Here is a 48837-nt window from a genome sequence, read left to right on the forward strand (position 1 = left end):
TACTGCACTCGGGAGGGTGTGGGAGAGTAGGTCACCGCCGGACAATTTTCATATGGGAAAGGCCCCGACAGGTTCTGTCGGGGCCTTTCCTTGTTTATGAGGGCTTCGAGGCTTCGGTCTTGGGGGCTTTTCTTGTGGGTGAGCCCTGAGGCTACAGCTTCGGGCCTTTTTTGTTTATGGGGGTTTCGAGGCTTCGGCCCTCGGGGCTTTTCTTGTTTTCTGGGGCCTCGGCATGCTTGCCGAGGCCCTTTTCTGTTTCAGGAGGTCGCCTCCTGGCGGAGTACGAAGACGCCCCAGCCCAGATACTCCCGCCCGTACTCCAGATGTGAACGCCTGGCCGTCGTCAGGAACTCACGCATGGCGTCGGCGTCGGGATCTCCGGGGTTGGCGCGAAGCCAGTCGCTTATCGTCCACCACTGGCTCGCCACGTACCGATCCCAGCTGTCCGGGCTGGCCAGCACCATTTCCAGCAGCTCGAATCCCGCCTGCTCGAAACGCTCTCCCGTACCGGAAAGAGAGGTGAAGGTATCCTCCTCCAGAGAGAGGGCCCGCACCGCTTCGGGCGGGGGCGGGGCCGTCCAGTAGCACTCTCCCACCAGGGCGAGCCCGTCACGGCGGAGGGGGCGGCGCATCAGGTCGAGGGTGCCGGAAAGGCCGCCGCCGATCCAGGTCGCGCCGATGCAGGACACGATGTCGAACGCTTCCGGTTCGGCGTCGTATGTGCCGGCGTCCGCTTCGACGAACTGTACGCGGTCGGCGACCTCCAGTTCACCGGCGCGATCTCTCGCCGCTTCCAGGAACACCTTGCTGATGTCGACGCCGATGCCCTGATGGCCGTAACGGGCGGACCAGCGATTCAACATTTCGCCCTTGCCGCACGCCAGGTCGAGTTGCCGCGTTCCCGCGTCGACACGGCAGATCTCGCCCAGCAGATCGAGCTTGTCATCGGTGAGCGGATTGAGTATGCGGTGACGGGCTTCGGCTATTTCATGGAAGCGCAGAGACATGGGGTCAGTCTCACGGAAGCTGTCTCGGCCCTGCCACTCAATATGCAGGTCACTCGGATGACCGGCGGCTTCGGGTCGGCCGGATCCGTGGTTGTGCGGGTTCCGGACATGCCCCGGCTTGCTAGGCTGGGGGAGTACCGGGCCACCCCAACCACGGGTGGCCTTCGTCGCGTAAGGCCCGGGATGGGCGGCGACCAGCCACGGCGGGCCCGTACGGGTAATAGAGGCTCGCTGAGTGAGCCAACGAAATGGACCAGAAGTGAACAGAGATAGCGGATCGGACGGCGAGCAGCGCGGGCGCGGCGATAACGGGGGCGAGCGCTCGCATGGCGACAGGAACGGCGGATCCGGTTCCCGCGGGCGCGACGATCGAGACCGTCCGTTCCGTTCAGGCGGCGACAGGCGTTCCTATCAGGACCGAGGCCGGGAAGGCCAGGGGCGGGGCGAAGGCGGTAGCGGCCGGCCGTTCCGCGACCGCGACGATCGCGGGCCGCGCGGCGCCGGGGGTTACCGGGATCGCCGTGAGGGCGACGACCGCCGTTCCTATCGGGATCGTGACGAAGGTCGTCCTTCCGGAGATCGTGGCGAGAGCCGGCCGTACCGGGACCGTGATGACCGCGGTCCTCGGCAGGAGCGTGGTTACAGCGGCGAGCGCCGGTCGTTCCGGGATCGGGACGACCGTGGCCCGCGTGGTGAGGGCGACCGTCGTCCCTTCCGTGATCGGGACGACCGCGGCTCCCAGCGTGGCCCGTCAAGGGACAGAGACGAACGTCGGCCCTACCAGGACCGGGGGGATCGTCCGTCCTATCAGGATCGTGGGGAGCGTCGGCCGTACCAAGATCGTGGGGACCGTCCCTCTTACCAGGACCGTGGCGAGCGTCGCCCCTATCAGGACCGGGGAGACCGCCCGTCCTACCAGGACCGGGGTGACCGTCGGCCGCACCAGGATCGTGGGGACCGTCCGTCCTATCAGGATCGTGGGGAGCGTCGGCCGTACCAAGATCGTGGGGACCGCCCGTCCTACCAGGACCGTGGCGAGCGTCGCCCTTACCAGGACCGTGGGGATCGTCCGTCCCATCAGGATCGTGGGGAGCGTCGGCCCTATCAGGACCGGGGTGACCGTCCCTCCTACCAGGACCGAGGCGAGCGTCGGCCCTATCAGGACCGTGGGGACCGTCGGCCGGATCAGGATCGTGGCGAGCGTCGCCCTTACCAGGACCGTGGGGATCGTCCGTCCTACCAGGATCGTGGGGAGCGTCGGCCCTATCAGGACCGGGGTGACCGTCCCTCCTACCAGGACCGAGGCGAGCGTCGGCCCTACCAAGACCGTGGGGACCGTCGGCCGGATCAGGATCGTGGCGAGCGTCGCCCCTATCAGGACCGGGGTGACCGCCCGTCCTATCAGGATCGTGGGGAGCGTCGCCCGTACCGCGATCGGGACGAGAGTCGTCCTCCCAGGGATCGTGATGAGCGTCGTCCGTACCGGGATCGCGACGATCGCGGCTCCAGGAGCGAGGGTGAGCGCCGTCCCTTCAGGGATCGCGACGATCGCGGACCCCGGCGTGACGACCGTGGCCCGCGCCGTGAGGGGGGCTCGCGTCCGTTCTCGCGGGAGGAGCGGCCTGGCACTCGCGCCCGCTTCGGCAGGGACGACCGCGAGGGTGACCGGCCGCAGCGCGAGCCGCTGCCTGAGGTCGCGCCCGACATCAGCGCCGACGACCTCGACAAGGAGGTGCGCGAGGAGCTGCGGTCCCTGCCCACGGATCTTGCCGAGCTGGTGGGCCGGCACCTCCTCGCCGCCGAGCGCGCCCTCGAAGAGGACGATCCCGACAAGGCTCACGAACACACCAAGGTGGCGCGCAGGTTCGCGGCCAGGATCGGTGTCGTACGGGAGGCGGCCGGCATCGTCGCGTACCGGGCCGGACACTTCAGCGAGGCGTTGAGCGATCTGCGCGCGGCCAGGAGGATGACCGGTTCGGAGGCGTACCTGCCCGTCATGGCGGACTGCGAGCGCGGGATGGGACGTCCGGAACGGGCGCTCGACCTGGTGCGCTCGCCGGAGGCCGAGCGGCTTGACCGGGCCGGGCGGATCGAGCTGACGATCGTGGAGTCGGGGGCGCGTCGCGATCTCGGCCAGCACGACGCGGCGGTCATCACGCTCCAGCGGCTTCCGGAGCTGCGCGACCCGCAGCCCCGTCCGTGGTCGGCGCGCCTGGCGTTCGCGTACGCCGACGCGCTGGAGGAAGCGGGACACCACGACGCGGCGGTGGACTGGTTCGGCAGGGCGGTGGCGTTCGACGAGGACGGCGAGACGGACGCCGCCGAGCGGTACGCCGAGCTGACCGGCGCGACGATCGAGGACGTCGAGGAAGGCTACGACGAGGACTTCGTGTCCCCGGGGGACGCCGCTTCCGAGGCATCCACGGAGGCCGGCGGCGAAGGCGAACCGGAAGCTCGTGACGCCGGACCGGCCGCGCAGGATGCCGGCAAGGCCGGCAGCGAGGCGGAGCCGGACGCGCCGCGTGCTGAAGAGGCCGACCATGACGCCGAGCAGGGCAGGTCGTCCGAGCGGCCCGGCGCGGACAACCGCCGTGAGCAGGCCGAGAGCGTCCCGGCTGCGTCGCCTGAGCAGTCCGGGGACGACAGCGACTCGGCCACGTCCCCCGAGCAGGCTCGGGGGGAGGCAGGTACGTCGGCCGAGCGGGCTGAGGGCGAGAGCGACGCGGCCACGTCGCCGGGGCAGCCTCGGGAGGCGGGTACGTCTGCCGAGCGCGCCGGGGACGAGAGTGTCGCTACGTCGCCTGAGCGGGCTGAGGGTGAGAGCACCTCGGCCATGTCGCCCGGGCGGGCTCGGGAGGAGGCGGGTACGTCGCCTGAGCAGGCCGGGGGCGCGTCGTCCAAGCGAACCGGCGGGGCGGCACGACCCGGTCAGACGGGCGAGCCCGTAGCGGGCGAGCCGGACGCACCGACGGATGCCGAGCACGGAAAGCAGGGCGGCGCTTCATCGGTGCCGATCTCCCCGTCCTTCATCGAGCCGGACTTCGGTGACCATGCTGGGGACGAACCCGGCAAGCAGTCCGAGTAGGTGACGTTCTCGGGTACGCACTCCCGTTCTGGCGAGTGCGTACCCGAGGTCGCGTTCACGGGGAGACGCGGTCCAGCCAGTGGAGGATGCCGGCGACGTTCGACGGGGCGCCGCTGAGCAGCTCGAACTGCTCGGCCGTCTCGTCGTCGCCGACCAGCGCCTGGTAGCGCTCTCTGGTACGGTCCCGCACCATGGCCACGGCGTGGTCCAGGTCCAAGCCTTCGGCGTGGGCCTGGCGGGTGAGGTCCACCCAGATGCGCAGCTCCTCAGCGGATCGGTCGAGCGTGTCGCGTACCGCGTCGACCGGCCCGTAATGGCTGAACAGCAGCCGTTGTGGCTGCAATGCCTGGAACAGGGCGATCGAGTCGAGGGCGGTCTGCAGGTCGAAGTCCGGAGGCGGGGTGGCCGGGCGGAGATCGCCGGTCTGCGGCAGATAGACGCCCGCGGCGTCGCCGACATACAGGTCACCGGTGGCGGAGTCGATCAGCCCTACGTGGTGCTTGGCATGGCCGGGAGAGTAGTGGCTGCTCAGCGTCCTGCCGTTGCCGAGGTCGATGGCGCCGGTGTCGCCGAGGGCGACGATGCGTTCGGCCTCGGTGGGGGAGAGCTCGCCGAACAGCGTGTCCAGGCGGTCTCCCCACACCATTCTGGCGCTGGCCATCAGCCTGGCCGGTTCGGCCAGATGCCGGGCGCCCTTCTCGTGCACGACGACCTGCGCGGACGGGAAGAACTTGGCGATGTCTCCCACCCCGCCCGCGTGGTCGAGATGAATGTGCGTGACCACGACGGTGGCCAGATCGTCCGGGCCGACGCCCAGCGACGCGAGCGCGTCACGCACGACGGGGGCCGAGGTGGATGTCCCCGTTTCGACCAGGCAGGGACGATCACCCAGGATGAGGTAACCGGCGGTGATACCTGAGTATCCGGCCATCTTCGTGTCGATCTCATAGACGTCGCCGCCCAGGGCGGTGATGTTGTCCACAGGCACTCCAGAGCCGTGTCCGCTATCCCCAGAACGGCGTTCGAGCCGAACTGGACTTCCTCACATCGTAGAGAGTGATCTCCACCCGATCACCAATGGGAGGACGACAGTGGACCGCAACGAGGTCTTGCTGGTGGGACGGCTGTCCGCGGCAGTCGAAGACCGGAGTCTGCCGAGCGGCGACACCATGACGAAGTGGCGGCTGCTGGTGCGCCGCCGCAGGCACAGGCGGGACGGCATGGTCACCGACAGCATTCCGTGCGTCAGCTTCAACCAGGAGGTGGCCGACGTCCTCCACACTCTCCGACCCCGTGACGCCATGGAGGTCACCGGTGCCTTCCGTTGCCGTGTCTTCGGTCCGGCGTCGGGCAAGGTCTGGGCCTACGAGGTCGAGGTGGCCACGGTCAGGGTCATCGAGGCCGACCCCCTCCCGGCGGGCGAGCCCGGCGAACCGCCGGTCCCTTCCGCGCCCCGCCCGGTCGCCGTCCTCGCCGAGGCGGGCTGACGCCGGAGGGTCCGCTAGGCGTGCTGTCCGTGACCGGCGGTCCGCTAGGCGTGCCGTCCGTGACGGGCCGGTGCTCTCCGCCGTCGGTGCTCGTGACGGGGGAGAACGGTCAGCGGATGGCGAAGGTTCTCAGGACCAGGCCCGTACGGGGCTTGGGGCCGAAGGAGGTCGACTTGCGCGGCACCCGCTCGCCGCCCGACGCCACCGCGAGGACGTCGGCGACGTCCAGCGGCCTGAGGATCACGGCGGTGCCACCTGTGGCCGCGGCGAGCTCCACGGCGGCGTGCGGGTCGTGGTGCACGATCCGCACCGTCTCCTCGTCGTCGCGCAGGCCCCACACCTTGGGCAGGACGAACTCGGTGAGGATGGAGGTGTTCAGCGAGTTCCACCGGGCCGAGCGGTCCGCCGGCATGGCCTGCGCGAGCTGCAGCGGGTCGGGGCTGGTGAGGAGGTGCGCGCCGTTCTCGCAGGCCAGCAGGAAGGCCGGGCCTTCGGTGTGGTGGAGCGCGTGGAGGCCCTCGTCGAGGTCGCTGAGATCCTGTACGCGCCACGAGCCCTTGGCCCTGGCCACCGCCTCCTCCAGCGGGAGGCCGGGGATGACGCGATGGATGGCCTTGAGGTCGGGCGGGTACGCGTCGGTGTCCACGAGCAACGCCAGGCCGAAGTCCCACGGGCTCCGCTTGACCTGCTCCGAGTCCTGAGCGCCTCGGCCGTCGTCCTCACGGCCGTTCGAGGGGATCCCGTCCTGGGCGGGGTGGCCGGGTCCGGTGGGTTCGGCGTGCAGGGCGTGTTCGCGGCGCTGGAGCATGCGGTACGTCGCGTACCTGTGATGGCCGTCGGCGATGAGGGCCTGGCGGGGATGGAGGTCGGCGTTGACGGCGGCTATCTCCGCGTCGTCGGTGACCGCCCAGAGCCGGTGGGTGAGGCCGTCCTCGGTGTGCGCGGTGACCAGGGGCTCGCGGTGGGTGGCCACCTCGTCCACGAGGCGGGTCGCCGCGCCGTCCTGGCCGTTGTAGAGGAGGAAGATGGGTTCGAGGTTGGCCTGGGTGGTGCTCATGAGGGCCAGGCGGTCGGTGATGGGGCCGGGTAGCACGTCCTCGTGCGGCAGGATGATGCGCTGCGCCGGATCCGGGAGGCAGACGTCGCCGATGATGCCGCGCTGCAGCACCCCTGGGCCTCGCTGCTCGTACACGTAGAGCGCCGGCTGCTCGTCGGGGACGAGGACACCGGATGCGAGCCACGCTTCCAGCGTTCGTCTCGCCTCCTGATACCTGGAATTGGGCGAGACTTGGATCCGGCTTTGGGAGGAAACGAGAGGAATGTCAGAGTTAATGGTGTTCTGGTCTGTAGGGGTAGAGGGATCGGAAGGGGGCTTCTGAGCATCAGTGCCGGGTCTGCCGGGAACGATGAGACGGACGACGTTGTTGGGATGAGCGTCCAGCAGGGCGCTCACATCGCCGTCGGAGATCAGGTCGTAAGGCGGGGAGGTCACCTTGGCGGGATCGTCTACGGCGAAGCGGACGCCCCGGAACGGGCGAAGGATCAGCCCGTCCGGTATCGGCAGTTCAGAATTCCCCATACCGGGCATGTTGCCATAAACGCCCGAGTCTTCCCGTAGTCGCCTCAATGCCCCGCTGGGATCCGATTCCGTAACTCCGTCGTATGCCGATGTAGGAGGGCTCACGCATGATGGAAGGTGCCGACGGCCGCGCAGATTCCCCCGGCACCCCCCAGGGTGACGTGTACGACTGGTACCAGCGGGGTGTGAAGCTCTTGAAGGAGGGCAGCCCCGCAGCCGCCGCCGCGCTGCTGGAGCGTGCCGCCGACGCGGAGCCGGATTCGCGCAGCATCAGGGAGGCGCTGGCACGGGCCCAGTTCAACTCCCGCCGGTACGCGGAAGCGGCCAGCAGTTTCCAGTGGATCGTGGACGACAACCCGACGGAGGATTACGCGTACTTCGGGTTGGGGCTGTCGCTGTGGCGGACCGGCGACATCGAGGCGGCCCAGGAGCCGCTGGCGATCGCCGTCGCCATGCGGCCCGACGACCGCAACTACGTGTCGGCGTTGCGCAGCGTCCGGGCCACCTTAAAGGCCCGGAGGGACATGTGAGGCGCGGCTGCCGTCACGGAGGGCTGATCACGTACTGGAGTATGCCGTCCGCACCGCCCCTGGGCACGGCGCCCAGGCGTCGTGCCAGGCGCTGGGAGGCGACGTTGCCTTCGTCGGTCTCCAGCAGGATCTCCTTGAGGCCCGCTCGCCGGCCCGTCTCCAGGACGGCGAGGGCCGCCTCGGTGGCCAGGCCGGAGCCCCAGCGGGCGGGTTCGAGGCTGTAGACGATCTCCACCTGGCCGCTGTCGTGCCGGCGAAGGCCGCACACGCCGACGAGCTCGTCCCGTAGGTATGCCTTCCACAGGCCGTACCCGTGTTCGGTGAAGTCGTCAGCGCTGTCGGCGAGGAGCGTGGCGGCGAGTTCGGCGGAGACCTCCCGGTCGTCGAACAGGTACCGCCTCACTTCCGGCTGGTTCCAGTGCGCGACCAGGATGTCCAGGTCGGCCTGACCGGCCGGGAGTAGTTCCAGCCGGTTGGTACGAAGAACCGTCACACCATCCAGGAAACACGTGTCATCGCCGTCACGCAGCCCGATAGAGCTCCTGTCGCTGCATGACGGCCTCTCCAGGGGAACTCGCCACCGGGGATGAGTGCACCGTTCGGCGTGCGGCCTCGGCGGGTCGGACGTGACTGACGGTAAGAGCAGCGCGCCTCGCGGCCACTGTCCACGGCAGATCTGCAGGGTGTCTGCATGGCGGGTCTAGGCGGTGAGTCTGGGTGGCGGGTCTGCGAGATGCGTCTGGGCGGTGAGTCTGGGTGGCGGCTCCGCGCGGTGCGTCTGTGCGGCGGCTCTGCGTGGCGGCTCTGAGCGAGTGGGTCCGCGTGACAGGTTTTCGTGGCGGGTCCGCGTGGCGGGTCCGCGCGGTGCGTCTGTGCGGCGGGTCCGCGCGGTGCGTCTGTGCGGCGGGTCCGCGCGGTGCGTCTGTGCGGCGGGTCTGCGTGGCGGCTCTGCGCGAGTGGGTCCGCGTGACAGGTTTTCGCGGTGGGTCTGCGCGGTGGGTCTGCGCGGTGGGTCCGCGTGGTGGGTCTGCGCGGCGGTCCACGTGACAGGTCTGTGCGGTGCGTCTGCATGTCGGATCAGCGTGGCGGATCTCCAAAGTGGATCTGTACGGAGATCCCTCACAGCGGTCTCCCGGGTGGGGTTCCACTGCGGGACCTGGGGTGTTGTGTGTCGACCTCTGAGTCGGTCGTGGAGTGGGGCCGGCAGCAGATCTCCACGGTGGGTCTCCCGAGGCGGGGCTCGACGGCGTCGCATGGGCCTGTGGGCGGTCTCATGTGGTTCTGGGCGTCCGGTGGCAGGAGCTCTGCGGCCGTGGTCTTGGGCAGCCGGTCGGGGTGGCAGGTGTGCGGGAATGGGATTCACGGGGATACGGGAACGGGACCCGCGGGGGGAAGGGGATTCGCGGGGGTATGGGCGCGGACGTGGCGGTGGGGCGGCGGGCTAGAGTCTCACAGGATGTGAGCCGGAGACGGAAAGAGGCGCGGTGCTGATCGACGGTTACGACACCCTGCTGCTCGACCTCGACGGCGTCGTGTACCTAGGGCCGCGGGCCGTGCGCGGCGCGGCCGAGGCGCTGGAGGAGGCGGGGCGGCGCGGGGTGAGGCTGGCGTACGTGACGAACAACGCCTCCAGGACGCCTGCCGCCATCGCCGCCCATCTGCGGGAGCTGAGGGTTCCCGCCGAGCGGGACGACGTGGTGACGTCGGCGCAGGCGGCGGCGCGGGTGGTGGCCGAGCGGGTGCCGGCGGGGGCGAAGGTGCTGGTCGTCGGCGGGGCCGGGCTGCGGATGGCCGTGCGCGGGCAGGGGCTGAGGCCCGTCACGGCGGCGGCCGAGGGGCCCGCGGCCGTGGTCCAGGGGATGTGGGCGGGGCTGTCGTACGGGCTGCTGGCCGAGGGGGCGCTGGCGGTGCGGCAGGGGGCGCTGTTCGTGGCCGCCAACCGCGACTCGACCATGCCCACCGGGCGCGGCGAGGTGCCGGGCAACGGGGCGATGTCGCGGGTGATCGCGTCGGCGACCGGGGTGGAGCCGCTCTACGCGGGGAAGCCGGATCCTCCGCTGCACCGGGAGTCGATGATCCGTACGGGGGCGCGGCGGCCGCTGGTGGTCGGCGACCGGCTCGACACCGACATCGAGGGGGCGCGGAACGCGGGCGTCGACGGGCTGCTGGTGTTCACGGGGGTGGCCAAGCCGCTCGACGTGCTCACCGCGCCGCCGCACCAGCGGCCGACGTACGTGGCAGAGGATCTGTCCGGCCTGCTGGCCCCGTACCCGGAAGTGCGGGACGGGGCGTGCGGCGGGTGGCGGGCCCGCTGGGTGGACGGGACGCTGCGGCTCGACGGCGACGGGAGCCGGATCGACGGGCTGAGGGCGGCGTGCGACGCGGCGTGGGCGGCGGCGGGGGACAGCCCCGCCGAGGAGGACGCGGTCAAGCCGGTGCTCGATCGGATCGGCTGATCCGGTGCTCGGGACGATCGGCTGACCCGGTGATCGGCGGAGGGCGCGACCCGGACCGGCCACGCCGCCTGCGGTGAGCGGGCGGGCGGCTCGGTCAGAGGAGCCGGCGCAGGCGGAGCAGGTCGCCGAAGCTGGCGTCGATCCTCACCCGGCCGCCGAGCAGCGCACGGGCCAGATCCAGCTCTCCGTCGACCAGCGCCACGAGGTCGTCGCTGACGATCGTCAGCTTCACGTCGGCCGGCCTGCCGTCGGCCGGCGGCGCCTCCAGGAACGGGTCCAGGCCCCCGTGGTGCAGGCGTCCGTGGAAGGTCACGTCGAGATCGGAGACGCGGCAGCTGACCGTGCGCTCGACCACATGCCTGGCACGGTCCTCCTCGTCGATCTCGTCGAACTGCGCGACGAGCTTGACCAGTGCCGCCCGGCACTCCTCGACGCTTGCCATGATCGCTCCCTTTCTACTTCCTTTACGGTCGGTAGCGTTCCACACCGAGCGCCCCGTATGACCCTTCAACGCGTGACACGCCTGCCAAGGTCCCGCGCGCTCGCCCGAGGCGTTACCGTCGAGTCATGAGTGAGCTGCCAGAGGAGACCGGCGACGCGCGGGTCGACGCGGTCCTCGCCGGGCTGGGCCGGCTGTCGGGCCTGCCGGTGAGCGATCACGTGGCGGTGTTCGAAGAGGCGTTCTCCGGGCTGGAGGCCGCGCTGGGCGCCGTGGACGCCCAGTGAGCCGCAGAGTCCGGCTCGACAGCGAGCTCGTGCGGCGCGGGCTCGCCCGCTCCCGGGAGCAGGCGGTCCAGCTCATCGAGGCGGGCCGCGTCACCGTGGGCGGACGGCGGGCGGCCAAGCCGGCCACCCAGGTCGACACCGCCGCCGCCGTCGTCGTCGCCGAGTCCCAGGACGGCCCCGACTACGTCTCGCGCGGCGCCCACAAGCTCATCGGGGCGCTCGACACGTTCGGGAGCCTCACCGTCGAAGGGCGGCGCTGCCTCGACGCCGGCGCGTCCACCGGCGGGTTCACCGACGTGCTGCTGCGCCGCGGCGCGGCGCACGTGCTCGCCGTCGACGTCGGCTACGGCCAGCTCGCCTGGTCGCTGCGCACCGACGAGCGGGTCACGGTGATGGAGCGGGTCAACGTCCGCGACCTCACTCCGGATCTCGTCGGCGAGCCGCCCACGCTGGTCGTCGGCGACCTGTCGTTCATCTCGCTGCGGCTCGTGCTGCCCGCGCTGGCCGCCGTCGCGGCGCCGCGGGCCGACTTCGTGATGCTGGTCAAGCCGCAGTTCGAGGTGGGCAAGGACCTCGTCGGCGCGGGCGGGGTGGTGCGCGACCCCGAGCTGCGGGCGGGGGCCGTGCGCGCGGCCGCGGCCGAGGCGGCGCGGCTGGGGCTGGCCGTGCGCGGCGTCACCTACAGCCCGCTGCCCGGGCCGTCGGGCAACGTCGAGTACCTGCTGTGGTTGGGCAAGGGGGAGGGCGAGCCGCCGGTCGCCGACCTCGAGCACGAGATCCGGCGGGCCGTCGCGGAAGGGCCGCAATGAACCGGACCGTCCTGGTCACCGTCCACACCGGCCGCGAGGCCGCCGTCGAGAGCGCCCGCCTGGTCATCCGGCGGCTGCTCGACGCGGGCCTGCGCGTACGGGTCCTCGACGTGGAGGCCGGCGAGGTCGGCGCGAAAGGCGTGGAGGTGGTGCCCGCGGAGCCGAGCGCCGCCAAGGATGCCGAGGTGATGATCGTGCTCGGCGGTGACGGGTCGCTGCTGCGCTCGGCCGAACTGGCCAGGCCGACCCGCACCCCGCTGCTCGGCGTGAACCTGGGCCACGTCGGGTTCCTCGCCGAGGCCGAGGTCGCCGACCTGGACGACGCCGTCGACGACGTGGTCGCCGGCCGCTACGACGTCGAGGAACGCATGACCATCGACGTGCTGGCCCGCCAGAACGGCAACGTCATCGCCGACACCTGGGCGCTCAACGAGGTCACCGTCGAGAAGCAGGAGCGCATGCTGGAGGTGGTGGCGGAGATCGACGGGCGGCCGCTGTCACGCTGGGGCTGCGACGGCGTGATCTGCGCCACCCCGACCGGGTCCACCGCCTACGCGTTCTCCGCCGGTGGGCCCGTGGTCTGGCCGGAGGTCGAGGCGCTGCTCATGGTCCCGATCAGCGCCCACGCCCTGTTCGCCCGGCCGCTCGTCATCTCGCCGCGCTCCACGGTCGCCGTCGAGATCCTGCCCGACACCCCGGGCGGGGTGCTGTCGTGCGACGGCCGCCGCCGCTTCGACCTGCCCTCCGGCAGCCGCGTCGAGGTGCGGCGCGGCGCCGAGCCGGTGCTGCTGGCCCGGCTGCACGGCGTCGAGAGCACCGGCGCCCCCTTCACCGACAGGCTGGTCGCCAAGTTCGAACTACCTGTGCAGGGCTGGCGTGGGAGGGTGCGACCCTGAATGAATTGAAGGGCCGAACACGTAGGATCGCATACGCACACGTGTTCGGGCCGCGGCGCGGTTGATCGTATTCTCGCAAGTGACGGGAGTGGGCAGTGCGACCAAGGGTCGAGGAGGTCCGCATCCAGGGGCTCGGTGTCATCGATGAGGCCGTGCTGGAGCTATCGCCGGGCTTCAACGTGGTGACCGGCGAGACCGGCGCTGGCAAGACGATGGTCGTCACCGGCCTCGGGCTGCTGTTCGGCGGCCGGGCCGACCCGTCCCGTATCAGACCGGGCGCCGACAAGGCCACCGTCGAGGGCACGCTCGTCATCGAGCCGGGCGGCCGCGTGTCCCAGCAGGTCGAGGACATCGGCGGCCAGGCCGAGGACGGCGAGCTGATCATCTCTCGGACGGTCTCCGCCGAGGGCCGCTCGCGTGCCTGGCTCGGCGGCCGCTCCGTGCCCGTCGGCACGCTGACCTACCTCGCCGACGACCTGGTGGCCGTGCACGGCCAGATGGACCAGCAGCGGCTGCTCCAGCCCGCCAGGCAGCGCGCCGCGCTCGACCGCTACGCCGGCAACGACCTGGTCAAGCCCCTGCGGGCCTACCAGCAGGCCTACAAGCGCCACAAGCAGGTCGGCGCGCAGGTCGAGGAGCTGACCACCAGGGCCAGGGAGCGCGCGCAGGAGGCCGACCTGCTCAGGTTCGGCCTGGAGGAGGTCGAGAAGGTCGACCCCAAGCCCGGCGAGGACGCCGCGCTGCGCGAGGAGGAGGAGCGGCTCTCCCACGCCGACGCCCTCCGCACCGCCGCGACCGGCGCCCACACCGCGCTGCTCGGCGACCCCATGGAGGCGGCCGACGGCGGCGCCCACGACGTGATCTCGCTGCTCGGCGAGGCCCGCGCGGCCGTCGAAGCGGTCCGCGACTACGATCCCGCGCTGGCCGCCGTCGCCGACCGGCTGGCCGAGGCCGGCTACCTGATCTCCGACGTGGCCACCGACCTGGCCTCCTACGCCGAGTCGGTCGAATCCGACCCCGCCCGGCTGGCCGCCGTCCAGGAGCGCAGGTCCGTGCTCACCGGCCTCATCCGCAAGTACGGCGAGGACAGCGCCGCGGTGCTGGCCTGGGCGCAGCAGGCGGCCGCCCGGCTGGCCGAGCTGGAAGGCGACGACGACCGCGTCGGCGAGCTCACCCGCGAGTACGACGAGCTGACCGAACGGCTGACCGAGCTGGCCGGCGAGCTGACCCGGGTGCGCGAGGCCGCCGCCGAGCGCTTCGGCAAGGCCGTCACCGAGGAGCTGACCGCGCTGGCGATGCCGCACGCCCGGGTCGTCGTCCAGCTCGCCAGGGCCGCCGAGTTCGGCCCCGACGGGGTCGACGAGGTGGAGCTGCGCATGGCGGCCCACCCCGCCGCGCCGCCGCTGCCGCTCAACAAGGGCGCCTCCGGCGGTGAGCTGAGCCGGGTGATGCTCGCCATCGAGGTCGTGTTCGCCGGCGCGGACCCGGTGCCCACGTTCGTCTTCGACGAGGTCGACGCGGGGGTGGGCGGCAAGGCCGCGGTGGAGATCGGGCGCAGGCTGGCCAGACTGGCGCGCACCGCCCAGGTGGTCGTCGTCACCCACCTGCCGCAGGTCGCCGCCTTCGCCGACCAGCACCTGGTGGTGGAGAAGGCCGGCGACGGCAGCGTGGTGCGCAGCGGCGTCGTCACGCTCGACCACGAAGGGCGGGTGCGCGAGCTGTCGCGCATGCTGGCCGGCTTGGAGGACTCCGAACTGGGCAGAGCGCATGCAGAAGAACTTCTAGGGTTGGCGGCGGCCGACAGGTGATTCCGTGTGACATAGCGGACACGCCCGGTCATGCATGGCCTCCCCGGTCTTTTGCTCTGGCAGGATGGTCTTGATGAAGGTTCCGGGGAACAGGATGCCGGGCCTCCGCGCGAAGAAGGCCAACGACCTTCCCGGCGTCACCGGTGTGGCGAGGATCGACCGGCGGACCAAGAGGCTCACCAAGCGCCTCCAGCCCGGCGAGATCGCCATCATCGACCACGTCGACGTCGATCGGGTCAGCGCGGAGGCCCTTGTGGCGTGCGGAGCGGCGGGCGTGGTCAACATCGCCGCCGGCATCAGCGGCCGCTATCCCAACCTGGGCCCCCAGATCATCGCCGAGGCCGGCATCCCGTTCGTCGACAATGCCAGCCAGGAGCTGTTCGAGCGGGTCAAGGACGGCGCCGTCGTCCGGCTCCACGAGGGCATCGTCTACCTGGATGACGAGGTCGTCGGCAAGGGCGAGGAGCAGACGGCCGAGTCCATCGAGGCGGCCATGGCCGAGGCCCGCGCCGGGCTGGCCGTGCAGATCGAGGCGTTCGCCGTCAACACGATGGAGTACGTCCGCGGCGAGGGCAAGCTGCTCATCGACGGCGTGGGCGTGCCCGACATCCGCACCAAGATCGAGGGCAGGCACGCGCTCATCGTGGTCCGCGGCTACCACTACAAGGAAGACATCGCCACCCTCCGCCCCTACCTGCGCGAGTACCGTCCCGTGCTGATCGGCGTCGACGGCGGCGCCGACGCGCTGCTGGAGGCGGGCTACCTGCCCGACGTCATCGTCGGCGACTTCGACTCGGTCTCCGCCAAGGCGCTCACCTGCGGCGCCGAGCTGATCGTGCACGCCTATCGCGACGGCCGGGCGCCCGGCCTGGAGCGGGTCCACCAGCTCGGCCAGGAGGCGGTCGTCTTCCCGTCGACCGGCACCAGCGAGGACATCGCCATGCTGCTGGCCGACGAGAAGGGCGCCGAGTTGATCGTCGCCGTCGGCACCCACGGCACGCTGGAGGAGTTCCTCGACAAGGGCCGCTCCGGCATGGCGAGCACGTTTCTCACCCGGCTGCGCGTCGGCAGTAGACTCGTCGACGCCAAGGGCGTCAGCATGCTCTACCGCAGTCGCATCACCACCTCCCAGCTGTTGCTCCTGGCGGCCACCGCGCTGGTCACCATGGGCGTCGCTCTCTCCGCCTCACCGCTCGGCCAGATCTGGCTGAACGGCCTGCAAGACGTCTGGAACGCGTTCATCTTCTGGTTGGTCGGGCTCTTCTCGTGATCGATTTCCGCTATCACCTCGTCTCCATCGTCGCCATCTTCCTGGCGCTGGCCGTCGGCATCGTGCTCGGCACGAACCTGCTGCAGGATCCAGCGATCAAGACGGCCAACGAGATGACGCGTCAGCTCACCCAGACCAACGAGGGGCTGCGCGGCGAACTCGACGTGATGAAGGGGCGCGAGCAGGTCCACCAGGAGTTCATCACCACCCTCACCCCGCAGCTCGTCCAGGGCGGGCTCGCCGGTGAGCAGGTGCTGCTGGTGGAGGCGCCAGGCGCGAGCTCCACCTATCGCGAGCTGACCGAGCAGGTGCTCGCCGAGGCTGGCGCGAAGGTCACCGGCCGGCTCCTGCTGCTCGACAAGTTCTTCGACCCCAAGAGCGCCGGCGTGCTCGACGGCCTGGTCAACCAGCTCAAGCCCGCCGAGATGGCCTTCCCCACCACGGCCACCGTGCACGACAAGGCCGCCACCCTGCTCGCCGCCACCCTCATGACCGCCGACCCGGCGCTGGCCGGCACCCCCAACGAGGCGACGTCCGCCGTCGTCGACGGCCTCCAGACGGGCGGGTTCATCGACGTCGACTTCATCGACGACAACGACGAGCCGCTCAACCGCGCCACGCTCGCCGTCCTCTACTCGCCCGACGCGCCGTACGAGGGGGACAACGCCGAAAGCCAGGCGGCGGCGCTCGTGTCGGTGGCGGGCGGGATCGACGCCGGCGGCAAGGGCGCCGTGATGGCCGGCGCCGCCGCGACCTCCGCCGCGCCGGGCGGCGCCATCACCGCCCTGCGCGACGACAGCGAGACCGCCAAGCGGGTCTCCAGCGTCGACAACGTCGATATGCCTGAAGGCCAGGTCGTGATCGTCTACGCTCTGCGAGAGCAAGCGACCGGGGGCGTGGGCCAGTACGGCACCGGCGCCGGAGCCACGGCGTTCCAGCCGGTGACACCCAGCCCGGCCCCGTCGTCCACCGAGTCAGGGAGCTGACATGGCCCGTGGCCTGCTCTACGCCCTCGCGGGCGCCGCGATCGGCGCCGCCGCGGCTCGTGCCGCCTACGCCGCGCTCACCCGTACGCAAGGCGGGGGCGGCGACCCCGCCAGCCGCTGGACCCGCAAGAACCACCGCGGCGAGCCCATCACGCTGCTCGAAGGGCCCGCGTTCGTGGCCGGGGCGAGCGCCGCGGCCGCGCTGGCGCCCGGCCTGCCCGCCCGCGCGCGGGCGGCGGCGCTGCTGGCCGGAGCCGGCAGCGGCGCGCTCGGCGCCTACGACGACCTCTACGGCACGACCTCGTCCAAGGGGTTCAAGGGCCACCTGAGCGCGCTCGCCCGGGGCGAGGTGACCAGCGGCGCGGTCAAGATCCTCGGCATCGGCGCGACCGGGCTGGCCGCCGCCGCGCTGGTGTCCGACGGCCCCGCCGACACGCTCGTCAACGGCGCCGTCGTCGCGGGCGCGGCCAACCTGGCCAACCTGTTCGACCTGCGGCCCGGCCGGGCGATCAAGGTCGGGCTGCTCACCGGCGGGCCGCTGCTGGCGGCGGCCGTGGCCGGCGACTCGCCCGCGACGGCCGCGCTGGCCGCCGTGCCGCTGGGCGCCGCCGCCGCGCTGCTCCCCGACGACCTGGGCGAGCGGGCCATGCTCGGCGACGCGGGCGCCAACGCGCTGGGCGCGCTGCTGGGCCTGGCCGCGGTGACCAAGCTGGGCCGTCCCGGCAGGCTCGTCCTGCTCGGCACCGTGGCCGCGCTCACCGCCGCCTCCGAGAAGATCAGCTTCACCAAGGTCATCGCGGGCAACAAGGTGCTCAACCGGCTCGACCTGCTGGGCCGCCGCCCCGCCGACGCGTGACCCGTTGACCGAACGCGAGGCGAGGCTGGCCCGTGGCGTGGCCGGCGGCGCGCTGCTCATCGGCGCGATCACCGTGCTGGCCCGGGTGGCCGGCTTCGCCAAGCAGTACGCGCTCGCGCGGACGGTCGGCACCAACTGCCTGACGTCCGCGTACTTCACCGCCAACCAGATCCCGAACATCGTCTTCGAGGTCGTCGTCGGCGGCGCGCTGGCCGGCATGGTCGTGCCGGTGCTCGCCGGAGCCGTGTCCGAGGACGCCAGGGAGCGGGTGGGGCGGATCGCCTCCGCCCTGCTCACCTGGGTGCTCGTGGTGCTCGTGCCGGTGGCCGTGCTCACCGCGCTGCTCGCCGGGCCGATCATGGGACTGTTCGCCATCGAGGGGTGCGGCCGCGCCGCCGTCGACGTCGCCGCCCGCATGCTGGTGATCTTCGCCCCGCAGATCCCGCTTTATGGGATCGCGGTCGTGCTCTACGGGCTGCTGCAGGCGCACCACCGGTTCGCCGGGCCCGCGCTCGCGCCGCTGGTGTCGAGCATCGTGGTCATCGTCGCGTACCTGATGTTCGTGCCGCTCAGCGGCGGGATCGCCACGCCGGAGGGGGTGCCGCGCGCGGCCGAGCTGGCGCTGTCGGCGGGCACCAGCCTCGGCGTGCTCGCGCTCGTCCTCACCGTGATCGGGCCGGCCGCCCGGCTCGGCGTGCGGTGGCGGCCCACGCTGCGCTTCCCCGACGGGGTGGCCGGGCAGGTGCGCAGGCTCGCCCTGGCCGGGATCGCCGGGCTGCTCGCCCAGCAGGCCGCCATGGTCGTGGTGCTGCTGCTGGCCAACGACGTGATCGGTGGCGGGGCGCTGGCGGTCTACAACTACGCCTGGGCGATCTACCTGGTGCCGTACGCGGTGCTGGCCGTGCCCATCGCGACCAGCGCGTTCCCCCGGTTGTCCGCGCACGCCGGCGTGGGGGAGGACGAGGCGTTCGCCCGGCTCGCGGCGAGCACCACCCGGGCGATCGTGCTCGTTTCCGGGGTGGCCGCCGGGGTGCTGGCCGCCGCGTCCGAGCCCGGGGCGGCGGTGTTCCTGGCCGACAAGAGCGACGTGGACCCGTTGGCGCTGGCGCGGGCCGTGGCGCTGTTCGCTCCTGGTCTGATCGGATACGGGCTCATCGCGCACCTCAGCCGGGTCCTGTACGCGACCGGCCGGGGGCGGGGGGCCGCCGTGGGCACCGTGTCCGGGTGGTCGGTGACGATCGTGGCGCAGACGGTCTTCGCGCTGTCGCTGCCGGACGGGTGGCGCATCGCCGGGCTGGGGCTCGGGATGACGGTGGGGATGACCGCCGGCGGGGCGCTCATGCTCGGGTACGTGGTCGCGGCCCGCGGCCGTGCGGCCATGGCCGGGCTCGGCCGGGCGCTGGGCGCGGCCGTCGCGGGAGGCGCGGCCGGGTTCCTGGCGGGGGCCTGGGCGGCCTCCGGGATCGGGGCGGTCGGGGTGTGGGCGAACCTGGGCGTCACGCTGCTGGCCGCCGTGGTGGCGGTCGCGGTGGGCGCCGGCGTGGTCGTGCTGGTCGACAGGGACGACGCCCGGGCGGTGGCCGGTGTCCTCCGGCGGCGCGCGCCCGGAGGGTGACCGGGCCGGGCTGGGTGGTGGCGGCCTCGATGCTGGAGAGGGAGGGGTGCGGGTGCGAGTGGCTTACGTGGTGGGCACCACGACGGGAGGGACCGGGCGGCATGTGCGCATGCTGGCCGCGGGGCTGGTGCGGCGCGGGCACCGGGTGGTGGCCGCCGGTCCGCGGGAGGTCGGGGAGCAGTTCGGGTTCAGTGCGGCCGGTGTCCGGTTCGTCGAGGTTCCGGTGTCCGATCGGCCGCATCCGGTGAACGACGCGCGCGCGGTGCTGGCCGTCCGGCGGGTGGTACGGGGGGCCGACGTCGTGCACGCCCATGGTCTGCGCGCCGGCGCGCTGGCCGCCCTGGCCATGCCCCGGCGTGCTGAGGCGGCCTCCGCCTCCCTCGGGGCGCCGGAGGGGGCGAGGGTCCCGCTGCTCGTGGTGACGCTGCACAACGCGCTGACGGCCGGAGGGTTCGTCGGGGCCGTGTACGGGGTGCTGGAGCGGATCGTGGCCCGGCGGGCGGACCGGGTGCTGGTGGTCTCGCCCGATCTGGGGGAGCGGATGAGCGCGCTGGGCGCGCGGGACGTCAGGCCCGCCGTCGTGCCCGCGCCGCCCCTGCGGGAGCCCCGGCGGACGCCCGGGGAGGTGCGGGCCGAGCTGGGGGCGGGTGACCGGCCGCTCGTGCTCACCGTCGCCAGGCTCGCCCAGCAGAAGGGCCTGGAGACGCTGCTCGACGCCGCCGCCGGCCCGTGGCAGGGCTCGCCGCCGCTGTTCGCGATCGCCGGAGAGGGGCCGCTGCGGGGCGAGCTGCGCCGCCGGATCGACGCCGAGCGCCTGCCCGTGGTGCTGCTCGGCAACCGGGACGACGTGCCCGACCTGCTCGCCGCCGCCACCGTCGCGGTCTGGGCCAGCCGGTGGGAAGGGCTGCCGCTCAGCGTCAGCGAGACGCTCAAGGCCGGCACACCCGTCATCGCCACCGCCGTCGGCGGCGTTCCCGGCCTCGTCGGCGACGCGGGGATCCTCGTCCCCTACGGTGACCCGGCCGCCCTGCGCTCCGCCGTACAGGATCTGGTCTCCGATCCCGGGGAGGCGGCCCGGTGGGCGGCGGCGGCCGCCCGCAGGGGCGAGGAGCTGCCCGGAGAGGACGACGCGGTGCGGAGCGCGCTCGCGGCCTACAGCCGGTCGTGACGGACCGCACCGGTTTGTGATCCAGAGGGAAGATGACATTGCACTGAGACGTTCTCGTATACTGCGTGAGTTGGGGAGGGGAGTATCCCTTCGCGGCAGCCTCGTCATCACGGTGTAGCCCCGATCCACGGGGCCCCCGGGGCTGCCGGTCCGCGGGTTTGGCGGGCGGGAGAGACCTCCGGCAGTCAGTCCTGCGTGCCGGAGGTTGTACAACGTGACCGAACCCTTGTGGGCGTGGATCGTCGTGATCGGCGGTCTTCTGATCGTCCTCGCCGTGGACCTGTGGATCGTCGACCGCGGCGAGGCCCGCGAGTTCTCCATGCGCCAGGCCGGCGCCTGGGTCAGCTTCTACGTGACCCTGGCCGTCATCTTCGGCGTGATCCTCTGGTTCACCTCGGGGCCGGAGAAGTCCGGGGAGTTCTTCGCCGGATACATCACCGAGTACAGCCTCAGCGTCGACAACCTGTTCGTCTTCTTCATCATCATGAGCCGGTTCGCGGTGCCGAAGGCCTACCAGCACAAGGTGCTCCTCATCGGCATCCTGCTGGCGCTGGTCATGCGCGGCATCTTCATCGCGCTCGGCGCCGCCGCCCTCGAACGGTTCGGCTGGCTGTTCTACGTCTTCGGCGCCTTCCTGATCTACACGGCGATCAACATCATCCGCGGCCACCTGAAGGGCGAGGCGGAAGAGGTCAACGAGAACCTCCTGCTCCGCTGGGTGCGCCGGAGCCTGCCCACCACCGAGGGATACGTCGGCTCCAAGATCACCGTGAAGATCGACGGCAAGCGCATGGTCACCCCGATGCTGATCGTCATGATCGCCATCGGCAGCACCGACCTGCTGTTCGCGCTCGACTCGATTCCGGCGATCTTCGGGCTCACCACCGACCCGTTCATCGTCTTCACCGCCAACGCGTTCGCCCTGATGGGACTGCGTCAGCTCTACTTCCTGCTGGGCGGCCTGCTGCAGAAGCTGGTCTACATCAGCTACGGGCTCGCGTTCATCCTGGGATTCATCGGGGTTAAGCTGGTTCTGGAAGCTCTGCACTCCAGTGGAGTCTCCTGGGCGCCCCACATCCCGATCTGGGTGTCCCTCACGGTCATCGGCTCCACGATGGTGATCACCACCGTGGCAAGCTTGATCAAGGCCCGCGTCGACATGCGCAAGAGTGTGAAGGCGGCCTCGGAGAAGGTCTAGCTAAACGGCTTTCGAGGCGCTTTGCTGGAGAAGCTGTATCGTGTCATAGTTGCGGGTTCTGTACCATCACGGCAAAAGCGCTCCGTTCAGTCACCACCAAAGGTTGTACGTGTCAGTCGATTCTGCAAAGTCGAGCCGGGTCAGGCTCGCACGCGGGGTCTCCCCGTGGCTCCTCCCCACGACGGCCGCGGCGGCCGCCACCGCGCTGCTGACGCGACGGGACCGCCGATGGGCGTTCGCGGCCGTGCCGCTGGGCGCCCTCACCGGCGCGATGCTCTGGTTCTTCCGCGACCCCGACCGCACGGTCGGGGACGGGCGGATCCTGTCACCGGCCGACGGCGTCGTCCAGAGCGTCGACCCGTGGCCCGACGGCCGCACCCGGGTGGCCATCTTCATGAGCCCGGTGAACGTCCACGTCAATCGTGCACCTCTTGCGGGAAATGTCACCTCCGTGCAGCATGTGGCGGGTGGGTTCCTGCCGGCATTCAACAAGGACAGCGACCAGAACGAGCGCGTGGTGTGGCATTTCGCGACAGCGCTCGGCGACGTCGAGATGGTGCAGATCGCGGGCGCGGTGGCGCGCAGGATCGTGCCCTACCTGACTGCCGGCGCGAAGGTCGCGCAGGGTGAGCGCATCGGGCTCATCCGCTTCGGTTCCAGGGTCGACATCTACCTTCCCGAAGGGATCTCCTCCGCGGTGTCCGTGGGCGAGAAGACGGTTGCGGGGGTGACCAGAATTGACCACGGCTGACGCCGGTGGCTGGCAGGCGGCTGAAGAGGAAGAACCTCGCGGCCCCGTCGGCAAGGCGTTCCGTCTGTCCGCCGCGGACTCGTTGTCCCTGGGCAACGCGCTGTGCGGGTTCCTCGCCGTGTGCGTGCTGGCCGCGTCCGTCTTCGACGCGCTGCGCACCAGCGGCGACTTCACGCCCGCGCCCGGCTACTTCGCCACCGCGGTGGTGCTGCTGCTCATCGGCGCCACCTGCGACCTGTTCGACGGGCTGGTGGCCCGGCGCTTCCGCGCTTCCGCGATGGGCGCCGAGCTCGACAACCTCGCCGACGTGATCAGCTTCGGCTTCGCGCCGGCGTTCATGGTGGTGATCTGGGGCGGCTTCACCGATGCCGTGCCGTTCGCCGCCGTGGTCACGGCCGCCGCGGCGGTGCTGGTCGCCGGGGTGGTCCGGCTGGCGCGGTTCGCCTGCGTCAAGACCAAGAGCGGCGACTTCATGGGCCTGCCCATCCCGATGGGCGCGATGACCGTGATCTCGATCGTGCTGCTCTTCGAGCCCAGCGTGTGGACACTGCTCGGGGTGCTCGCCGTCGCGTGGCTGATGGTCAGCCGCATCGAATACCCCAAGCCCAAGGGCCAGCTCGCCGCCGTCGTGCTCGCCTGGATCATGGTGAACGTGGCGTTCCTGACCTTCTGGGTCGCCTGGCCCGAGGGCGGCGACATGCCGATCAAGATCGGCGCCACCATGCAGATCGCCCTGGTCGCCGCCATCCCGCTGCGGATGATGTTCTACAAGCGCGAGCTCCGGCGCGAGGCCGCCCGCCTCGGCCAGTGACCCTCCGGCGCCGGGAAGGTGCGGACTTTCCCGGTGTCATCGGCTTTCATGGAAGCATGCCGGCCAACCCGCGCGAGCACACGCGCACGTACTTCCTCGCCAAGCTGGCGGGGGAGCTGGAGCGTCACGGGCTGACCGCCACCCTCCGGGCCGATCCGCCCGTGCTGCGCGTCAGCGATCCCGACACGGTGATGCTCGCCGAGACCGTCGACTGCGTGCCGCTGGCCGACGGCTGGTTCTACCGGTGGTCGTGGGGCGAGCTCGTGGGCCTGGTCGACGAGCCCGCCCGGGCGGCCGAGCGGATCGTGCGCGTCCTGTCGCGCGGCTGACCCGCGGCCCGGCCGCGCTCTTACCAGCCGCGGGCTTTCCACTCCGGCAGCGACGGGCGCTCGGCGCCCAGGGTGGTGTCCTTGCCGTGACCCGGGTAGACCCACGTCTGGTCGGGGAGCCGGTCGAAGATCCGCTCCACCACGTCGGTGTAGAGCTGCTCGAACCGCTCCGGGTCCTTCCAGGTGTTGCCCACGCCGCCGGGGAACAGCGAGTCGCCGGTGAACAGGTGCTTGTGGTCGTCGTCGCCCTCGTACAGCAGGGCGATCGAGCCGGGGGTGTGGCCGCGCAGGTGGATGACCTCGAGCGTGACGTCGCCCACGTTGATCCGGTCGCCGTGCTCGACCGTGCGGCCGACCGGCACGGGCAGGGCGGGCGCGTCGAGCGGGTGCGCCACGACCTGGGCGCCGGTCATCTTGCTCACCTGGTCGAGAGCCTGCCAGTGGTCGCCGTGCTGGTGGGTGGTGACGATCGTGCTGACCGGCTGGTCGGCGATCAGGGCGAGCAGCCGGTCGGGCTCCGCGGCCGCGTCGATGAGCAGGCCGTCGCCCGTCGCCCGGCAGCGCAGCAGGTAGGCGTTGTTGTCGTAGGGGCCGACGGCGAGCTTGGAGATGCTCAGATCGGTCAGCTCCCGCACGTCGGCGGGGCCGCCGACCTGGACGTCGCCGGTGTAGGTCATCAGTAGTCCTTCGGAGGCGTCGCGGGCAGGTCAGCGGGGGCGACGCCGGTCAGCCACGGCGGTGGCGGCGGGACCGGCCGTCCCTCTGTCACCACCCTAACCCGATCTCCCTCCGACCTCCCGGTCAGCCAGGCCAGCATGTCGGCCGGCGTGCCCGTCACCACCGGGCCGTCGCCGAGGTCGGGCCACTCCTCCAGCGTCTCGCCGCCCGGGCCGACGAACCGGGCCGCGCCGATCGTGCTCCGGTCGCGCGGCCACGTACGCAGGCAGTCGCGCAGTTCCCTGGCCACGAACGCGTCCGTCCAGTCGGCGGGGCCGTATCCCGCGTCCAGGTCCACATGGTGCATCCCCACCTCGCGCAGCCGCCTGACCAGGCAGTACCAGGCGGGGTGACGGGGCGGGCGCAGGCCGCCCACCGGCGCCCGCCAGGCGTCCGGGGGCAGCTCGCGGACGGCGCGGTCCAGGCGCGCGGCGCTGTCGCGCAGGTCCGCCACCTGCTCGGCCGCCGGGCGGGCGGCGCCGGCCTCGATCCCGGCCTCGCGGGCCTCCGGGCTCGGGTACTGCGGGGTCTCGACGCCCGTCCTGGCCCAGGTGAGCAGGTTGACGTGGCTGTCGGCGTTCCTGGCCAGATGGGTGAGCACGTGGCCGCGGGTCCAGCCGGGCAGCCTGGACGGGGCGCGGACTTCGGAGTCGGTGAGGGCGGCGGCGGTGGCCAGCAACCGGGCGGTCTCCTCGGCCAGTTCCTCCCGCACCGCGGCAAGCACAGTCATGAACCGATATTTCATCACGCGCTCCGGCGCAGCGGGGCACGGGCATAAAAGCACAGGTCATGCGGTTGACAACGGAAGACCTCCTGCGCTGTGCCCTGGAGGCCGTAATCTGAGAGGGACGGAGTTCCGGCGAGCGGCACCGGCCGGCCGGGATCGGCTCAGCGAAATTGTCGGGGCCCCCGTCTACCATCCCCCGTGGACCTATCCGCCTTTCGACTTCCGGGATCGCCGTGGCAGACCGCCTGATCGTGCGTGGTGCACGAGAGCACAATCTCAAGGACGTCTCGCTTGACCTGCCGCGAGACTCTCTGATCGTTTTCACCGGCCTCTCCGGCTCCGGCAAGTCCAGCCTGGCCTTCGACACGATCTTCGCCGAGGGGCAGCGGCGTTACGTCGAGTCGCTGTCGGCCTACGCCCGCCAGTTCCTCGGCCAGATGGACAAGCCCGACGTCGACTTCATCGAGGGCCTGTCTCCCGCGGTCTCCATCGACCAGAAGTCGACCAGCAAGAACCCGCGGTCCACGGTCGGCACGATCACCGAGGTCTACGACTACCTGCGGCTGCTGTGGGCGCGCGTCGGCAAGCCGCACTGCCCGGTCTGCGCCCGCCCGATCGCCCGCCAGACGCCCCAGCAGATCGTCGACCGGGTGATGGACCTCGACGAGGGCACCCGGTTCCAGGTGCTGGCCCCGGTCGTCCGCGGCCGCAAGGGCGAGTACGCCGAGCTGTTCCGCGAGCTGCAGACCAAGGGCTTCGCCCGCGCCCGCGTCGACGGCACGGTCGTGCGGCTGGAGGAGCCGCCGACGCTCAAGAAGTACGAGAAGCACGACATCGAGGTCATCGTCGACCGCCTGTCGGTCAAGGAGTCGGCCAGGCGGCGGCTCACCGACTCGGTCGAGACCGCGTTGCAGCTGTCCGGGGGCACGATCACGCTCGAGTTCGTCGACCTGCCCGAAGGCGACCCCGGCCGTGAGCGGTTCTACTCCGAGCACCTCTACTGCCCCTACGACGACCTGTCGTTCGAGGAGCTGGAGCCGCGCTCGTTCTCGTTCAACTCGCCGTTCGGCGCCTGCCCGGAGTGCACGGGTCTCGGCACCAAGATGGAGGTCGACCCCGAGCTGGTCGTGCCCGACCCGGAGCGCACGCTCCGCGAGGGCGCGATCCACCCGTGGACCGGCGGCCACGCCAGCGAATACTTCGGCCGCCTGATCGAGGCGCTCGGCAACGCGATGGGCTTCACCCCCGACACCCCGTGGGAGAAGCTCTCCAAGAAGGCGCAGAAGTCGCTGCTGTTCGGCCACGACGAGCAGGTCCACGTCCGCTACAGCAACCGTTACGGCCGCCAGCGCGCCTACTACACCACCTACGAAGGCGTCATCCCGTGGGTGCAGCGCCGTCACGCGGAGGCGGAGAGCGACTCGACCCGGGAGCGGTTCGAGGGCTACATGCGCGAGGTGCCCTGCCCCGCCTGCAAGGGCGCCAGGCTCAAGCCGGTCACGCTGGCCGTGACCGTCGCGGACAAGTCGATCGCCGAGGTTTCCTCGATGTCGATCGGCGAGTGCGCCAAGTTCCTGGCCGGGCTCAAGCTGTCCGACCGTGACATGCACATCGCCGAGCGGGTGGTCAAGGAGATCAACGCCCGCATGGGCTTCCTGCTCGACGTCGGCCTCGACTACCTCTCGATGGACCGCGCCGCCGCCACCCTCGCGGGCGGCGAGGCGCAGCGCATCCGGCTCGCCACGCAGATCGGCTCCGGCCTCGTCGGTGTCCTGTACGTGCTCGACGAGCCGTCCATCGGCCTCCACCAGCGCGACAACATGCGCCTGCTCGACACGTTGATCAGGCTGCGCGACATGGGCAACACGCTGATCGTGGTCGAGCACGACGAAGACACCATCGCCGCCGCCGACTGGGTGGTCGACATCGGCCCCGGCGCGGGCGAGCACGGCGGCCAGGTCGTCGTCTCCGGCACCGTCCAGGATCTGCTGACCAGCGAGGAGTCGATCACCGGCCAGTACCTGTCGGGGCGCAGGAGCATCCCGGTGCCGGCCACCCGGCGCAAGCGCGACAAGAAGCGGCAGATCACCGTCAAGGGCGCGCGCGAACACAACCTCAAGGGCGTCGACATCGACTTCCCCCTCGGCGTGTTCACCGCCGTCACCGGCGTGTCGGGGTCCGGCAAGTCCACGCTGGTCAACGACATCCTCTACAACTCGCTGGCCAAGGAGCTCAACGGCGCCCGCACCGTCCCCGGCCGCCACTCCAGGATCAACGGCATCGACCAGGCGGACAAGGTCGTCCACGTCGACCAGTCGCCGATCGGCCGCACGCCCCGGTCCAACCCGGCCACCTACACCGGCGTGTTCGACCACGTGCGTAAGCTGTTCGCGGCCACCACCGAGGCCAAGGTGCGCGGCTACCAGCCGGGCAGGTTCAGCTTCAACGTCAAGGGCGGGCGCTGCGAGGCGTGCTCCGGCGACGGCACCATCAAGATCGAGATGAACTTCCTGCCCGACGTCTACGTCCCCTGTGAGGTGTGCCACGGCGCCCGCTACAACCGCGAGACGCTGGAGGTCCACTACAAGGGCAAGACGATCGCCGAGGTGCTCGACATGCCGATCGAGGAGGCGCTCGGCTTCTTCGACGCCATCCCGGCCATCAAGCGCCACCTGCAGACGCTCCACGACGTCGGTCTCGGCTACGTCCGGCTCGGGCAGCCCGCCACCACGCTCTCCGGCGGCGAGGCGCAGCGCGTCAAGCTCGCCTCCGAGCTGCAGCGGCGGCAGACCGGGCGGACCGTCTACGTCCTCGACGAGCCCACCACCGGCCTGCACTTCGAGGACATCCGGCGGCTGCTCGGCGTCCTCGGGCGGCTGGTCGACGGCGGCAACACCGTCATCGTCATCGAGCACAACCTCGACGTCATCAAGACGGCCGACTGGATCATCGACATGGGTCCCGAAGGCGGCTCGCGCGGCGGCACCCTGGTGACGGCGGGCACCCCCGAGGAGGTGGCCCTGGTGGAGGAGAGCCACACCGGGCGCTTCCTGCGGAAGATCCTGTCCGTGTGACACGGGGTCGTGGCCCCGTCCGGGTGGGGCCACGACCGGGGTGCGGGTGGGCCCTTGTCTTCCGACGGGTGGTTTGACAGGGTCTGACCGTGTCGGAAGATGCGCCGCGGCCCCTCATGCTGGGCGGTGTGTGCGTGCACGAGCTGCTGGAGCGGCCGCTCGTACGCCTCGCGCGGCGGCTGGTCGGCGAGTTCGCCGAGGAGATCCCGCTGTACCGGCGGCTGCCCCGGGAGGAGCTCGACGGCGACATCACCCGCATCACCGAGCACAACCTGCGGCTGATCAGCGGGATGTTCCGGGAGCGACGCCCGCCGACGCGGGCCGAGCTGGCGCCGCTGCGCGCCTCGGCCGCGCGCCGCGCGCAGGAAGGGGTGCCGCTCGACGCGCTGCTGGCCGCATACCAGCTCGGGGTGACGAAGGTGTGGGAGAGCCTGTTCGCGCACGCCGGGCCCGGCGACCTCGGCGACGTGCTGGAGGCCAACCGGCTCATCCTCTGCTACACCGGCGCCGTGACGTCCGCGGTGTGCGCCGCGTACCTGGAGGAACGCGAGGCGATGCTCAGCCAGGAGCAGCACACCATGCACGCGACCGTCGCCGCGCTGCTCGCCGGTGACCGGGAGGCGCTGGCCGGGGTCCGGCTCGCGCCCCGCTACCTGGTCGTCGCCACCGCGCTCGGCACGCACCCGGACGAGACGGCCGACGACCAGGGCGGGCCGATCGCCGGCCTGCGCAAGCTGCACCGGTTCCGGGCCGCCTGGCAGCGGCACGCCGCCGGGCAGGTGCTGTCGGCGCTCGACAGCACCGGCGGGCTGGTGCTGGTGCCGCTGGGCGCCGGCGAGCCCGGGTGGTGCCGGGCCGGCGAGCTGGTGACGGCGGCGGGCCGCGCCGCGGGCGTCCCGGTGTGGGCCGCGGCCGAGCCCGCCGAGCCGGCCCGCGTGCCCGCCGCCGCCAAGCTGGCCGAGGAGGTGCTGGAGGTGGTGCGGTCCCTGGGCCGGCCGCCCGGCGCGTACCGGCTCGCCGACGTGCTGCTGGAGTATCAGCTGAGCAGGCCCAGCGAGGCGCTGGCGAGCCTCGCCGGGCTGCTGGATCCGCTGCTCGGCAACCCCGATCTGCTGCGCACGCTCAAGGCGTACCTGGACGCGGGCCTGGACCGGCGGCGCACGGCCGAGCGCCTGCACGTCCACCCGAACACCGTGGACTACCGGCTGCGCAGGGCCGTCACCCTGACCGGGCTGGACCCGATGGACCCGGCCCAGCTCCAGCGCATCGGCGCGGCCCTGGCGGCCCGACGCACGCTGAACGGCGGTTGAGCGTCAGCGCGCGGCGTTCACGGCCGAGGTCACGATGGTGGCGAAGTTGCGCATGCCCAGGGCGTTCGGGTGGAACGGGGCCGCGGGCGAGGCCGGGACGTACGGCTCGATCCAGCGGGTGCCCGAGGATGCGCACGGGTCGTGGCCCACGCTGGGGGTCTGCAGGTCGATGAAGCCGATCCCGGCGGCGGCCGCCTGCTCGGCCAGCATCTGGTTGAAGTACTGCAGCGTCGCCCGGATGTAGTTCGCGTCCTGCCTGATGATTGGGACGCGGGGATAGCAGCCGTCGGGCCGCGCGTACGTGGCGTACCCGACCATGAAGATCCTGGCCTGCGGCGACCGGGCCCGGATGTCGCCGGCCAGCCTGACCAGCGTGGGCCGCAGGGCGTCGGTCTTGACCCGCCAGCTGTCCTGGCCGTCCGGGGTGCGGTAGTCGTCGTTGCAGGCGTCGCCGACCGGAGGCGGCAGCAGGTTGAGGCAGTCCTCGATGAAGCCGGTCAGGCCGACGTCGTTGGCGCCGATGTGCACCGTGACCAGCGTGGTGTCCGGGCGCAGGGCGTCGAGCTGCGGAGCCACCGAGCCGAGTTCGGTGTTCTGGCGCTCGTACATGTCGCGGGTCTTCGCGCCCGAGCAGGTGACGTCGCGGAACGACGCGGCGCCGATCGCCTGCGCCGTCAGGCGGGGGTAGTTGCGGTCGGAGCGCAGGCAGCCCAGGTCGGGCAGCACCTGGTTGGGGATGAGCGGGCCGGCCGCGGCCGAGTCGCCGAGCGCGACGTACGACTCGGCGGCCCGCGCCTGGGCGGGCGGGGACAGCAGGAGGACCAGCAGGGGCGCGGCCAGGGCAGCGGTCAGACGTCGGATCATGCGGGGCACCTCTCGGGGGGAGTGGGGGGTGGAGCGGTGCTGGGAGCGGAATCAGTGGCGGAAGGGGCCGGTCACCTCGTACGTGACGCCGTCCAGGCCCGCGCTGCCGCCGCTGGAGCCTCGCTGGGAGGAGAAGTACAGGCGGGTGCCGTCGGGGGAGAACGCGGGCCCGGTGATCTCGGACCCGTCGTGGCCGTCGACGCGCAGGACGGGCGCCACCACCCCGTCCGGCGTGATGATGTTGATCTCCATGTTGCCGCCGTCCTCGGCCACGTACAGGTCACCCGTGGGCGCGCCGGTGATGTTGTCGACCCCGTCGAGCGTGCCGCCGCCGTCGTAGACCGAGCCGAGCCGCTCGCGGACCGCGTCGTACGCCCACACCTTGCGGTCGCCCTTGGCCGTGAAGTAGCAGACGCCGTTGGCGTAGTGGCAGCCCTCGCCGCCGTCGAAGTGCCTGGCCTGGCTCACCTGGTGCCGCGTCTGCCGCCGCAGGGTGCCGGGCGCCGGATCGGGGACCGGACGCCACTCCACCGGGTCGCCGCCGCACAGCACCTCCAGCCGGCCGCTCGACAGGTCGCCCCACGTGGACGGGACGAACCGGTAGAAGCAGCCGTCGTCCTCGTCCTCGGTGAGGTAGACGACCCGCCGGTCGGGGTCGCACGCGGCCGCCTCGTGCTTGAACCGGCCCATCGCCGGCCGCGGCTGCGCGATCCGCACGCCGTACGGGTCGGTCTCGTAGACGCGGCCCCGGAAGATCTCCTCACAGGACAGCCAGGTGTCCCACGGCGTCCTGCCGCCCGCGCAGTTGAGGTTCGTGCCGTCCAGGATGCGGTACGCGCGCTCGATCGAGCCGTCAGCCCGGAACCGGATCGCCGACGCGCCGCCGACCAGCGGCACCTCCGAGTTGGACACGTAGATCCAGCCGCCGCCGTCGGCGAAGCAGGCGCCGCCGTCGGGCGCCGGATGCCAGAGGATGCCGCCGACCGGCCTGCTCGACCGGGCGACCACCCGGCTGGTGAACCCCGCGGGCAGCGCGACGCCGTTGCCGTCGGGAGAGCCCAGCGGCCCGTACGGGCTCGTGCCCCGCACCACCCCGGCCACGGCCGCCTCCTGCCACAGCGAGCCGGGCAGGGCGACGGCGCCCAGACCCGCGGAGACCGTACTGAGGAACGTCCGGCGATGCATGGCGGCTCCCGAGGGGGTACGCGACGGCGTCCACACACGATGAGCCGCGGACGGGATCCTGTGAATTGGACGGGAACGTAAAGTCGGCGGCCGGTTGCTGTGACCCGTCACAAAACCGGTGCGGGGCCTGTGAAGGGGATTGACGGGACCGGGCGGGAGGCTGATCATCGGTACGCCCGACCGCTCTTCAGAAGGTGCCGCCCATGCGAGCCGTTGCCCGCGTCCTCACGCTCGCCACGGCCCTGGTCACGGCGCTCGTCACGGCGCTTCCGGCCCCGCCCGCCGCCGCGCGCCCGGCCGTCACCACCGGCCCGGCCGCGCCCGGATGTGATCCGATCGACCCGGCCGTCTGCCTGCTGCCGTTCCCCAGCGACCACTACACCGTGGCGGACCGGGGCACCGCCACCGGCCGCCGCGTCGCGTTCCCCGTCGAGGCGATGCCCCGCTCGGTGGCCGGAGTCCCCGTCGACCCCACCACGTGGAACGGCAACGACGGCTTCTCGCCCGGCTCGATGATCCTCACCCTCGTCCCCGGCCTCGACCTGGCCAGGACCGGCGCGGCCCCGATCACCCACATCGGCGCCTCGCTCGGCAGGGACGCGCCCATCGTCCTGCTCGACCTCGACACCGGTGAGCGCTGGCCGTACTGGGCCGAACTGGACGCGAACGCGCCGGAAGGCCGCCGGGCGCTCATCGTCCGCCCCGCCCGCAACCTGCGCGAGGGACACCGGTACGCGGTCGCGCTGCGCCACCTGCGCGACGCCGGCGGCGACCCGATCCCGCCCGGGGCCGCGTTCGCCGCCATCGCCGGCGCGCCGCTGCCGCACGGGCACGAGCTGCGGGACCGGCAGCGGGAGCTCCAGCCGGTGCTGCACGCGCTGCGCCGCCACGGCGTCCGCGCCGGCGGCCTCCATCTCGCCTGGGACTTCACCGTGGCCAGCGAGCGGAACCTGGCCGGCCGGGCCCTCGCCATGCGCGACGACGCCCTGCGCGGGCTGCGCGGGAACGCGCCCCCGTACGAGGTCACCGCCGTCACCGACCTCACCCCCGAGCAGGACGACAGGATCGCGCGCCGGGTCGAGGGCACCTTCCGGGTGCCGAGCTACCTCGACAGGCCCGGCGGGCCGCCCGGCTCCGGGCTGAACTACGGCCCGGACGGGCGGCCGGCCAGGCTGCCGGGGAACGAGCAGGTCGCCACGTTCCGCTGCGAGATCCCCCGCGTCGCCTTCACCCGCCCGGCCAGGCCCTCCCTGTACGGGCACGGGCTGCTCGGCAGGCACACCGAGGTGGGCGCGTCCAACGTCAGGACGATGGCGCAGCGGCACGGGTTCGTGTTCTGCGCCACCAAGTGGATCGGCATGGCGGACGAGGACATCCCCAACGTCATCGCCACGTTCGGCGACATGTCACGCTTCCACACCGTGCCTGACCGTACCCAGCAGGGCTTCCTGAACTTCATGTTCCTGGGACGCGCGATGACGGCCCGCGACGGCTTCACCGCCCACGCCGCCTTCAGGAACGAGCGCGGGCGGCCGCTCATCGACACCCGCGCCGAGCTCGTCTACGACGGCAACAGCCAGGGCGGCATCTTCGGCGGCGCGCTCGTCGCGCTCTCCACGGACATCCGGCGCGGCGTGCTCGGCGTGACCGGCATGAACTACAGCACCCTGTTCAACCGCAGCTCGGACGCGGCGCCCTTCCAGGCGGTGTTCGACCAGAGCTATCCCGACCGGCTGGAGCAGCAGATCATCCTGGCGCTCATGCAGATGCTGTGGGACCGCGGCGAGGCCAGTGGGTACGCCGCCCACATGACCGACGACCCGTACCCGGGCACGCCCCGGCACCGGGTGCTCATGCAGGTGGCGTACGGCGACCACCAGGTGGCCACGGTGACGGCCGAGGTCGAGGCGCGCACCGTCGGCGCCCGGGTCCGGCTCCCGGCCCTCGCGCCCGGCCGCTCACCCGACGCCGAACCGTACTGGGGCATCCGCGGCTTCCGCACCGCGCACGCGGGGTCGGCGCTGGTGGTGTGGGACAGCGGCACCCCGTCGCCGCCGCTCACCAACACGCCGCCGATGGAGGGCCCGCACGGCACCGACCCGCACGAGGACCCCCGCCGCACCCCGGCGGCCCAGCTCCAGAAGGCCGTCTTCCTCAAGACGGGAGTGGTGACGGACGTCTGCGGCGCTGCCCCGTGCCTATCGGCCCCCGAGTGAGAGCACCGCGACCGGCCCGAAGATCACATGCAGGGTCGGTCAGCGTCCCGGCGCCCGCTGAGGTCGCGGGTCGTTCGGGGCGGGGCGGAAGAGAGGGCGACAGGGGGTGGCCCTATCGTGAAAAGCCGGTAATGCGCAGGCCATGAAGGTCAGGGGAGGGCATGACGGTGGACGGGGGCTCCGTGATCGGGCGGCGGCAGGCGCTGGGCGCCGCGGGGGTGGCCGCGTGCGGCGTGTCGCTGGCGGCGTGCGGCGGCGAAGCCGAGAACCGGCAGGTGCCGGGCATCAAGGGCAAGGTCATCGCCAAGACCGCCGACGTCCCGGTCGGCGGCGGCACGGTGGTGAAGAAGTACAAGATCGTGGTGACGCAGCCGTCGGAAGGCGTCTACAAGGCGTACGGGGCGTCCTGCCCGCACCGCGGCTGCGCCGTCAGCACCCCGCGGGACAACGTGATGACCTGCCCCTGTCACGGCAGCGAGTTCGACGCCGGCACCGGGCAGGCCACGAAGGGCCCGGCCACCGGAAGCCTGGTCTCGTACCAGGTCAAGGTCGAGGGCGACGGCATCGTGGTCGTGTGAACCGGTAATTGTGCGTGGTTCTCCCGGGTTGGTGCGCGGCACGCTGAACCGCAGTCAGGTCGCCGGACGTACCTGAAGTGAAACCCGAACCTGGGAGGACGCACCATGACCGAAACGACGCGCCGGGCGGTGATGTTCGGAGCGGGCGGGGCCGGCCTCGCCGCGGTGCTCACCGCTTGCGCCAGCTACGGCTCACCGGCGGCGGAGCCGGCCCCGGACACGGCGGACCTGGCGGAAGAGCCCGACGGCGAGGAGTCGGCCGCCGCGCCCAAGAAGAAGAAGCCGAAGGCACTCGCCGACACCAGCGACATCCCCAGCGGTGAGGGAAAGATATTCAAGAACCAGGACGTGGTCATCACCCAGCCGTCGGAGGGCGAGTTCCGGGCGTTCAGCGCCACCTGCACCCATCAGGGCTGCGCGGTCGCCAGCGTCTCCAACGGCGTGATCAACTGCCCGTGCCACGGCAGCCAGTTCAGCATCGAGGACGGATCCGTGGTCCAAGGTCCGGCCGGCGAGCCGCTGGCAGAGAAAAAGATCAGTGTGTCAGGAGGCAAGATCAGGCTCGCCTAAGGCGCCTTTCATGGTTTTCTCACCTGGCTGCGGTTGGCTGTGGCGCATGGGAGAAGACCTCAAGAGCCGTAGAGCGGTGATCGCGGGTGTCGGCGCGGGCGGGCTGACGCTGGCACTGGCCGCCTGCGGCGGCAGCGACACCACGGCCGCGACGCAGGAACCGGCCGCTCCGGCCTCGTCCAGCGCCCCCTCGCAGGCCGCGCCCGCGCAGGGCGGGGGGCTGACGACGACCTCCGAGATCCCGGTCGGCGGGGGCAAGATCTTCGCGGACCAGAAGGTCGTCGTCGTGCAGCCGGCGCAGGGGCAGTTCAAGGCGTACGGCATCTCGTGCACCCACCAGGGCTGCCCGGTGGACAAGGTCGAGAACGGCGCCATCGTCTGCCCGTGCCACGGTAGCAAGTTCAAGATCGAGGACGGCTCGGTGAGCGACGGCCCGGCCACCAAGCCGCTGCCGGAGCACCAGCTCACCGTGGAGGGTGACCAGATCTCGCTGGCGTGACGTCCCGGCGCTCGCCCGCCTTCGCGGCGGGCGAGCCTGTCGGTGACGGCCACTAGGCTGGAATCGTGGCGCGATCAGGTGGCAGTCCGTTGAGTTTCCGTCCCCGGCCCGGCTCCATCCCCGATTCCCCCGGGGTCTACCGGTTCAGGGACGCTCACGGACGCGTGATCTACGTCGGCAAGGCCAAGAGCCTGCGCCAGCGGCTCAACTCCTACTTCGCCGACTTCTCCGCCCTGCACCCGCGCACCCAGACCATGCTGACCACGGCGGCCGACGTCGACTGGACCGTGGTCGCCACCGAAGTGGAGGCGCTGCAGCTCGAATACTCCTGGATCAAGGAGTTCGACCCGCGCTTCAACGTCAAGTACCGCGACGACAAGTCCTATCCGTACCTCGCCGTGACCATGGGCGAGGATTTCCCGCGCGTGCAGGTCATGCGCGGCGCCAGGCGCAAGGGCACCCGCTACTTCGGCCCCTACTCGCACGCCTGGGCCATCCGCGAGACCGTCGACCTGCTGCTGCGCGTCTTCCCGGTCCGCACGTGCAGCGCGGGCGTGTTCAAGCGCGCCGGCCAGATCGGCCGGCCGTGCCTGCTCGGCTACATCGACAAGTGCTCGGCGCCGTGCGTCGGCCGCGTCACCCCGGAGGAGCACCGCGCGCTCGCCGAGGACTTCTGCGACTTCATGGCGGGCAACACCAGCCGCTTCATCAAGCGGCTGGAGCGCGAGATGCGCGAGGCCGCCTCCGAGCAGGAGTACGAACGCGCCGCCCGGCTCCGCGACGACATCCAGGCGCTGCAGCGGGCGCTGGAGAAGCAGGCGGTCGTGCTCGGCGAGGGCACCGACGCCGACGTCGTCGCGCTCGCCGAGGACCCGCTGGAGGCCGCCGTCCAGGTCTTCTACGTGCGCGGCGGGCGCATCCGCGGCCAGCGCGGCTGGGTGGTCGACAAGGTCGAGGAGGCCGGCCCCGGCGAGCTGGTCGAGCAGTTCCTGCTCCAGATGTACGGCGACGCCGCCGCCGAGTCGATGCCCCGCGAGGTCCTCGTGCCCGCGCTGCCGCCCGACGCCGACGCCGTCGCCGACCTGCTGACCGAGCAGCGCCGGGCCCGCGTCGAGGTGCGGGTGCCGCAGCGCGGCGACAAGAAGGCCCTCATGGAGACCGTCGAGCGCAACGCCAAGGAGTCCCTCGCCCAGCACAAGATCCGCCGCGCGAGCGACCTGACCACGCGCAGCAAGGCCCTGCAGGAGATCGCCGACGCGCTCGACCTCGACCAGGCGCCGCTGCGCATCGAGTGCTACGACGTCTCCCACCTGCAGGGCGAGAACGTCGTCGCCTCCATGGTGGTGTTCGAGGACGGCCTGGTCCGCAAGAGCGAATACCGCCGCTTCGCGGTCAAGACCAAGGAGGGCGACGTCGCCGCCATCCACGAGGTCATCCTGCGCCGCTTCCGCCGTTACCTGGAGGAGCGCTCCGCCACCGGCGAGCTGACCCCCGAGGACGACGACGGCCACGGCCCCATCGACCCCGAGACGGGCCGGCCGCGCAAGTTCGCCTACCCGCCCAACCTGGTGGTGGTCGACGGCGCGGGCCCGCAGGCCGCCGCCGCGCAGCGGGCGCTCGACGAGCTGGGGGTCGACGACGTCGCCGTGGCAGGCCTGGCCAAGCGGCTGGAGGAGGTGTGGCTGCCGGGCGACGACCAGCCGGTGATCATGCCGCGCTCCAGCGAGGGCCTCTACCTGCTGCAACGCGTGCGTGATGAGGCACACCGGTTCGCCATCACCTACCATCGGGCCAAGAGGTCCAAGTCCGTCAAGGAGAGCGCGCTCGACAGCGTGCCCGGCCTCGGACCGGCGCGCCGCCAGGCGCTGCTCAAGCACTTCGGTTCCGTCAAGAAGCTGCGCGAGGCCACCGCGGAACAGATCCGCGAGGTCCCGGGCATCGGCCCCGCCACGGCCGAGGTGATCGTGTCGACCCTGAAGGGGGAGAGGCAGTGAAGACCACCGAGCCGGCGTTCGTCATCGTCACCGGCATGTCGGGGGCCGGGCGGAGCACCGCGGCCAAGGCCCTGGAGGACCTCGGCTGGTTCGTGATCGACAACCTGCCGCCCGGGCTCCTGTTCGCCATGGCGGAGGAGGCCGGCAAGGTCAAGCTCGCGGCCGACAAGGTGGCGGCCGTCGTCGACGTACGCAGCCTGGCGTTCACCACCGACCTCAACGCCGCCATCGAGGAGCTGGAGACGCGAGCCGTGCGGGTGCGCGTGGTGTTCCTGGAGGCCAGCGACGAGGAGCTGGTGCGCCGCTTCGAGAACGTCCGCCGCCCCCACCCGCTCCAGGGCGACGGCCGGCTCGTCGACGGCATCACCCGCGAGCGCGGCATCCTGCGCGAGGTGCGGGCCAACGCCGACCTGGTGATCGACACCACCGCCCACAACGTCCACGAGCTGCGCAACCGGATCGTCGCCTACTTCGGCGGCGACGACCGTCCCGGCCTGCGGCTCAACGTGGTCTCGTTCGGCTTCAAGTACGGCCTGCCGGTCGACGCCGACCTGGTCGTCGACTGCCGCTTCCTGCCCAACCCGCACTGGGTGCCCGACCTGCGCCCGATGAACGGCACCGACCCGGCCGTGCGCGACTACGTCCTCGGCCAGCCCGGCGCCAAGGAGTTCCTCGACTCGTACGAGGAGGTCCTGCGGGTGGTCGCGACCGGCTACGGCCGGGAGGGCAAGAGCTACGCCACGCTCGCCGTCGGCTGCACGGGCGGCAAGCACCGCAGCGTCGCCATGGCCGAGCAGCTCGCCGCGCGCCTGCGTGACCGCGGCATGGAGGTCCAGGTGAGCCACCGGGATGTGGGGCGGGAGTGACCGGTGGCAGCGGGCGCGGGTTAAGCGAACCACCGTTCTGGGCGGGGTCGCAGCCGCCGTCCGGAGGGCCCCGCGTGGTCGCCCTCGGGGGCGGCCACGGACTGTACGCGTCGTTGTCCGCGCTGAGGGTGGTGACCGACGCGCTGACGGCGGTGGTCACCGTCGCCGACGACGGCGGCTCCAGCGGCCGGCTCAGGCGCGAGCTGGGCGTGCTCCCGCCGGGTGACCTGCGCATGGCGCTGGCCGCGCTGTGCGGCGACGACGAGTGGGGCAGCACCTGGAGCGAGGTGGTGCAGCACCGCTTCCGCAGCGAGGGCGAGCTGCACGGGCACGCCGTCGGCAACCTGCTCATCGTGGCCCTGTGGGAGCTGCTCGGTGACCCCGTGGCGGGCCTCGAATGGGTGGGCCGGCTGCTCGGAGCGCACGGCAGGGTGCTGCCGATGGCCTCGGTGCCTCTCGACATTGTGGCGGAGGTCGAGCTCGACGGCGTGATCTCGACCGTGCGCGGCCAGGTGGCGTGCGCGCTGACCCCGGGCCGGGTGCAGGCGATCTCGCTCGTGCCCGAAGACCCGCCCGCGCGGCCGGAGGCCGTCGAGGCGGTGCTGGAGGCCGACTGGGTGGTGTTCGGGCCGGGCTCGTGGTTCACCAGCGTGCTGCCGCACCTGAAGGTGCCCGAGCTGGCCAGGGCGCTGCACGACACCGGCGCCAAGCGGCTGGTCACGCTCAATCTGGCGCCGCAGCCGGGCGAGACCGACGACCTCTCGCCGCAACAGCACCTGGAGGTGCTCAGGCAGCACGCGCCCGGTCTCTCGCTCGACGTGGTGCTCGCCGACGTCGGCGTGGTCGACGACCTGCCCGCGCTGGAGAAGTCGGCGGCGGCGTTCGGCGCCAGGCTGGTGACGGCCGACGTGGCGGCCCGCGACGGCTCCCCCCGGCACGACCCACGACGTCTTGCCTCCGTCCTGGACGAGATTTTCCTCCAGAAGCGTTGATCCTGGTCGGCGTGGCGCGAAGGTGCGAGAGGATGCTGTGAGCCGGTCTGTTTGGGGGAGGACTAACGCTCATGGCGATGACGGGTGTGGTGAAGGACGAGCTGAGCCGACTGTCTGTGCTCAAGCCCTGCTGCCGGAAGGCGGAGGTGTCGACGCTGCTGCGGTTCGCCAGCGGCCTGCACCTCGTGGGAGGGCGCATCGTGATCGAGGCGGAGCTCGACACCAACGCCACCGCGCGGCGGCTGATCAAGGACATCGGGGAGGTGTTCGGCCACAAGGCCGAGGTGCTGGTGCTGGCTCCCGCAGGGCTGCGCAAGGGGTCTCGCTATGTCGTGCGCGTCTATCGCGACGGTGAGGCGCTGGCCCGGCAGACGGGACTGATCGACAACCACGGGCGGCCGGTGCGGGGCCTGCCGCGGCAGGTGGTGGCGGGCGCCTCGTGCGACGCGGAGGCGGCCTGGCGCGGCGCGTTCCTCGCCCACGGGTCGCTCACCGAGCCGGGGCGTTCGATGTCGCTCGAAGTGACGTGCCCGGGTCCGGAGGCCGCGCTGGCGCTGGTGGGCTCGGCCAGGCGGCTGAAGATCCACGCCAAGGCGCGCGAGGTGCGCGGCGTCGACCGGGTCGTGGTGCGCGACGGCGACGCCATCAGCGCCCTGCTGACCAGGCTCGGCGCCCACGACAGCGTCCTGATGTGGGAGGACCGGCGGATGCGCCGCGAGGTCAGGGCGACCGCCAACCGGCTGGCCAACTTCGACGACGCCAACCTGCGCCGCTCCGCCAGGGCGGCGGTGGCGGCGGGCGCGCGGGTGCAGCGGGCGCTGGAGATCCTCGGCGACGAGGCGCCGGTGCACCTGGTGGTCGCGGGCCGGCTGCGGGTGGAGCACAAGCAGGCGTCCCTGGAGGAGCTGGGCCAGCTCGCCGACCCGCCGCTGACCAAGGACGCGATCGCCGGGCGGATCCGCCGGCTGCTGGCCATGGCCGACAAGCGCGCGGCCGACCTCGGCATCCCCAGCACCGAGGCCAACCTCACGGTCGACATGCTGACGTCCTGAGCGGCGCTCAGGCCTGGCCGCGGTCCGGCGGGAGGAAGAAGCTGCCGGTCGCGGTCGGGTCCGCCTTGGGCGGCTGGAGCGGCTCGAACGGGGCCCGATACTCGGGCTCCGGCTCCTTCTCCGCCGTCTCCTCCGGGTCCCGCTGCGGCTTCTCGGCCGCGGCGTGCCTGCCCGTACGGCGCAGGCGCAGGGCTCGGGAGAGTACGAGGACGAACGCGGGCAGGGCGGCGGCCGCCATGATGGCCGGCAGCGGCCACGAGGGGTCGAGCGAGTTCCAGAACTGCCGGGCGGCGCCCGGGAGCGCGTCGAGGAAGCCCTGAAGGGTCAGCGGCGCGGCCGCGGCGTCCGCGCCGAAGCGCTGCGCGCCGACGGTCGAGAACACGTACGCGCCCATGACGATCAGGCCCCCGGGCACGGCCGCGGCCGCGAACAGGGCCGCGAAGAAGGACAGCAGGACGCTGCGGGGGCGGACGAGGCGGATGGCCCAGCCGACGAGTACGCCCACGACGAACGCGAGCGCGGCGAGGACCGGGATCCCGTCCCCGAAGGCGCGCAGCGACGAGGGCAGCCGGTCCATGAAGATGACGGCGGTCCCGAATCCGGCAGTGCAGATCAGCATCGTGATCAAGCCGATGACCAGGCCTGAAAGCAGGCCGGATCGTTGTCTTGACATCTCAGCCCCCAGAGAATGCCCGAGTTTACTCCGATGAGTCGGGCACTTTACTCGAAGTGCACAAAGCGCGCGTAACGAACCGCCATTCACGGCGAGGCGGGACCGCGTGGTCTAAACCAATTTAGGTCCGATAGGGTTTCTGGAGTTGAGGTATCAGCCCGCCATCACGTACGAGGAGATCGGTTCCGTGAGCATCCGCGTAGGCGTCAACGGCTTCGGCCGCATCGGTCGCAACTTCTGGCGCGCGGTGGCCGCCAGTGGCAAGGACATCGAGATCGTCGCTGTCAACGACCTCACCGACAACGCGACGCTGGCCCACCTGCTGAAGTACGACAGCATCCTGGGCCGCCTCCCGTACGAGGTGAAGGCTTCCAGCGACGAGATCACCGTCGACGGCAAGGCCATGAAGGTCTTCGAGGAGCGCGACCCGGCCAAGCTGCCCTGGGGCGACCTCGGGGTCGACGTGGTCGTCGAGTCGACCGGCCTGTTCACCGACGCGACCAAGGCCAGGGTCCACGCCGACAACGGCGCCAAGAAGGTCATCATCTCCGCGCCCGCCAAGAACGAAGACGTGACGGTCGTCATGGGCGTCAACCACACCGCCTACGACCCGGCCCAGCACACCGTCATCTCCAACGCCTCCTGCACCACCAACTGCCTGGCCCCGATGGCGAAGGTCCTGCACGACGCCTTCACCATCGAGAAGGGCCTGATGACCACCATCCACGCCTACACGCAGGACCAGAATCTCCAGGACGGCCCGCACAAGGACCTGCGCCGCGCCCGCGCCGCCGCGCTCAACGTGGTGCCCACCTCCACCGGCGCCGCCAAGGCCATCGGCCTCGTGCTGCCCGAGCTCAAGGGCAAGCTCGACGGCTTCGCCATGCGCGTGCCGATCCCCACCGGCTCGGCCACCGACCTGACCATCGACGTCAGCCGTGACGTCACGGTCGAGGAGGTCAACGCCGCGGTCAAGGCCGCCGCCGACGGCCCGCTCAAGGGCATCCTCACCTACACCGAGGACCCGATCGTCTCCGCCGACATCGTCACCGACCCGGCCTCCTGCATCTTCGACGCCGGCCTCACCAAGGTCATCGGCAACCAGGTCAAGGTCGTCGGCTGGTACGACAACGAGTGGGGCTACTCCAACCGCCTGGTCGACCTCATCGAGCTGGTGGGCGCGGACCTGTAGGACGACGGGCGAGCGAGGAAAGGGAGCCAGTTGCGCAATCTCGACGATCTCGACGTGAAGGGCCGGCGCGTGCTCGTGCGCGCGGACCTCAACGTGCCGCTCGACGGTGAGACGATCACCGACGACGGTCGCATCCGCGCGTCGCTGCCCACCGTCCGGGCCCTCGCGGGCAACGGGGCGAAGGTCATCGTCTGCGCCCACCTGGGCAGGCCCAAGGGGCAGGTCAAGCCGGAGTTCTCGCTGCGGCCGGTGGCCCGGCGGCTGGGCGAGCTGCTCGGCCAGGACGTCGCCTTCGCCTCCGACGTGGCGGGCGACGGCGCCAGGGCCACCGTGGAGGGCCTCCAGGAGGGCCAGGTGGCCCTGCTGGAGAACCTCCGCTTCGAGCCCGGCGAGACGGCCAAGGACGACGCCGAGCGCCGCGCCTTCGCCGAGCGGCTGGCCGGGCTGGCCGAGCTCTACGTGGGCGACGGGTTCGGCGCCGTGCACCGCAAGCACGCCAGCGTCTACGACGTGCCGGCGCTGCTGCCGCACGCGGCGGGCGGGCTGATCGCGGCCGAGGTCGACGTGCTGCGGAAGCTGACCGAGGACACCGAGCGGCCCTACGTGGTCGTGCTCGGCGGCGCCAAGGTGAGCGACAAGCTCGGCGTCATCGCCAACCTGCTCACCCGCGTCGACCGGCTCCTGATCGGCGGCGGCATGGCCTACACCTTCCTCAAGGCCCAGGGCCACGAGGTCGGCGGGTCGCTGCTCCAGGAGGACCAGCTCGACCAGGTCCGCGGCTTCCTGACGGAGGCGGCCGAGCGCGGCGTCGACCTGGTGCTGCCGGTCGACGTGCTGGCCGCCACCCACTTCGCCGCCGACGCCGCCTTCGACGTGGTGCCCGCCGACGCGATCCCCGCCGACCGGCAGGGGCTCGACATCGGGCCCCGTACGCGGGAGCTGTTCGCCGGCAAGCTGGCGGACGCCAGGACCGTGTTCTGGAACGGCCCGATGGGCGTGTTCGAGTTCGACGCGTTCGCCGGCGGCACCCGCGCGGTGGCCGAGGCGCTGATCTCGTCCGACGCCTTCACCGTGGTGGGCGGCGGCGACTCGGCGGCCGCGGTGCGCAGGCTCGGCCTGCCTGAGGACGGCTTCTCGCACATCTCCACCGGTGGCGGGGCCAGCTTGGAATACCTTGAGGGCAAGACCCTCCCCGGACTCGCCGCTTTGGAGGACTGAGCGTGAGAAAGCCCCTCATCGCCGGCAACTGGAAGATGAACCTCAACCACCTTGAGGCGATCGCGCTGGTCCAGAAGATGGCCTTCGCGCTCAACGACAAGGACTTCGACCGCGCCGAGGTGGCGGTCCTGCCGCCGTTCACCGACCTGCGCAGCGTGCAGACGCTTGTCGACGGCGACAAGCTGCGCATCGTCTACGGCGCGCAGGACCTGTCGCCGCACGACGCCGGCGCCTACACCGGCGAGATCTCCGGCGTCATGCTCGCCAAGCTGGGCTGCACGTTCGTGACCGTCGGCCACTCGGAGCGCCGGCAGTACCACCGCGAGGACGACGACCTCGTCAACGCCAAGGTGCTGGCCGCGCTCCGCCACTCGCTGACGCCGATCCTGTGCGTGGGCGAGGGGCTGGAGGTGCGTCAGGCGGGCGGTCACATCGCCCACTCGCTCGGCCAGCTCGACGGGGCGCTGCGCAAGGTCCCCGCCGAGCAGGCGAAGTCGATCGTGGTGGCCTACGAGCCGGTGTGGGCGATCGGCACCGGCGAGGTGGCCACTCCCGACGACGCCCAGGAGGTCTGCGGCGCACTGCGGCAGCGACTCGCGGAGCTGTACGACCCCGAAGTGGCCTCGGCGGTCCGTATCCTTTACGGAGGCTCGGTCAAGTCGGCGAACATCGCGGGGATCATGGCTCAGCCGGATGTCGACGGTGCGCTCGTGGGTGGAGCCAGCATCGACGCCGGGGAGTTCGTGAAGATCTGCCGATTCTCGGATATGGCAGGCTAACTGAGCCGTTCGGTGGGTGCGACTTGACATGAGGTCGTACCCTCTAGAGGCAAGTCTGAATCGTCACGCGTACCAAACCATTGAAGGACTAGGCATACCGTGGAACTCGGAATCTCCATCGCCCTCATCCTGACGAGCCTGCTGATGATCTTGCTCGTCCTGCTCCACAAGGGCAAGGGTGGCGGCCTGTCTGACATGTTCGGCGGCGGTTTCTCGTCGAACTTCGGCGGTTCCTCGGTGGTGGAGCGTAACCTCGACCGGCTCACCGTCATCACGGGAGTGGTCTGGTTCGTCTGCATCATCGCTCTGGGCCTGCTCGTCAAGCCCTGAGGCCAGACAGAACGCGTGACAGTGATTCTCCCCCCGTGGCTCACGGGGCGATCGAGCGAGGAGTTCATCCGTGGGTAGTGGCAACGCGATCCGTGGCAGCCGAGTCGGTGCCGGTCCTATGGGGGAGGCCGAGCGCGGCGAAGCGGCTCCGAGAGTGCGGGTCTCGTTCTGGTGCGCCAACATGCACGAAACGCGCCCCAGCTTCGCCAGCGACGCAGCGATCCCCGAGCTGTGGGACTGCCCGCGTTGTGGCCTCCCGGCCGGTCAGGATGAGAATGCGCCGCCTGCCCCCCCGAAGAACGAGCCCTACAAGACGCACCTCGCCTACGTGAAAGAGCGCAGGAGCGACAAGGACGGCAAGGCCATCCTCCAGGAAGCCCTGGAGCGGCTGCGCAACAACAAGTCCCCCTGGTAGGGCCAGACCACCCGAAGGGCCCCGGCGTCGCGCCGGGGCCCTTCGGCGTGTTCAGGCCTTCTCGTACACGGCTTCGCCGTCGACGAACGTCATGCGGACCCGGGTGGTCCAGATGTCCTTGTCCGGCAGGGCGAACGGGTCGCGGTCGAGCACCACGAGGTCGGCGGGTCGGCCCGGCTCGATCTGGCCGGCGGGGGAGCGGTTGATCCACGCCGAGCCCGCCGTGTACGCGGTCATCGCGGTGGCCAGGTCGATGCGCTGCTCGGGCAGGAACGGCGTCTGCGCCGTCGGGTAGCCGGCGTGCACGGACCCGCCCGGTTCTGTGCGGTTGACGGCCACGTGCATGCCCTGCAGCGGGTCGGCGTTCGACACCGGCCAGTCGCTGCCGGCGCAGAACCGGGTGCCGTGCCGGAGCAGGTCCGCGAACGGATACTGCCAGGACGAGCGCGGCTCGCCGAGGAACGGCAGCGTCAGCTCGTCCATCTGCAGATGGTGAGTGGCCCACAGCGGCTGCAGGTTGGCCGTCACGCCCAGCTCGGCGAAGCGCGGCACGTCCGACGGCTCGATGATCTGCAGGTGCGCGATGTGGTGGCGGTTGGCCGGATCGGTGCCGGCGAAGCCGTCGAGTGCCTCGCGCACCGCGCGCTCGCCGATCGCGTGGACGTGCACCTGGAAGCCGAGCCGGTCGAGTTCGGCGACGTACTCCTTGAGCTTGGCCGGATCCACGTACGACAGGCCCGTGCCGCCGCACCGGCAGTAGGGCTCCAGCGTGGCGGCGGTGAAGTTCTCCGTGATGCCGTCCTGCATGATCTTGATCGAGGTGGCGGCGAACCGATCCAGCCCCTCGGCCGACGCCCGTCGTGAGAGCAGGTCGTCGATCTGGTCCAGGCCGCGGGTGCGGTCCCACCACAGCGCGCCCACCACGCGCGCCCTGAGCCGCCCTGAGCGGGCCGCGGACAGGTAGGCGGGCAACTGGTCGTCCGAGCCGGCGTACGAGCCCACGATCGCGTCCTGCCAGCCCGTGATGCCCAGCGTGAACAGGTGCGCCTGGGCGTCCATCAGGGCGGCGTCCAGGTCCGCCGCGGTGGGGCGCGGGGTGAGCAGGCCGACGAGGTCCATCGCGCCCTCGTGCAGCACGCCCGTGGGGGTGCCGTCCGGGTCACGCTCGATCCGGCCGTCGGCGGGGTCGGGCGTGTCCTTCCCGATCCCGGCCCGTTCCAGCGCGCGGCCGTTGACCCAGGCGGCGTGGTGGTCGCGCTGGATCAGGTAGGCGGGCCGGTCCAGGAAGTCGAGCTGCTCGCGCCTGGGCAGCCCGCCGGGGAAGGCGGACATGTCCCAGCCGCCGCCGTCGATCCAGGCCCTGTCCGGGTGCGCGTCCGCGTAGGCGCGGACGGCGTCAAGATACTCGTCCAGCCCGTACCGTTCCGAGAGGTCGCATCGGGCCCGCTCCAGGCCCGCCTGGACCGGGTGCATGTGCGCGTCGGTGAAGCCGGGCGTCAGCAGGCCGCCGTCCAGGTCCACGGTCTCGTGCCCGGGCGCCTGGGCGGACAGCTCCCGCTCGGCGCCGACGGCGGCGATCACTCCGTCGCGCACCAGGACGGACTCGGCGAAGTCGCCCTTCGCGGTGAACACGCGTCCGCCTCGGAAGAGTATGTTCATGCGGCCTGCTCTTTCGTACAGGTAGTTGAGCGGTGAAACACGACGTTAGCGGCAACGTAACAGGTACCCGGCATCCTTCTCATATGGGATTTCTGCGCATCCGCACCACCGTCGACGAGCGTCCCGGACGACTCGCCTCCCTCGCCGCCGCGCTCGCCGAGCGGGGTGGCAACATTCTCGGCCTGAGCGTCCAGTCCGACCCTGACGGCACCGTGGACGAGTTCGTCGCCGACATCCCCGCGAACCCCGAGACGGTGCGCGAGGCGCTCGAAGCGGCCGGCGGGCGGCGCGTCGTGGTCGTGCCCGCGACCGCGCACGAGCTGACCGACGAGCCCACCCGCGCCCTCCTGCTCGCCTCCCGGCTGCGCGCCATGCCGTGGCGGCTCCCCGAGCTGCTGGCGGAGCTGCTGCGCGCGGACGACGCCAGGTGGACCTATGGTGATGCGGTGAGTGATTTGCCTGATCCGACCCAGCTTGTCGTGCCGGTCGCGGCCAAGAGAGCCGTGCGGCTGCGCCGCGCGGAGCTGCCGTTCACCCTGACCGAGGCCGCCAGGGCCGCCTCCTTCGCCCGGCTGGCCCAGCCGCCCGTGGAGCAGGCGGGCGGTGAGACCGCGGTCAAGCTGGCCGACGGCGCCGAGGTCGTGATCAAGCCGCTCACTCCGGTCTACCGCGAGGCGGTACGCGACCTGCACGACCGTTGCTCGCCGGAGTCGCGCCGGTTCCGCTACTTCACCGCGATGCCGTCGCTGCCGCCGCGCATGTTCGAGCGGCTGTGCGACCGCCGCCGCGGCCACTCGCTGGTGGCGGGCAACGACGGGCAGGTGGTCGCGCTGGCCAACCTCGTCTTCACCGCCGATCCGGGCATCGCCGAGATGGCGTTCCTGGTCGAGGACCGCTGGCAGGGGCGCGGGCTGGGCTCGGTCATGGCCAGGGCGCTCGTGCGGGAGGCGAGGGACCTGGGCTACGCCGAGGTCAGGACCTCCATGCTCGCCGACAACGTACGCATGCGCAGGCTGCTCGTCTCGCTGGGCGCCACGCTCGCCTACACCGACGACCCCGGCGTGGTGGAGGGGCGGCTGCCCGTCGGCGCCATGACGTCAGTCTGACGGACCGGGTTCCGGCCCGATGCCGAGATGCCGCTCGATGCGTTCGAGGCTCTCCTGGATCTGCGCGAGCCGCTGGGCCACCGTCGAACTCGCGGTGAAGTACGTCTCACCCGGCCGCTCCTTCGGGCCCCGGTCCAGCCGGTCCAGGACGCGCTGCCGTATCGCGACGAAGTCGGCCCCCGTCGCCGCGAGTGCCTGCGCGCCCAGGCCCTGGCCCTCCTTGAGCAGGCCGAGCAGGATGTGCTCGCTGGAGATGTAGGTGTGGCGGAGCTGCAACGCCTCGCGCAGCGACAGCTCCAGCACCTTCTTGGCCCTGGGGGTGAACGGGATGTGCTCGTCTGGCCCGCTCTCGCCGGTGCCGATCTCGCGCACCACGAACTCCCGCACCGGCTCCAGGCTCGCCCCGCAGTCGGCCAGCACGCGCGCGGACGCCCCCTCGCCCTCCCGCATGAGACCGAGCAGCAGGTGCTCGGTGCCGATGTAGTTGTGACGCATGGCCCTGGCCTCCACCTGGGCGAGGACGACGACCTGGCGGGCACGGTCGGTGAAGCGCTCGAACACGGGCGGCCTCCGTTCGAGTGGGCTGTCTCCACTATGCGCTAGAAAACCGGCCATGTGGGGTACCTCACATGTGTGGATCTTGATGAGGTGGCCGGGCGGCTGTACGCGCTGCCGCCGTCCGATTTCACCGCGGCCCGCACCGCCGAGGCCCGGGCGGCCAAGGAGGCGGGCGACGCCGCGCTGGCCCGCGAGATCGGCAAGCTGCGCAAGCCCACCGTCTCCGCCTGGGCGGTGAACCGCGCCGCCCGTGAGCACGCGGACGAGCTGGGCGAGCTGCTGGCCGTCGGCGAGGAGCTGCGCGCGGCGTGGGCGGCCCAGGACTCCGACGCGCTGGCCGCGGCGACCCGGCGGCGCGGCGAGGTGACCGGCAGGCTGTCCCGGCTGATCAGGGAGGCGGCGGACCTGTCGGCCGCCGCCGCGGCGGAGGTGGACCAGACGCTCGACGCCGCCGTCGTGGACGCGGACGCCGCCGGTGAGGTGCGCCGCGGCCGTCTGGCCAAGCCGCTCAGCTACAGCGGTTTCGCGCCCGCTCCCGTGAGCGCCGCTCCGGCGGCCCGCAGGAAGAAGCCGCCCCCGCCGGAGGAGGACGAGGCCCGGAAGGCGAAGGAACGGGCCGAGACCGAGGCCAGGGAGGCGAAGGAGCGGGCGGAGGCCGAGGCCGCGTACCGCGAGTGGAGCGAGACTCTGGCCGAGGCCGAGCGGGAGCACGGCGAGCGCGCCGACAAGGTGGCCCGGCTGGAGAAGAGGCTGGCCAAGGCGCGCAAACGGCTGGAGGCCGCCGCCCACCGGCTCGACGTGGCCCGCCGCGAGGAGCGCCACGCCCGCGCCCGGCTGAACGGCTAGCGTCTCCCGGGACAGAAGCACCGCCCGTCAGAGCGACGGCGCGGCCATGT

Annotated in this window: 47 protein-coding genes; 34 read left to right on the forward strand and 13 right to left on the reverse strand. The window is 71.6% G+C overall.

From position 1 onward, the window contains the following. Positions 1-257: 257 nt before the first annotated feature. A complete protein-coding gene (locus tag AB0K05_RS18815; RefSeq protein WP_271279559.1) occupies positions 258-1007 on the reverse strand; it encodes a class I SAM-dependent methyltransferase in 750 nt (249 codons plus the stop codon). A 751-nt stretch (positions 1008-1758) separates the two neighbouring features. Then, positions 1759-2847: a hypothetical protein gene (locus tag AB0K05_RS18820; RefSeq protein WP_364230444.1), complete on the reverse strand. Its 1089-nt coding sequence runs from the start codon at positions 2845-2847 to the stop codon at positions 1759-1761. On the opposite strand from AB0K05_RS18820, the gene AB0K05_RS18825 reads away from it, so the two are divergent. Continuing rightward, positions 2785-4092 (forward strand): hypothetical protein, encoded by a 1308-nt coding sequence (locus AB0K05_RS18825; RefSeq protein ID WP_345483290.1) that lies wholly within the window; start codon positions 2785-2787, stop codon positions 4090-4092. The two genes, AB0K05_RS18820 and AB0K05_RS18825, sit on opposite strands and share 63 nt — an antisense overlap. A gap of 55 nt (positions 4093-4147) precedes the next feature. Here AB0K05_RS18825 and AB0K05_RS18830 read toward each other — a convergent pair whose 3' ends face one another. Beyond that, entirely contained in the window at positions 4148-5074 is a 927-nt protein-coding gene (locus AB0K05_RS18830; RefSeq protein ID WP_271279562.1) for an MBL fold metallo-hydrolase, read from the reverse strand. Positions 5075-5183: 109 nt separating this feature from the next. On the opposite strand from AB0K05_RS18830, the gene AB0K05_RS18835 reads away from it, so the two are divergent. Beyond that, the gene (locus AB0K05_RS18835; protein WP_364230447.1) at positions 5184-5579 is read left to right on the forward strand and encodes a single-stranded DNA-binding protein; all 396 of its coding nucleotides are present in this window, start codon (positions 5184-5186) and stop codon (positions 5577-5579) included. A 109-nt stretch (positions 5580-5688) separates the two neighbouring features. On the opposite strand, the gene AB0K05_RS18840 is transcribed toward AB0K05_RS18835, so the two are convergent. Then, a complete protein-coding gene (locus tag AB0K05_RS18840) occupies positions 5689-7167 on the reverse strand; it encodes a DUF1015 domain-containing protein (protein WP_364230450.1) in 1479 nt (492 codons plus the stop codon). 98 nt (positions 7168-7265) lie between these two features. Between AB0K05_RS18840 and AB0K05_RS18845 the strand changes: the two genes are divergently transcribed. After that, positions 7266-7688, forward strand: coding sequence for a tetratricopeptide repeat protein (locus AB0K05_RS18845; RefSeq protein ID WP_148031235.1), 423 nt, complete (start codon positions 7266-7268; stop codon positions 7686-7688). 13 nt (positions 7689-7701) lie between these two features. Here the strand turns inward: AB0K05_RS18845 and AB0K05_RS18850 are convergent, their stop codons facing one another. Beyond that, positions 7702-8181 (reverse strand): GNAT family N-acetyltransferase, encoded by a 480-nt coding sequence (locus tag AB0K05_RS18850; RefSeq protein ID WP_271279565.1) that lies wholly within the window; start codon positions 8179-8181, stop codon positions 7702-7704. 991 nt (positions 8182-9172) lie between these two features. On the opposite strand from AB0K05_RS18850, the gene AB0K05_RS18855 reads away from it, so the two are divergent. After that, entirely contained in the window at positions 9173-10144 is a 972-nt protein-coding gene (locus AB0K05_RS18855) for an HAD-IIA family hydrolase (RefSeq protein ID WP_271279566.1), read from the forward strand. A 94-nt stretch (positions 10145-10238) separates the two neighbouring features. On the opposite strand, the gene AB0K05_RS18860 is transcribed toward AB0K05_RS18855, so the two are convergent. Continuing rightward, positions 10239-10586, reverse strand: a complete 348-nt coding sequence (locus AB0K05_RS18860; RefSeq protein ID WP_148031238.1) for an SCP2 sterol-binding domain-containing protein — start codon at positions 10584-10586, stop codon at positions 10239-10241. 125 nt (positions 10587-10711) lie between these two features. Between AB0K05_RS18860 and AB0K05_RS18865 the strand changes: the two genes are divergently transcribed. The 13 genes from AB0K05_RS18865 to AB0K05_RS18925 all read left to right on the forward strand — a co-directional run bounded on the left by AB0K05_RS18865 (position 10712) and on the right by AB0K05_RS18925 (position 23367). Next, on the forward strand, positions 10712-10870 hold the full coding sequence (locus tag AB0K05_RS18865; protein WP_271279567.1) for a hypothetical protein: 159 nt from the start codon (positions 10712-10714) through the stop codon (positions 10868-10870). Continuing rightward, positions 10867-11679, forward strand: coding sequence for a TlyA family RNA methyltransferase (locus AB0K05_RS18870; protein WP_271279568.1), 813 nt, complete (start codon positions 10867-10869; stop codon positions 11677-11679). Before AB0K05_RS18865 ends, AB0K05_RS18870 begins: the two co-directional genes overlap by 4 nt. Next, the gene (locus AB0K05_RS18875) at positions 11676-12575 is read left to right on the forward strand and encodes an NAD kinase (protein WP_271279569.1); all 900 of its coding nucleotides are present in this window, start codon (positions 11676-11678) and stop codon (positions 12573-12575) included. Before AB0K05_RS18870 ends, AB0K05_RS18875 begins: the two co-directional genes overlap by 4 nt. Before the next feature lie 95 nt (positions 12576-12670). Next, positions 12671-14383 (forward strand): DNA repair protein RecN, encoded by a 1713-nt coding sequence (gene recN, locus AB0K05_RS18880; RefSeq protein WP_148031241.1) that lies wholly within the window; start codon positions 12671-12673, stop codon positions 14381-14383. A gap of 73 nt (positions 14384-14456) precedes the next feature. Further along, positions 14457-15653: a putative cytokinetic ring protein SteA gene (gene steA / locus AB0K05_RS18885; protein WP_271279570.1), complete on the forward strand. Its 1197-nt coding sequence runs from the start codon at positions 14457-14459 to the stop codon at positions 15651-15653. Next, positions 15650-16639: a copper transporter gene (locus AB0K05_RS18890; RefSeq protein WP_219550049.1), complete on the forward strand. Its 990-nt coding sequence runs from the start codon at positions 15650-15652 to the stop codon at positions 16637-16639. Before steA ends, AB0K05_RS18890 begins: the two co-directional genes overlap by 4 nt. Before the next feature lies 1 nt (position 16640). Beyond that, positions 16641-17495, forward strand: a complete 855-nt coding sequence (locus AB0K05_RS18895; protein ID WP_148031244.1) for a hypothetical protein — start codon at positions 16641-16643, stop codon at positions 17493-17495. A gap of 4 nt (positions 17496-17499) precedes the next feature. After that, positions 17500-19110, forward strand: a complete 1611-nt coding sequence (locus tag AB0K05_RS18900) for a lipid II flippase MurJ (protein WP_345482939.1) — start codon at positions 17500-17502, stop codon at positions 19108-19110. Positions 19111-19162: 52 nt separating this feature from the next. Then, positions 19163-20278, forward strand: a complete 1116-nt coding sequence (locus AB0K05_RS18905; RefSeq protein WP_364230459.1) for a glycosyltransferase — start codon at positions 19163-19165, stop codon at positions 20276-20278. 214 nt (positions 20279-20492) lie between these two features. Further along, a complete protein-coding gene (locus tag AB0K05_RS18910; RefSeq protein ID WP_148031247.1) occupies positions 20493-21476 on the forward strand; it encodes a TerC family protein in 984 nt (327 codons plus the stop codon). Between the two features lie 109 nt (positions 21477-21585). Continuing rightward, on the forward strand, positions 21586-22227 hold the full coding sequence (locus tag AB0K05_RS18915; protein WP_187281417.1) for a phosphatidylserine decarboxylase: 642 nt from the start codon (positions 21586-21588) through the stop codon (positions 22225-22227). Beyond that, positions 22214-23038 carry a CDP-diacylglycerol--serine O-phosphatidyltransferase gene (gene pssA / locus AB0K05_RS18920; protein WP_148031248.1) on the forward strand — a complete coding sequence of 275 codons (825 nt, stop codon included), beginning with the start codon at positions 22214-22216 and terminating at the stop codon, positions 23036-23038. Before AB0K05_RS18915 ends, pssA begins: the two co-directional genes overlap by 14 nt. A 56-nt stretch (positions 23039-23094) precedes the next feature. Continuing rightward, positions 23095-23367: a hypothetical protein gene (locus AB0K05_RS18925; protein WP_219550054.1), complete on the forward strand. Its 273-nt coding sequence runs from the start codon at positions 23095-23097 to the stop codon at positions 23365-23367. 20 nt (positions 23368-23387) lie between these two features. On the opposite strand, the gene AB0K05_RS18930 is transcribed toward AB0K05_RS18925, so the two are convergent. Together AB0K05_RS18930 and AB0K05_RS18935 are read right to left on the reverse strand one after the other, a co-directional pair. After that, on the reverse strand, positions 23388-24044 hold the full coding sequence (locus AB0K05_RS18930; RefSeq protein ID WP_219550056.1) for an MBL fold metallo-hydrolase: 657 nt from the start codon (positions 24042-24044) through the stop codon (positions 23388-23390). Then, positions 24044-24814, reverse strand: coding sequence for a maleylpyruvate isomerase family mycothiol-dependent enzyme (locus AB0K05_RS18935; protein WP_271280204.1), 771 nt, complete (start codon positions 24812-24814; stop codon positions 24044-24046). Before AB0K05_RS18935 ends, AB0K05_RS18930 begins: the two co-directional genes overlap by 1 nt. Before the next feature lie 230 nt (positions 24815-25044). Between AB0K05_RS18935 and uvrA the strand changes: the two genes are divergently transcribed. Both uvrA and AB0K05_RS18945 read left to right on the forward strand, forming a co-directional pair. Continuing rightward, a complete protein-coding gene (gene uvrA, locus AB0K05_RS18940) occupies positions 25045-27885 on the forward strand; it encodes an excinuclease ABC subunit UvrA (protein ID WP_271280205.1) in 2841 nt (946 codons plus the stop codon). 89 nt (positions 27886-27974) lie between these two features. Further along, positions 27975-29195, forward strand: a complete 1221-nt coding sequence (locus tag AB0K05_RS18945; protein ID WP_364230465.1) for a helix-turn-helix domain-containing protein — start codon at positions 27975-27977, stop codon at positions 29193-29195. A gap of 3 nt (positions 29196-29198) precedes the next feature. Here AB0K05_RS18945 and AB0K05_RS18950 read toward each other — a convergent pair whose 3' ends face one another. Beyond that, positions 29199-30059 carry an SGNH/GDSL hydrolase family protein gene (locus AB0K05_RS18950; RefSeq protein WP_219550064.1) on the reverse strand — a complete coding sequence of 287 codons (861 nt, stop codon included), beginning with the start codon at positions 30057-30059 and terminating at the stop codon, positions 29199-29201. 51 nt (positions 30060-30110) lie between these two features. Further along, on the reverse strand, positions 30111-31244 hold the full coding sequence (locus tag AB0K05_RS18955; protein WP_271275585.1) for an alkaline phosphatase PhoX: 1134 nt from the start codon (positions 31242-31244) through the stop codon (positions 30111-30113). Positions 31245-31447: 203 nt separating this feature from the next. On the opposite strand from AB0K05_RS18955, the gene AB0K05_RS18960 reads away from it, so the two are divergent. The 8 genes from AB0K05_RS18960 to whiA all read left to right on the forward strand — a co-directional run bounded on the left by AB0K05_RS18960 (position 31448) and on the right by whiA (position 40011). Then, positions 31448-33460 (forward strand): hypothetical protein, encoded by a 2013-nt coding sequence (locus AB0K05_RS18960; RefSeq protein WP_271275586.1) that lies wholly within the window; start codon positions 31448-31450, stop codon positions 33458-33460. 161 nt (positions 33461-33621) lie between these two features. Continuing rightward, complete coding sequence (locus tag AB0K05_RS18965) at positions 33622-34038, forward strand: Rieske (2Fe-2S) protein (protein WP_271275587.1); 417 nt, start codon at positions 33622-33624, stop codon at positions 34036-34038. 105 nt (positions 34039-34143) lie between these two features. Further along, positions 34144-34608 (forward strand): Rieske (2Fe-2S) protein, encoded by a 465-nt coding sequence (locus AB0K05_RS18970; protein ID WP_148031258.1) that lies wholly within the window; start codon positions 34144-34146, stop codon positions 34606-34608. Positions 34609-34654: 46 nt separating this feature from the next. Further along, positions 34655-35107 (forward strand): Rieske (2Fe-2S) protein, encoded by a 453-nt coding sequence (locus AB0K05_RS18975; RefSeq protein WP_219550072.1) that lies wholly within the window; start codon positions 34655-34657, stop codon positions 35105-35107. 89 nt (positions 35108-35196) lie between these two features. Then, positions 35197-37101 (forward strand): excinuclease ABC subunit UvrC, encoded by a 1905-nt coding sequence (gene uvrC / locus AB0K05_RS18980; RefSeq protein ID WP_148031260.1) that lies wholly within the window; start codon positions 35197-35199, stop codon positions 37099-37101. After that, the gene (rapZ, locus tag AB0K05_RS18985; RefSeq protein ID WP_148031261.1) at positions 37098-37967 is read left to right on the forward strand and encodes an RNase adapter RapZ; all 870 of its coding nucleotides are present in this window, start codon (positions 37098-37100) and stop codon (positions 37965-37967) included. The genes uvrC and rapZ overlap by 4 nt, the downstream gene beginning before the upstream one ends. Before the next feature lie 74 nt (positions 37968-38041). Then, positions 38042-38959 (forward strand): uridine diphosphate-N-acetylglucosamine-binding protein YvcK, encoded by a 918-nt coding sequence (gene yvcK / locus AB0K05_RS18990; RefSeq protein ID WP_148031262.1) that lies wholly within the window; start codon positions 38042-38044, stop codon positions 38957-38959. A gap of 71 nt (positions 38960-39030) precedes the next feature. Beyond that, a complete protein-coding gene (gene whiA / locus AB0K05_RS18995; RefSeq protein ID WP_148031263.1) occupies positions 39031-40011 on the forward strand; it encodes a DNA-binding protein WhiA in 981 nt (326 codons plus the stop codon). Positions 40012-40018: 7 nt separating this feature from the next. Here whiA and AB0K05_RS19000 read toward each other — a convergent pair whose 3' ends face one another. Further along, the gene (locus tag AB0K05_RS19000) at positions 40019-40630 is read right to left on the reverse strand and encodes a hypothetical protein (protein ID WP_364230472.1); all 612 of its coding nucleotides are present in this window, start codon (positions 40628-40630) and stop codon (positions 40019-40021) included. Positions 40631-40871: 241 nt separating this feature from the next. Here AB0K05_RS19000 and gap point away from each other — a divergent pair, with 241 nt between their 5' ends. The 5 genes from gap (at position 40872) to AB0K05_RS19025 (ending at position 44618) form a co-directional block, all read left to right on the forward strand. Further along, on the forward strand, positions 40872-41876 hold the full coding sequence (gap, locus tag AB0K05_RS19005; RefSeq protein ID WP_148031265.1) for a type I glyceraldehyde-3-phosphate dehydrogenase: 1005 nt from the start codon (positions 40872-40874) through the stop codon (positions 41874-41876). Positions 41877-41906: 30 nt separating this feature from the next. Continuing rightward, positions 41907-43094 carry a phosphoglycerate kinase gene (locus tag AB0K05_RS19010; protein ID WP_148031266.1) on the forward strand — a complete coding sequence of 396 codons (1188 nt, stop codon included), beginning with the start codon at positions 41907-41909 and terminating at the stop codon, positions 43092-43094. After that, entirely contained in the window at positions 43091-43873 is a 783-nt protein-coding gene (gene tpiA, locus AB0K05_RS19015; protein ID WP_271275636.1) for a triose-phosphate isomerase, read from the forward strand. The genes AB0K05_RS19010 and tpiA overlap by 4 nt, the downstream gene beginning before the upstream one ends. Positions 43874-43972: 99 nt before the next feature. After that, positions 43973-44203 (forward strand): preprotein translocase subunit SecG, encoded by a 231-nt coding sequence (secG, locus tag AB0K05_RS19020; protein ID WP_148031268.1) that lies wholly within the window; start codon positions 43973-43975, stop codon positions 44201-44203. Between the two features lie 70 nt (positions 44204-44273). Further along, on the forward strand, positions 44274-44618 hold the full coding sequence (locus tag AB0K05_RS19025; RefSeq protein WP_148031269.1) for an RNA polymerase-binding protein RbpA: 345 nt from the start codon (positions 44274-44276) through the stop codon (positions 44616-44618). Between the two features lie 51 nt (positions 44619-44669). Here the strand turns inward: AB0K05_RS19025 and AB0K05_RS19030 are convergent, their stop codons facing one another. Then, positions 44670-46277: an amidohydrolase gene (locus AB0K05_RS19030; protein ID WP_364230476.1), complete on the reverse strand. Its 1608-nt coding sequence runs from the start codon at positions 46275-46277 to the stop codon at positions 44670-44672. 83 nt (positions 46278-46360) lie between these two features. Here AB0K05_RS19030 and AB0K05_RS19035 point away from each other — a divergent pair, with 83 nt between their 5' ends. Then, a complete protein-coding gene (locus AB0K05_RS19035) occupies positions 46361-47383 on the forward strand; it encodes a GNAT family N-acetyltransferase (RefSeq protein WP_148031271.1) in 1023 nt (340 codons plus the stop codon). Here the strand turns inward: AB0K05_RS19035 and AB0K05_RS19040 are convergent. After that, positions 47375-47944 (reverse strand): Clp protease N-terminal domain-containing protein, encoded by a 570-nt coding sequence (locus AB0K05_RS19040; protein WP_148031272.1) that lies wholly within the window; start codon positions 47942-47944, stop codon positions 47375-47377. The two genes, AB0K05_RS19035 and AB0K05_RS19040, sit on opposite strands and share 9 nt — an antisense overlap. A gap of 72 nt (positions 47945-48016) precedes the next feature. Here AB0K05_RS19040 and AB0K05_RS19045 point away from each other — a divergent pair, with 72 nt between their 5' ends. Continuing rightward, positions 48017-48787, forward strand: a complete 771-nt coding sequence (locus AB0K05_RS19045) for a hypothetical protein (RefSeq protein WP_271275590.1) — start codon at positions 48017-48019, stop codon at positions 48785-48787. Positions 48788-48837: the final 50 nt, after the last annotated feature.

The organism is Nonomuraea sp. NPDC049486 (assembly GCF_040676925.1).
Taxonomy (GTDB): Bacteria; Actinomycetota; Actinomycetes; order Streptosporangiales; family Streptosporangiaceae; genus Nonomuraea; species Nonomuraea ferruginea.

What these genes read in the sequence shown, in the direction of transcription:
- AB0K05_RS18955 (WP_271275585.1), bottom strand. Translation starts at nt 31,244, where the DNA reads ATGCATCGCCGGACGTTCCTCAGTACGGTCTCCGCGGGTCTGGGCGCC.
- AB0K05_RS19035 (WP_148031271.1), top strand. Translation starts at nt 46,361, where the DNA reads ATGGGATTTCTGCGCATCCGCACCACCGTCGACGAGCGTCCCGGACGA.
- AB0K05_RS18930 (WP_219550056.1), bottom strand. Translation starts at nt 24,044, where the DNA reads ATGACCTACACCGGCGACGTCCAGGTCGGCGGCCCCGCCGACGTGCGG.
- AB0K05_RS18965 (WP_271275587.1), top strand. Translation starts at nt 33,622, where the DNA reads ATGACGGTGGACGGGGGCTCCGTGATCGGGCGGCGGCAGGCGCTGGGC.
- AB0K05_RS19030 (WP_364230476.1), bottom strand. Translation starts at nt 46,277, where the DNA reads ATGAACATACTCTTCCGAGGCGGACGCGTGTTCACCGCGAAGGGCGAC.
- AB0K05_RS18845 (WP_148031235.1), top strand. Translation starts at nt 7,266, where the DNA reads ATGATGGAAGGTGCCGACGGCCGCGCAGATTCCCCCGGCACCCCCCAG.
- AB0K05_RS18860 (WP_148031238.1), bottom strand. Translation starts at nt 10,586, where the DNA reads ATGGCAAGCGTCGAGGAGTGCCGGGCGGCACTGGTCAAGCTCGTCGCG.
- whiA (WP_148031263.1), top strand. Translation starts at nt 39,031, where the DNA reads ATGGCGATGACGGGTGTGGTGAAGGACGAGCTGAGCCGACTGTCTGTG.
- AB0K05_RS18960 (WP_271275586.1), top strand. Translation starts at nt 31,448, where the DNA reads ATGCGAGCCGTTGCCCGCGTCCTCACGCTCGCCACGGCCCTGGTCACG.
- AB0K05_RS18815 (WP_271279559.1), bottom strand. Translation starts at nt 1,007, where the DNA reads ATGTCTCTGCGCTTCCATGAAATAGCCGAAGCCCGTCACCGCATACTC.
- AB0K05_RS18950 (WP_219550064.1), bottom strand. Translation starts at nt 30,059, where the DNA reads ATGATCCGACGTCTGACCGCTGCCCTGGCCGCGCCCCTGCTGGTCCTC.
- AB0K05_RS18925 (WP_219550054.1), top strand. Translation starts at nt 23,095, where the DNA reads ATGCCGGCCAACCCGCGCGAGCACACGCGCACGTACTTCCTCGCCAAG.
- steA (WP_271279570.1), top strand. Translation starts at nt 14,457, where the DNA reads ATGAAGGTTCCGGGGAACAGGATGCCGGGCCTCCGCGCGAAGAAGGCC.
- AB0K05_RS18875 (WP_271279569.1), top strand. Translation starts at nt 11,676, where the DNA reads ATGAACCGGACCGTCCTGGTCACCGTCCACACCGGCCGCGAGGCCGCC.
- AB0K05_RS18865 (WP_271279567.1), top strand. Translation starts at nt 10,712, where the DNA reads ATGAGTGAGCTGCCAGAGGAGACCGGCGACGCGCGGGTCGACGCGGTC.
- AB0K05_RS18975 (WP_219550072.1), top strand. Translation starts at nt 34,655, where the DNA reads ATGGGAGAAGACCTCAAGAGCCGTAGAGCGGTGATCGCGGGTGTCGGC.
- AB0K05_RS18970 (WP_148031258.1), top strand. Translation starts at nt 34,144, where the DNA reads ATGACCGAAACGACGCGCCGGGCGGTGATGTTCGGAGCGGGCGGGGCC.
- AB0K05_RS19000 (WP_364230472.1), bottom strand. Translation starts at nt 40,630, where the DNA reads ATGCTGATCTGCACTGCCGGATTCGGGACCGCCGTCATCTTCATGGAC.
- AB0K05_RS18895 (WP_148031244.1), top strand. Translation starts at nt 16,641, where the DNA reads ATGGCCCGTGGCCTGCTCTACGCCCTCGCGGGCGCCGCGATCGGCGCC.
- AB0K05_RS18935 (WP_271280204.1), bottom strand. Translation starts at nt 24,814, where the DNA reads ATGACTGTGCTTGCCGCGGTGCGGGAGGAACTGGCCGAGGAGACCGCC.
- AB0K05_RS18840 (WP_364230450.1), bottom strand. Translation starts at nt 7,167, where the DNA reads ATGCCCGGTATGGGGAATTCTGAACTGCCGATACCGGACGGGCTGATC.